Raw genomic sequence first — 57,671 nt, 5'->3', positions numbered from 1 at the left:
GGGGAGACGCCGGCGTTGCGGCCGCGGAGGGTTCCGGTGAATCCGGCGACGGGCAGTCCGGTGAGGACGGGCCGCAGTTCAGGCCGCTGCGGATCGGCGGCCTTGACGAGCAGGGCCGTCAGGAGCCCGGCGCTGACCTTGTCGGCGCGGTTCAGGCCGCTGCCGTCGGCGAACCGGGAACCGGCGGTGTCGATGCCGAGCGAGGCGAGCTTGGCGCCGACGGCCTTCTCGGCCCCTTCGAAGCTCGCGGGCTGCGCCGAGGCGAGGGCGGTGTGGCGGGCCAGCGCCTCGGCGATGTCGTTGTCGCTGTTGGTCAGCATCCGTTCGACGAGCCCGGCGAGCGGGGTCGACAGGGTGACGGCGAGCGGGGCCGCTCCGGCCGGCGCCTTGGCCTTGGCGGGCTCGCCGGTGACCTTGACCCCGCGTTCGGCGAGGAGGGCGGCGAAGGCGCGGGCGGTGTCCTTGGAGGGGTCGTCGCCGCGCCGGACGGGCCCCGAGAAGGATTCGTCGGTGCGGCCCTCGTCGGCCGTCAGGGCCGTGACCGGGGCGATGTTGTCGTTGGCGCCGATCGGGTGGCGGGCCGGGCCGGTGTAGAGGGTGTCGTCGTAGCCGAGGACGACGGAGTCGGTGCCGGCGGCCTTGAGGGCCTGGGCGGTGTCGGCGGCGAGCGCGACGAGGCTGCCGCCGGAGCCCGCGGGGGCCTTCTTCTTGGCGGTGAGCGAGGGGTCGCCGCCGCCGACCAGGACGATCGACCCGGCCCCGGCGCCGGGCGTCACGGTCGTCGGGATCCGGTGGTCGGGCCCGAGGGAGGCCAGCGCGGCCGCGGCGGTGGCGATCTTGATGGTGGAGGCGGGGGTCATCGCCTCGTGGGCCCCGGCCTCGTAGAGGACCTGTCCGGTGGCGGTGTCGATCACCGAAGCCGCGCGGACGGTCCCGAGCGCGGAGTCCGCGAGCAGCGGCCGCAGCGCGGCGCCGAGGGCTCCGGAGCCGCCCGTCCCGGCCTGCTCGCCGGTGCCCGCTCCGGCGGCTCGGACGCCGGCGAGCACTCCGGGGGCGCTGGGCGCGGCCTGCGGAGCTCCGCGGACCCCGCCCTCACCGTGATCTGCGCCACCCGTACGGCCCCAGGAGGCGGCCTCGTCCCGCTCGGCCTTACGCTGGCCGGAGTCCCACGGACCCGCGGCGGCAACCGTCACGGCCGACAGGGCGAGGCCGGCGACGGCCGACACCGCGATGAGCTGCCACGTCTTGACCAATGGCACCTCGGACCAGCCCCTTTCGCGATCACACATATGCGTGAGGGACACTTAACCACTGCGTCTTGCCGCGAGCATGGCACCCCACCCGGCAGGGCTGGGCGGGACGCGCACGCAGGCGCATCGGACGCAGTCTCGAAAGCAATGAAGCTGATCATGGAGGAGCAGGACGTGGAGTTCGACGTCACCATCGAGATCCCCAAGGGTTCGCGGAACAAGTACGAGGTCGACCACGAGACCGGCCGGATCCGCCTGGACCGTCGCCTCTTCACCTCGACCAGCTACCCGGCCGACTACGGCTTCGTCGAGAACACCCTCGGCGAGGACGGCGACCCGCTGGACGCGCTGGTCATCCTTGACGAGCCGACCTTCCCGGGCTGCCTGATCAAGTGCCGCGCGATCGGCATGTTCAACATGACGGACGAGGCGGGCGGCGACGCCAAGCTGCTCTGCGTGCCGGCCTCCGACCCGCGTGTGGAGCACCTGCGCGACATCCACCACGTGTCCGAGTTCGACCGCCTGGAGATCCAGCACTTCTTCGAGGTCTACAAGGACCTGGAGCCGGGCAAGTCGGTCGAGGGCGCGAACTGGGTCGGCCGCACCGAGGCCGAGGCCGAGATCGAGGCCTCGTACAAGCGCCTTGAGGCGCAGGGCGGCCACCACTGACCTCCGGGTCGGTGACGGGTGAGCGGGTCCTCCCGCCACCCCCGTGACACCACGCGGGCGGTACCCCTTCGGGGGTGCCGCCCGCTGTCGTGCCCGGGTGCGGACCGGCGGGCGGGGTAGGCGGCCGGAGCCGGAGCCATGGGCCCGCGCCGGACGGATGCGGGACCGGGGACGGGACCGGGCGGCCGGGCCGAGGGCGGGCCGGCGCCGGACCGAGGCCCGGCCGAGGGCGGGCCGGTGCGGGACCGAGGGCGGTTTCGCCGTGGACGAAATGGTTCCGCATACTGATCACGGGCTGGCCGGGGACTGGAGGACGCGTGGCGGAGGGCGAAGCATCCGGGACCGAGGACCGGAAGCCGAAGTCGGACGAGGCGCACAGCGCGTTCGCCGTGCCCGAGGGGGTCGGGCTGGAGCCCGAGGCCACCGAGGAGGACCAGCCGACCTCGGAGTTCTCCGTCCCCGACGGGTTCGCCTCCGTGGCCGCGGAGCCCGGGGAGGGTTCCGCCTTCGCCACCCCGCACACCTACAGCGCCGCGCAGTCCCCGCAGGCCTATGTCGGTCCCGGGTTCCCCGTCACCCGGATGAAGGACTCCCTCTGGCAGGACCGGATGCGCACCATGCTGCGCATGCCGGTGGACGTCCGGCCGGTCCCCGAGCCCACGCAGAAGTCCGGCGTCGAGACCGGGCCCGCCGTGGGCCGCGTGCTCGACCTGACGCTGCGCATCGGCGAGCTGCTGCTCGCGGGCGGCGAGGGCGCCGAGGACGTGGAGGCCGCGATGTTCGCGGTGGCCCGCAGCTACGGGCTGGACCGCTGTGAGCCGACGGTCACCTTCACGCTGCTGTCGATCAGCTACCAGCGCTCCCTGGTGGACGACCCGGTCTCGGCGAACCGCACCGTCCGCCGCCGGGGCACCGACTACACCCGGCTCTCGGCCGTGTTCCGCCTCGTCAACGACATCAGCGCGCACGAGATCGACATGTCGCTGGAGGACGCCTACCGCCGGCTCGCCGAGATCCGCCGCAACCGGCACCCGTACCCCGGCTGGATGCTCACCGCGGCCGCGGGGCTGCTCGCGGGGGCGGCCTCCACCCTGGTCGGCGGCGGGGTGCTCGTCTTCTTCGCGGCTGCACTCGGCGCGGTCCTCGGCGACCGGCTGGCGTGGTTCTGCGCCGGGCGCGGGCTGCCGGAGTTCTACCAGTTCGTGGTCGCGGCGATGCCGCCGGCCGCGATGGGCGTGGCCCTGAAGCTCGCCGAGCCCGACCTGCGTTCCTCCGCCGTGATCACCGGCGGGCTGTTCGCGCTGCTGCCGGGCCGGGCCCTGGTCGCGGCCGTCCAGGACGGCCTGACCGGCTACTACATCACCGCCTCCGCCCGGCTCCTGGAGGTCATGTACTTCTTCATCGGCATCATCATGGGCGTCCTGGTGGTGCTCTACGTCGGCCTGCAGTTCGGCTCCTCGCCCCAGCCGGAGGACGTCCTCCAGATCACCCAGCGGCCGGCGCTGCAGATCGCCGCCTCGATCGTGCTGGTGTTCACGTTCGCGATCCTGCTCCAGCAGGAACGTTCCACCGTGTGGATCGTGGCGCTGAACGGCGGGGTCGCCTGGACGGTCTTCGGAGCCCTGCACTACGCCGGGGAGATCCCGGCGGTGCCGTCCACCGCCGTCGCCGCCGGGCTGGTCGGCCTCTTCGGGCAGCTCCTCTCCCGGCACCGGATCTCCTCGGCCCTGCCCTTCGTCACGGCGGCCATCGGCCCGCTGCTGCCAGGCTCGGCCACGTACTACGGGCTGCTGCTGATCGCCGAGAACCGGCTGAACGAGGGTCTGGCCTCGCTGACCAACGCCGCGGCCATCGCGCTCGCCATCGCCATCGGCGTCAACCTCGGCTCCGAGATGTCCCGCCTGTTCATGCGGATCCCGGGGGCGGCGAGCGCCGCCAAGCGCCGCGCGGCGAAGCGCACCCGGGGCTTCTAGGCCACCCTGGGCCGCCTGGGCTGCCTGGAGCTCCCCGGGGGCCCGGGGCCTCCGGACGTCCCGGTCAGCCGCCGCCCTGATCGTCGGAGTCGGTGACGGTCGGGAAGGAGGCGCCCGCGTAGACCTGGTCGAGGACCGTGGGGAGCAGGGCCATGGCCGTGGCCTTCGCGTCGAGCGAGACGGTCAGGTTCGTCCAGACGACCAGGGTCACGTCGTTGTCCGGGTCGTGGCCGATGAAGGAGTTGAACCCGGGGAGCTCGCCGCCGTGGAAGTACATCGCGGCCTGCGGGGTGAAGCGCTGGTAGGCGATGGCGTAGCCGTACTTCTGGGCCTCGGGCGCGGCCGGGTTCTGGGCCCGCGGGCTGTGCAGCCACTGCTGCTGGGCGGCGGGGCCGAGGACCTTGCCCGTCACGAGCGCCTTGATCCAGGTGGCCATGTCGTCCGCGGTGGAGACGGCTCCGCCGGCGGCGGTGGCGTAGGAGGGGTTCTGGTGGGTGTAGTCCAGCGGCTCGAGCTTCCCCGTGCGGGCCGCGGCCCGCACGTCCGCGGGGTACGGCTCGTCGGTCATGGCGTGGGCGGTGCCTCCGTACATGTAGCCGTGCGCGGACGGGGCGGGCAGGGAGGTGTCGTGGATCCCGGGCAGGGAGGTGCCGGAGAGCCCCAGCGGGGTCAGCAGCCGGTCCCTGAACTGCTGGGCCAGCGGACGGCCGCCGGCCTTCTCCGCGACCAGGCCCAGCAGCACGTAGTTGGTGTTGTCGTACGCGTACTCCGCGCCGGGGGCAGCGTCCGGCGGGTGGCGGAACGCGATGGCCAGGACCTCCTGCGGGGTCCACGCCTTGCCCGGGTCGGCGTCCAGGGCGGCCGAGAACTCGGGCGCGTCGGTGTAGTTGTACAGCCCGCTGCGCATCTCCAGCAGCTGCGCGATCGTGATCCGCGCCCCGTTGGGCACCCCGGGGACGTAGTCGGACACGGGGTCGGTGAGGCGGATCCTGCCGTCCTGGACGAGGAGCTGGATCAGCGCCGAGGTCATGGTCTTGGTGTTGGAGGCGATCCGGAAGTGGTCGGCGGTGCCGGGAGGCCGGTCCTTGCCGAGTTCCGCGGTGCCGGTGACCGCGCGGAAGGTGCCCTGCGGGGTGCGGAGCAGCACCACCGTGCCGGGCACCATCAGTTTCTTCGCCGCGGCGTCCACGGCGGACTGCAGCGCGGCCGGATCGATGTGCTTCAGGGCCGGCCCGGGCGACGGATCCGACGGGGTCGGGTCCGGGGTGGCGGCTCCGGCCGCCGCGAGGGGCGCGGCCGAGGCGAGGGGCGCGGCCATCGCGGCGGGGGCCGCCAGGGGGATCCCGCAGACCGCGAGCAGCAGGGCCGTGCCCGACGCCAGGACGGCCGACCGTGCCGCGGCGCGGCGGGCCCGGGTGGGGGTGCGGGTCGGGGTGCGGGTCGGGGCGGCGTCAGCGGCTGCTGCCGCTGCCGCTGCCGCGTCGGCGCGGAAGGTCCTCATGCCGCATCACACCTCGGGCTCGGCGGTCGGACACCGCGGCGAGGGGGGCGAGGGGGCGGTGGAGTACCGCGGCACGGAAGATGTTAAATAGTGAACAATGTCCCATTTTAGCAGTGCGGGCCCCACCTGCACGGCGGGGCCCGCACGGCACCGCCGGCCGGCGAGAACGGCACGAGCCGAAAGGGGCGGCCTAGCGCTTCGCGTGGCTAGCGCTTCGCGTGGCGGCCGCTGCGCTGGCCCGGGGACTGCGGGTCGTCACCGGAGGCGGACGGCCCGCCGGCCTCGCCGGCGGCCTTCTTCTCCTTGCGGGACTTCATCACCTCGAAGATCACCGGGATGACGGAGATCAGGACGATGCCGATGAAGATCGGCTCGACGTTCTTCTTGATCAGCTCGAACTGGCCGAGCTGGTAGCCCAGGACCGTGACGCCCGCACCCCACAGGACGCCGCCGATGACGTTGAACATCAGGAAGGTGCGGTACTTCATCGCGGTCGCGCCCGCGACCATCGGCGCGAAGGTCCGGATGATCGGCACGAAGCGCGCGAGCACGATGGCCTTGGGGCCGTGCTTCTCCATGAAGTCGTGCGCCGCGTCGAGGTTCTCGCGCTTGAAGAGCTTGGAATTCGGCTTGTTGAAGATCTTCGGACCGAAGACCTTGCCGATCATGTAACCGACCTGGTCACCGAGGATCGCGGCGCCCACGATCAGGGTGCAGACCAGCCACAGGGGCTGCTCGATGGTGCCGCTCGCGACGAACAGGCCCGCCGTGAAGAGCAGGGAGTCGCCGGGCAGGAACGCGAAGAGACCCGATTCGGCGAAGACGATGACCAGGATGCCGATCAGGCCGAATTGCCCGATCAGGTACTCCGGGGAGATCCACTCAGGGCCGAGCGCAAGCGTGTTCACGAGTTCCGGGTTCTCCTGGATCAGGGGGTGTCGGCGGTGCGGACGCACAGGGCGGCGGTTCCAAGTATGAACGCACACGGCCCCCGCCCGGTTCCAGACCCGGAGGGGGGCCGCCCCCGTGCGCGGGCGCCCTACGCCTTGCGGACCGCGTTCGCCATGATCGCGTCGCGCACGAACACCGCCAGGCCCGGCCGGACGGCCTCGTAGAAGGCCGTGAACCGCTCGTCCGCGACGTACATCTCGCCGAGGGAGACGTGGATCTCGTAGGTGCAGAAGTAGTAGCTCGCGTTGATCCAGCCGCGGTGCTCCTCGGCGAGGTCCATGGCCTCCTCCGACTCCGGGTCCGCCCCCGCGTCCAGCAGGGCGGCCAGCCGCCGGTTGATGTCCTCGGCCCGCCCCATGATCCGCTGCCAGTCGGCCTTCGTGTACGAGGCCGTCCGGCGGGCCGACTCCTTGTACGCGTCCGTGCCGCCCCAGCGGCGCTCCGCCTCCTCCGCGTGCTCGTCGGGGTCGAAGTCCCCGAAGACCTCGAACCTCTCCTCGGGTGTGAGGTTGATGCCCATCGTGTTCGCCTCCATGGCGTGCTCAACGGCCCTGGCCATCCGCTGGAGCCGGTCGATCCGGTCGGACAGGAGGGCGTGCTGCCGGCGCAGGTGCTCCCTCGGGTCCGATTCCGGGTCGTCCAGCAGGACCGCGACCTCTTCGAGCGGGAAGCCGAGCTCTCGGTAGAACAGGATCCGCTGCAGCCGGTCGAGGTCGGCGTCCTCGTACCGCCGGTGTCCCGCGGGGCTGCGGCCGCTCGGGGAGAGCAGCCCGATCTCGTCGTAGTGGTGCAGGGCGCGCACCGTGACTCCGGCGAATCCGGCGACCTGGCCCACGGAGTGGCTCATCTCTTCCCGCTCCTCTTCCTTGGGTACGCACCCCACCCTGAGCCCTCACGCCACGTGAGGTGCAAGCCCGGACTCAGCCGGACCCGGGAGGCTCGGAGGCCGCCAGAACCCCCTCGAAGGAATCGCCCGGCTCGTCCGCGAAGGAGTACGCCCCGGCCTCGATCCGGTCGATGAGCCCCCGGGTCCACTCCGCTTCCGCGTCGGCCGCGGAGATCCAGCGGTGCATGATCTCGCCGATGTGGCCCAGCGGCTCGATGCCGCCCTCGGGGACGTAGTGGCCGGTGACGGTCGCGCGCCAGGCGGCGAGGCCGCCCAGGCGTTCGCGCAGCAGCGCGAGGGCGTCCGCGCGGGGGAGGTCGACCATGAAGCCGAGGGCCGAGGTGAGGACGTCGGCCTTCTGGTCGGAGGCGGACAGGGCCTCGCGGAGCAGCGTGAAGTACTCCGCGAGGCCCGCCTCCGTCAGCTCGTACTCGGTCCGCGGCGGGCCGCCCGCCACGGACGGGGCGACCTCGTGGGCCAGCAGCACGCCTTGCTTCGCCATCTGCTTGAGCGCGTGGTAGATCGACCCGGGCTTGGTGTTCGACCACTCGTGGGCGCCCCAGTACTCGAGGTCGGCCCGGACCTGGTAGCCGTGGGCCCGTCCGTGGCGGCGGACGGCGCCGAGGACGAGAAGGCGGATCGCTGACATGCGGCCAGGCTACTGACCGGCCTAGCCCATGGCGCGGCTGCCGTCGAGGGATTCGCGGATGATGTCCGCGTGGCCCGCGTGGCGGGCGAACTCCTCCACCAGGTGCAGGAGCATCCAGCGCAGCGAGACCTTGGCGTCCTTCGGGAACCAGGGCGCCTCCGGGAGCGGGAAGGTCAGGTCGAGGCTGGGGGCGGCCGCGATGAACTCCGCCGTCTCCCGGGCGACCCCGTCCCAGAAGGCCAGGACGCCGGGGATGGTCTCGCCCTCCCCCAGCCGGAAGCCCTCGCTCCAGCTGTCCCCCGCGCGGGCCCGCTCGTTGGGCCGCTGCTGGGCCAGCCGCAGCCAGTTCAGCTCGACCTCCGCCACGTGCTTGGCCAGCCCGGACAGCGAGAGCTCGCTGACGCTGGGGCGGCTCGCGGCCTGCTCCTCGCTCAGCCCCTCCAGCGCTTCGCGGACCGCCGTGCGCTGGGCCTCGACGAAGGCGAGGAGCGTGCCGCGCTCGTCACCGGGGACCTCCGTGGAAACCTGAGCCATGACCTGACCACCTTCTGTTTCGGTGCCGCTCCTGCTGACGGGAACGACATTACGGAGCCTTGCGGTCAACTTCTGTCCGCGATCACGGGCCTTCTTGCCGTGCCGCAGGGAGTTCGGTCTGCGGTTTCGGAAGCAGGGCCTTCGACAGGTCCTGGTTGCCCTTCTCGTCCAGGCCGTACATCGCCTCGTAGATGTTGCGGACGGCCGGCCCGGAGGCTCCGGAGCCGGTGCCTCCCTGGGAGATCGTCATCACGATCGCGTAGTCCTCGGTGTAGGAGGCGAACCACGAGGTGGTCTGCTTGCCCTGGACCTCGGCCGTACCGGTCTTCGCGTGCATCGGGATCTTCTTCTGCGGCCAGCCGCCGAAGCGCCAGGCCGCGCTGCCGGTGGTGGCCACGTCGGCCAGGGCGCCGTCGATGTTGTCGCGCAGCTTCGCGTCCATCGGCAGCTTGCCCTGCTCCTTCGGCGCGATCTCCTGCACCGAGGTGCCGTCGGCGCTGACCACGGCCTTGCCGACGCTGGGCTGGTGGAGCGTGCCCCCGTTGGCGATGGCGGCGTAGACCGACGCCATCTGGATCGGGGTGACGAGGGTGTCGCCCTGCCCGATCGAGTAGTTGATCGCGTCGCCCTCGCGCAGCTGGTTGCCCTGGCGGCAGTTCTCGTAGGCGATCTTCTCGGCGAAGGAGCCGTCCTTCTTGCCGTCGCGGCACCAGGCGGCCTTGTTCGCCTCGAAGAAGTCCTTCTTCCACTGGCGGTCGGGGACCCGGCCGGCGACCTCGCTGGGCAGGTCGATGCCGGTGGGCTTGCCGAGGCCGAACTCGTGGGCGGTCTTGAGGAAGAAGTCGCCGGGCTGCGCCTTGGGCTTGATCCCGCCGTCCTTCTTCCACTCCTTGTCCGCGATGGCGTAGTAGACGGTGTCGCAGGAGACTTCCAGGGCCTTGCCGATGGTGATGTCGCCGTAGCCCTGGGACTCGAAGTTGGTGAAGACCTGGCTGCCGACGGAGTACGAGCTCGGGCAGCCGTAGCGGCCGTTGAAGGGGTAGCCGGCGTTGACCGCCGCCGTCGAGGAGACCACCTTGAAGATCGAGCCGGGGGCCGCCTGGCCCTGGATGGCCCGGTTCAGCAGCGGGTAGTTCGACTCCTTGTCGGTGAGGGAGGCGTAGTCCTTCGCGGAGATGCCGCCGACCCAGGCGTTCGGGTCGTACGTCGGGTTCGACGCCATGGCCACGACCCGGCCCGTCTTGGCCTCCATGACCACGACGGCGCCCGAGTCGGCCTCGTAGTTGCGGTGCGTGTTCTTGTCGTACCCCTTGCGGGCCTCGATCATCGCGTCGTTCAGCTCGCGCTCGGCGACCGCCTGCACGCGCGAGTCGATCGAGGTCACGATGTTCGCGCCGGGCTGCGCCTTGTCGCTCACGCCCTCGCCGATGACCCGGCCGAGGTTGTCCACCTCGTAGCGGGTGATGCCCGCCTTGCCGCGGAGCTCCTTGTCGTAGGTGCGCTCCAGGCCGCTGCGGCCCACCTGGTCGGAGCGCAGGTAGGGGGAGTCGGAGTTCTTCGCCTTGGAGATCTCCCCGTCGGTCACCGGGGAGAGGTAGCCGAGCACCTGGGAGGTGTTGGCTCCGTCGGGGCCGGCGTAGCGGCGCAGGGCGGTCGGCTCGGCGGTGATGCCGGGGAAGCGCTCGGCGTGTTCCCGTATCTCCAGGACCTGCTCGGTGGTCGCCTCGTCGGTGATGGGGATCGGCTGGTACGGGGAACCGTTCCAGCAGGGCTTGGGGGTCTTGGCGTCGCACAGCCGGACCCCGTTGACCACGTCCTCGGGCGGCAGGCCCAGCACCCCGGCGAGGTGGGTCAGCACCTCTTTGCCGCGGTCCTTCATCTTCGAGAGCTCGGTGCGGCTGGCGGAGACCACCATGCGGGTCTCGTTGTCGGCGAGCGGGACCCCGCGGGAGTCGAGGATCTCACCGCGCACGGCGGGCTGGACCACCTGCTGGGTGTTGTTGTTCTTCGCCTCGTCCGTGTACTCCTGGCCGTTGCGGATCTGCAGGTACCACAGGCGTCCGCCGAGCGTGAGCAGCAGCGAGAACACCACGATCTGGATCATGACGAGCCGGTTCTGGACCCGGGGTGTGCGCCCGGTCTCCGGTATGTTGCTCAACTCGGCTCTCCCCGGGACGCGTCCTCGCCTGACCCGCCCGAGTCTAGGTCGCCCGCCCGCCTAGAACGGGAAGTGGGTCCGGCCGCGCTGCACGGAGATCCATTTCTGGGTGGTGAAGGCCTCGATCGTGGCTTCCCCGTTGAGCCGTCCCAGGCCCGATTCCTTCTCCCCGCCGAACGCGGCCAGCGGCTCGTCGCCGATGGTGGAGCCGTTGACGTGGATCATCCCGGTCTCGATGCGCTGGGCGAAGCGGACCCCGCGCTCGATGTCGCGCGTGTGGACGGCGCCACTGAGCCCGTAGGGGGTCGCGTTGGTGAGCCGGACGGCCTCGTCCTCGCCGTCGAAGAGGACGAGGAGCGCGACGGGGCCGAAGATCTCCTGGCCGAGCAGCGGGGAGTCCTCGGGGAGCCCGGCCAGCACGGTCGGCTCGACCAGGTTGCCGCGCGTAGAACCCCGGACGAGGGCCTGTGCCCCGGCGTCCACGGCCCGGTCGACGAGCGCGGTGAGGGCGTCGGCCTGCGAGGCGTTGATCAGGGGGCCGATCTGGGTGTCGGCCGCGTGCGGGTCGCCGGTCCGCAGCCCGCGCACGCGGGCGGTGAACTTCGCGGTGAACTCCTCGGCGACGGAGACGTCGACCAGGATCCGGTTGGCCGCCATGCAGACCTGGCCCTGGTAGACGAAGCGGCTGAAGACGGCCGCGTCCACCGCGTAGTCGAGGTCGGCGTCGTCGAGGACGACGAGCGCGCTGTTGCCGCTGAGGTTCAGGACGGTCCGCTTGAAGTGGCGGGCGGCGACCGCCCCGACGTGCCGGCCGACCCGGTCGGAGCCCGCGAAGGAGATGACCTTGGGGACGGGGTGGGTCAGGAGCGCGTCGCCTATCTCGGCGATGTCGGTGACGAGGACGTTGAGCAGGCCGGCCGGGAGGCCGGCGTCCTCGAAGATCTTGGCTATGAGCCCGCCGCCGACCACCGGCGCGTTCTGGTTCGGCTTGATGACGACGGCGTTGCCGAGCGCGAGCGCCGGCGCGACCGACTTGAGCGTGACGAGGAGGGGGAAGTTGAAGGGGGTGATGACGGCGACGACCCCGACGGGCAGCCGCTGGACCCGGTTCTCCTTGCCCTCGACCGGGGAGGGCAGGATGCGGCCCTCGGGGCGGACGGCCAGCTGCATGGCCTCGCGGACGAACTCCATCGCCAGGCGGACCTCGTACTCGGCCTTGGGACGGGTCCCGCCGAGCTCGTCGATCATCGCCTCGACGATCTCCTTCTCGCGCTCCTCGGTGATCCGCAGGACGCGTTCCAGCACGGCGCGTCTGGAGTAAGGGCTGGTGGCGGCCCATTCCTTCTGGGCGCGCTCGGCGGCGCGGTAGGCCCGGTCGACCTGCTCGACCGTCGCCACGGTGATGGCCGCCAGCTTCTCCCCGTTGTACGGGTTGACGTCGATGATGTCCCACGAACCGGCACCGGCCAGCCATGCGCCGTCGATGTACTGGTGAGCCAGGTCGTCGAATATGGACATGCCATCCCTTACTGCGAGCGCGCGTCCTTAGCGCTGCACCGGATCCCGATCGGTCGTCACGTCCGTTCGGTCATGCACTGATCGGACGTCATACTACGTGCGAATCAAGACAGTTGAAGGAGCCCACGAAGAAGATCGCGGGTCCGGTCAGGGTCGGGGCAGTCGTCCTGCAGGCGCAGCATCGCCCGCTCGTACTGCCTCACTTCCTCTTCTTTGTCCAGGTAGAGGGCACTGGTGAGCTGTTCCAGATAGACGACGTCCTGGAGGTCGGACTCGGGGAAGCGCAGCAGCGTGAACGCGCCGCTCTCGCCGGAGTGGCCGCCGAAGGAGAACGGCATCACCTGGAGCTGCACGTTCGGCCGCTGCGAGATCTCGATGAGGTGCTCCAGCTGACCGCGCATCACGTCGCGGTCGCCGTACGGGCGGCGCAGCGCGGCCTCGTCCAGGACGGCGTGGAAGACCGGGGCGTTCTCGGAGACCAGGACCTTCTGGCGCTCCAGGCGCAGCGCCACGCGCCGGTCGATCTCGGCGCGGCCGGCACCGGGCATGCCGCGGCTGACGACCGCCTGGGCGTAGGCCTCGGTCTGCAACAGGCCGTGCACGAACTGGACTTCGTAGATGCGGATGAGGGAGGCGGCGCCTTCCAGGCCCACGTACGTCTGGAACCAGCCGGGCAGTACGTCTCCGTAGCTGTGCCACCAGCCGGCCGCATTGGCCTCACGGACCAGACCCAGGAGCGACTCCCGCTCCGCGCCGTCCGTGACTCCGTAGAGCGTGAGGAGGTCCTCGACGTCTCTGGCCTTGAAGCTCACCCTTCCCAACTCCAAGCGGCTGATCTTCGATTCGGATGCGCGGATCGAGTAGCCGGCCGCCTCTCGGGTGATGCCGCGTGATTCCCGGAGTCTCCTGAGCTGTGAGCCCAGGAGAATGCGGCGCACCACAGAACCACTGGCTTCTGCGGTCACTAGTCCTGCCCTCCCCATGTCTTCAGATGGCTCGCGTCGCAGGGGCCCCCGTGCCCCTCAAGGCCCGCAGTCTGCCACCAAAACGCATCGGTCCGTACTCGTTCTGTAACGGAATCGGCCCCGCCGGAGAAGAAGTCCGTAAGTATGCGTAGGAAGAAATGAGCAAGAACCGTCACGGGAGTGGACAGGTCCGGCGCGTGCACGTGCATCTGCCCTTGCATCCGGCTTCTGCATTCGGAACCATGGTCCCGCGCACCTGCGTGCCCCGCAGTTCTTTCGAATCCCGGGAGTGCCTCGCATGGGGACGAATGGATCGACCATGCTCGAGCCGTTACGGCAGGGACTTCCCCCGGTCGACCCCACGGCTGTTTCCGGGTCCGCCTCGTGCGGCCTGCCCGCCCGGTTCGACGCGGTACGCGGAGCTCGCACCTTCACGCGTTCCACGCTCGCCCAATGGGGCCTCGACGACCGCTTCGACGACGTCGCACTGGTCGTCTCCGAGCTCGTCACGAACGCGCTGCGGCACGCCCTCCCGGACGATTCCCGCCCTGGCGGCGGGGGCGGCGAGCCCGAGCCGTCGGTCCGGCTGCACCTGATGCGGTGGAGCACGCGACTGGTGTGCGCGGTGCGGGACCCCAGCGAGGACCGGCCCAGCGGGAGCTTCGCGCCGGCGGCGACGGAGGAGAACTGCGACCTGGAATCGGGGCGCGGGCTGTTCCTCGTCGACTCCTACAGCGACAGCTGGGGCTGGCACCCGCTCGCGGGGCGGCTGACCGGCAAGGTGGTCTGGGCGCTGTTCTCGCTCCAGGACTGACCGGGGACGAACCGTCACATAGACGACAGCTGGCCGGGATTGATCATTGCGATCAGTCCCGGCCAGTGCACGTGCATGGCTTGTTTCTCGGCGCTGGAACGTAGTTTTCAGCTGATCAGGTGATCGAACTCGCCGTCCTTGACACCCAGCAGCAGCGCTTCTATCTCGGCCGGTGTGTAGACCAGGGCCGGTCCGTCGGGAAACCGCGAGTTGCGCATGGCGACATCGCCGCCCGGCAACTTCGCGAACTCCACGCAGGATCCCTGCGAGTTGCTGTGTCTGCTCTTCTGCCAGGTCACACCGTCAAGCTCTGCAGCTGCCATCCCGTTGTACGCGTGGTCCACAGGAAGCCCCCGATAGTGCAGATGTCAACTGCACCGGATCATAGCTGTGTTCATGAACGCCTGCATGGGCAGATGCACGTGCACGGGCTCCACCCCTTGCCGCGCCTAGGCCCTGGGCTCCCCGCGGGGCTCGCCGGGCGGCTCACCGGGGTGCTTGCCGGGGTGCTCGGCGGAGTGCTCGCCGAGGTGCTCGCCGGGAGTTCCTCCGAGGGACTCCTCGCGGGCCGCGTCCCCGCTCCCGCCCCCCGCCCCGGACCCCGCCCCGGACCCCGCCCCGGACCCCGCCCCCGTATCGGTCCCCGCCTCGGTCCCCGTCCCGGACCCGGGCGCGCCGCCGCGCAGTGCCTCGGAGACCTCCTCGAGCGAGGCCAGCAGCTGCTGCGCCGCCCCGCGCACCACACCCGACGCGGGGGCGTCCCAGCCCGCCAGCACCGCGCGGACCCCGTCCCACCGGGGCACCTCGCGCTCGCGGACCGCCTTCGCGCCCTCCTCCGTCGCCGCGCGCAGCGCGTGCGCGAGGGCCGCGGCGTCCGGATCCGGGGCCTGCGACCGGTTGGGGAGGTGCGCCTCCAGCAGCATCGCGTGACGGCCCATCGCCGCCATCGCGTGGCCCGCGTCCTCGGCGGCCGCCCGCGAGATCCCGCGTTGGCGCACCGGCTCAGCGGCGGCCCGGTCCACCGCCTCGTGCCAGGCCACCCGGGCGTCGCGGGCCGCCAGCAGGGCTCCCCTGACGTCCCCGCGCCGGGCCCCCGCCGGGTCGGCGTACTGCTCGAGCACGACTGCCGCGTACCGGCCGCCGGCCGCGACCCAGTCCGCCAGCCGGGTCCGCAGCCGGGGGGTCTCCCAGGCCGGGTAGACGGCGTACGCGGCCATCGCGAGCAGCCCTCCGAGGAGGGTGAGGGCGACCCGGTCGGGCACCGTCTGGTCCCAGCGCACGCCCCCCATGCCGAGCAGGAAGACGACGTAGGAGGAGACGAAGACCATCGCGACGGCGTATCCGGTGCGCATCAGCATGAACATGAGGCCCGCGCTGACGACGGCCAGGAGCCCCGACAGGTACATCCCCGGCTGCGCGAGCTGGACCACGGCGGTGGCCACGGCCACGCCGACCAGGGTGCCGCCGAAGCGGGCGACGGCCCGGGTGTAGGTCTGGGTGAAGTCGGGCCGCATGATCATGACGGAGGCCATCGGGGCCCAGTAGGCGTGGCCGAGCGGCAGCGCGTGGCCGATGAGGTAGCCGGAGCAGGCGACGGCGGTGACGCGCACGGCGTGCCGCAGGACCGGGGACCCGGGGCGCAGCTCGGCCCGTACGGACGCCAGCACCACCGGCGTGAGCGCCCACAGGGTGGGCCGCAGCATCGACTCCCGCGGGTCCGCGGTCCGCCCGGAGCCCTGCTCGACGGTCTCCAGTACGTCGTCCAGCAGGGCCGCGAGCCGCCGGGCGGCCCGCAGCGGGGCGCCCTGGAACAGGTCGGCGGTGTCGGGCGCCTTGAGGACGGCGAGGGCCGGCGCGGGCGGCCGTACGGGGTCCCCGTGCCGGATCGCGTGCGCGGCGGCGTCCAGGACCGACCCGGCGGCGGCGAGCAGCTCCCGCACCCGGTCCCGCGCCGGCCCCTCCCCCGGAGCCCCGACCGCCGGGTCGGCGAGCGAGGCCAGCACCGGCCGGATCCGCTCCGCGAGCCCCCGCGCCCCGTGCAGCTCGGCGGGGCGGCGGCGGGCCTGGCGGGCCGTCACGGTCGCGGCGTCCCGCGCCCGCATCAGCGGCTGCGGGTCGAAGGAGGCGCGGGCGTCGTGGCGCAGGCGGCGCGCGTAGTCGGCCTCGGCGGCGAGCGCGTCGGCGAGGGCCTCGCGCTGGGCGCCCCAGCGGCGGACGGGGAAGAGGACGATCAGCAGGGCCTGGACCACGCCGCCGACGGCGATCAGCGCGGCGTGCCCGGCGGCCTGGGGCACGGAGGTCGGCAGGGTGACGGTGACCAGCATGATCGCGACGTTGCCCGAGGCGATCATGCCGGCGGTGGGGCCGGCCGCCCACATCAGGCCCGCCACGAAGCACCAGGCGGCGAGCAGCAGCAGGAAGGCCGGGAGGTGCGCGGACCCGACCAGGTAGCCGACGAAGGTGGACACGGCCAGGGTCAGCCCGGCGGCCAGCGCGAGGACGGGGCGCGGCCGCCAGCTCTTCTGGAAGGTGGCGATGGCGGCCATGTACGCGCCGAAGGCGGAGCTGGCGGCCGCGCCGGGCCCGAGGAGGGCGAGGCTCACGCCGACGACGAGCGCGAGGCCGACGGCGGCGCGGACGGCGATGAGGGGCTCCAGGCGGGTCCGCTCGACCGTCATCCCGGATCGGGCGGTGTCCTTCAGCGCCCGGACCCAGCTCATGGGCTCGAGCGTAGCCCGCCGGGTGCTCTTCAGGTCTTCTTCAGACATCTCATGATCTATGGCGTTGTCACCCGATAACGCCGATCATCGGCCCGGTGGTGCCGTTCCGCGGACGGTCCGGCACTCCGTCGGCACACCCCTCCCCTCCACCGGCCTCCCCTCCACCAGCCCCTCCCCCACCAGCTCCTCCTCTACAGCCTCCCGAAGGCGGGTACCCCCATGCTCAGGAACGCCATGCACCCGTGGCACGTCGCCATCATCGTGATCGTCTGTCTGATGGTGTTCGGCTCGAAGAAACTGCCGGAGATGGCGCGGGGGCTGGGCAAGTCGGCGCGCATCCTGAAGGCGGAGGCGCGGGCGCTGCGCGAGGAGACCCCCTCGGCGCCGGAGGGCGGCGGCGGGGGCGGCGCGGCGCCCGGGGCCGCGGACCGCTGACCGGGCGGCCCCGGTCGGGCGCGGGCGGCCGGGCGGCCCCGGCTACTTCTTCAAGGGGCGCCGGCTGCCGTCCGCCATGTGCGCGCGGTCGGCGGCCGCCGTGCCGTCCTCCCAGCCCGCGAGGTCGGTGGCGCCGCGCAGCCGGGTCGTGGTGGTCCGGGGGAACATCTCCTCGGCCCGCGAGGTGACGGCCACGTCCCGGGCGACCAGGGCGGGCAGGTTGTCCGGTGCCTCGGCCGCCGTGTGTCCGGCCGTCTCGGCGAGCCGCTGGCCGAGCCGGCTCGCGTAGGCCAGCAGGAAGGACTGCCGGAACGTCTTGGTGCGCTTGCGCCCGCCCGCCCGCTGTCCGGCCTCGGCGCGGGTCATGGCGGCGGTGCCCTGCACGAGCAGCGAGGTGTAGAGCAGTTCGACCGCTTCCAGGTCGCTCTCGAAGCCGACGACGGTGGAGAACTCGTAGGCGCTGTTCCACACGGAGCGGCAGCGGTTCGCCGTGGCGACGGCGTCGAGCAGGACCGCCTTGGCCTCCTCGTACGGGGCCTCGACGCCGATCCGGCAGGCGCCGGGGACCTGCCGGCTCCCCGTCTTCACCGCGAGCAGCGCCTCGTCCACGGTGTGCCGGGCCATGAGCTCCTGCGCCTTCGCGCTGAGGGCCTCCGCCTCCTCCGGGAAGGTGGTCGCCTCGGCCTTCGCGAGCAGGGCGCGGATCCGGCCGAGCATGCGGGGTTCGATGTGGGCGTGTTCGAGCACGTCGGTGGCGTCTCCCGGCAGGGGGCCGACCGGCTCGATGGACGGCAGCCGGATCAGCAGCCGGAAGACCTCGAGGACGGTCCCGGCCAGGGTGAACCGGTCGGTCCGCTCCCGCTCCGCGAGCCGCTCGCCGTAGCGGGTGTCGTCCCCCCACCACGCCTCGGCCTCGGTCCACCGCTCGGGCAGCCGGGCGTAGCGCCGTGCCTCGGCGGCGATCAGGTCCTCCGCGATCCGTACGTGCACCTGCTCCAGATCCCGGCGCACGAGCCGCAGCACGTCCCCGGGCCGCCAGCCCCGCTCCCAGGCCTGGCGTACGTACGCCTCCCCGCGCGCGAGCAGCGCCTGCCCGACCCCGGCCCACCGGTCGCCCTGGGCGACGAGCATCGACGCCCCGGCATCCAGCCCGGCGTCGTCCTGGGTATACAGCGCGGCCTCACAGGCCCGGTCGACTATGTCTCTCACGCCCTTCAGCTTGGCACGCCCCACTCCCCACCCCACCCGCCCCCGTGCCCCGGCCAGACCGACACGCAAGGCGGGGCCCCAGACCCGTTACGCCCCCAGCCCCCAGCCCCGCCGGAGCCCGACGCGGCCCTGAGCGGAGCCCGAACCCCGAAGCGATCGCGCGCCGCAGGCACCGGAGGCCCGAGCCACCCCAGCCCCGCCGGCGCTTGAGGCGCGGGCCCGGGCGGAGCCCGGAGCCCGAAGCGGCCCCGCGCCGCAGGCGCCGGGGGACCGGGGCGCGGCCCCGAGGGGTCCGGGCGGAGCCCGGGGAACGGGCGAAGGGCGGGTAGGGGACAGCCCCGCAGGCCACGGCAGCGCCACCCGCGCGCCCCGCCCCACCCCTGTCAGACCCCGGTGGGACACTCGCACCCATGAGCGAGCACATCCCCCGGTGGGCCCTCGCCGAGGACGCCGACGGCCGCTGGCACGCCGCCCCCCTCGACGCCCCCGCGAGCGGCACATCGGGCGGCACCGAGACCGGCACACCGGGCGGCCCCTCGGGCGGACCCGCCCGCGGCACATCAGGCGGAACCGCCACCGCCACCGGCACCGGCACCGGCACCGGCACCGAAGCCACCCCCCTCACCGTCACCGACCCCGCCGACGCCATCCGCGCCGCCCCCGCCGGCACCCGCTGGGTCTGGCGGTCCACCGCCGCCGTCTACCCCCGCCTGCTCGCCGCCGGCGCCCGCGTGGACCGCTGCCACGACATCGAGGACGCCGAGCTGCTCCTCCTCGCCCACGAGGGCCGCCTCGGCGAACCCCGTTCGGCGGCCGCCGCCTGGGCCCGTCTGACGAACGCGCCCGTACCGCCCGACCTCCCGCAGCGCGCGGCGGAGCCCGGCACGCAGAACTCCCTCTTCGACCCCCAGCCCGCCCCCGTCCCCCTCGACGCGCTCATCGCCGTCCACGCCGACCAGGCGAGACGGGCCGACGCCACCGCCCACCCCGCCCGCATGCGGCTGCTCGTCGCGTCGGAGTCGGCCGCGTTCCTCGTGGCCGCCGAGATGAACCGCGCGGGCCTGCCCTGGCGGGCCGACGTCCACCGGGCGCTGCTCACCGAGCTCCTCGGCGAGCGGTACGCGGGCGGCGGCCAGCCCCGGCGGCTCGCCGAGCTCGCCGACGCCGTCTCCGCCGCGTTCGGCCGGCGCGTCCGGCCCGAGCTGCCCGCCGACGTCGTCAAGGCCTTCGCGGAGGCCGGGATCAAGCTGAAGTCGACCCGCCGCTGGGAGATCCAGGAGCTCGACCACCCGGCGGTGGCGCCGCTCCTCGAGTTCAAGAAGCTGTACCGGATCTACACGGCCCATGGCTGGGGCTGGCTCAAGGACTGGGTCCACGACGGCCGCTTCCGCCCCGAGTTCATCCCGGGCGGCACCTTCACCGGCCGCTGGGTCACCAACGGCGGCGGCGCCCTGCAGATCCCCAAGGTGATCCGCCGGGCCGTGGTCGCCGACCCGGGCTGGCGGCTCGTCGTCGCCGACGCCGACCAGATGGAGCCCCGGGTGCTCGCCGCGATCTCCCGCGACCCCGCCTTCATGGAGGTGGCCGGCCGCCCCGAGGACCTGTACGCCTCGATCTCCCGCCAGGGTTTCTCCGGCGACCGCGAGAAGGCGAAGCTCGCCGTGCTCGGCGCGGTGTACGGGCAGACCTCCGGGGACGGCCTGAAGAACCTGGCCGCGCTCCGCCGCCGGTTCCCCCGGGCCGTGGCGTACGTGGACGACGCCGCGAAGGCGGGCGAGGAGGGCCGGCTCGTACGGACCTGGCTCGGCCGGACCTGCCCGCCGCCGGCCGTGGCCGCGGACGCCGAGGAGGCCCCCGACGGCTGGGTCCCGAGCTACGCCTCGACCGACGCGCGGGCGCGGGGCCGTTTCACCCGCAACTTCGTGGTGCAGGGCAGCGCCGCGGACTGGGCGCTCCTGCTGCTCGCGGCCCTGCGCCAGTCGATCGCGGCGGCCGGGATGCGGGCCGAGCTCGTCTTCTTCCAGCACGACGAGGTCATCGTCCACTGCCCGCAGGAGGAGGCCGAGGCGGTGGTCTCGGCGATCCGCGCCGCGGGCGACCTGGCGGGCCGGATCACCTTCGGGGAGACGCCGGTCCGCTTCCCGTTCTCGACGGCGGTCGTCGAGTGCTACGCGGACGCCAAATGACGCACCCCGCCGCCCCGCCGGGGGCGGGGGCGGGGGCCCGAAACCCCCTGGCCCCGACCCGCCCCGCCGACCGTCCGCGCCTCGCCTCCGCCCGCCCGTCCGCCCGTCCGCTCAGTAGCCGAACTCGGTCCACTTCGGGCTCGTCGCGATCTCCTTCAGCCGCTGCATCGTGAGCGCCGGATCCTGCCGGGTCGGGGCCCCCTTCAGCGTCTTCGTGTTGTACGCCGACACGATCACCCGGGTGCCGTTCTTGCGGAGCACCTCCACGCTCCACCAGTCCGCGCCCGCGGCCTCGCCGCGCCGCTGGTGGCTCAGGATCTTCGTCCCGTCCGGCAGCGTCTCGGCCCCCGTGAACAGCTCCGCCCACATCCCCGGCCGGCTCTTGCTGTCGGGCTGGATCTGGAGGGAGGCCAGCGACTGGCCCTTGCCGTCGTCGAGGACGAGGTAGGCGAGCTCCGCGTCGAACTCCTCCTTGCCCGCGACCGGGATCCCGTACCCGCTGAGCAGCTGCTCCAGCGCGTCGGCCGCCTTCGGCCCGGGCGCGGTGGGGGTCACCGGCTCCGCCGCCGCGGCCGGCAGGTCCGCCAGGGCCGGCAGCCACAGCGGGGAGGTCACGAAGGTCTTCAGCTGTGCGAGCGTCAGCGGAGGCGTGCTCCGGGTGACGGGCTTGTCCTTCTCGGCGGCCGCGTTGAACTCCTGCACGTCGATCAGGTATCCCTGCGGAGTGACCAACGTGGCGCGCCAGCTCTTCGTGTCCACCCGGCGGTCGGGGTACTCGTAGCCCTGGAAGAGCATCAGCGTCGAACCGTCCTCCAGCTTCTCCGAGGCGCAACTGTCGTAATTGAGCACGACCTTGGACGGGCACTTCACCATCTCGAGGGCCATCCGGCCCTTCGGGTCCACGCGCGAGAGGCCGACGCCGAGGGAACCCTTGCCCTTGCCGTCGTCGTAGACCCCGCCCACCATCGGTCCGGTCAGCTCGGCCGTGCCCCGGGCCTTGGCATCGGTGACCGATCCGCCCGGCAGCAGCTGCTTGAACACGCTGATCAGCTGATCGGCGGTGACGGCCCCGCTGCCGGCGAGCTTCTTCGCCGCCTCGTCGCCGGACTCGCCCGAGTCCGTCTTCGCCGGCGCCGACGGGCCGGACGCGGACCCCGAGCTCGGCGACGGGGCGGTGGCGACGTTCGCGGGACCGTCGGAACCGCCCGAGCCGAACAGCCCGCCCGTGTAGGCACCGGCCGTGCCGATCACCGCCAGGGCGAGGGCCGATCCGCCGACGACGGCGGCCCGGCGGCGGGCCACCAGCCGCCGTCCCCGCCGTTCACCGGCGGCGACGAGGTCGCGCCCGTCCGCCGTGAAACCGTCCCCCACACGCCTGAGGGCTTCGCCGAGCTCATCTTCAAAGGACATGCGGAATCAAGCCTTCCGTGCAGAGGTGTGATGGAGTGAGGAATCGGAACCACCGGGACCGCCGGGACCACCGGCGCTCCGGGACCACCGGCGCTCCGGGACCACCGGGTTGAGCGAGCGAGGGGCAAGCAGAGGCCCCCGGATACTCGACGGCCAGGCAGCCAGGCAGCCGGCCGGGCGACCCGGCAGCCGGACGCGCGGCGGCTCAGCGGGGCGCGAAATCCGCGAGCGAGCCCCCCAACCGTTCCCGCAGTCTGACCAACGCCCGCGAGGAGCGGGTCCGAACGGCCGCCGAGCTGACGTTCATCGCGTCGGCGGTCTCCTCGACGCTGCGGTCCTCCCAGTACCGCAGCACCAGTACCGCCCGGTCCTTCGGCGCCAGCGCACCCAGCGCCTGCAGCAGGGTCAGCCGCAGCACCGGATCGCCGGCGCCGACCGCCACCGGCGCGCCCGATTCGGGGAACTCCCCGACCGGACGCTCCCCCGTGGACCGGCGGCGCTGGTGCGTCAGGAAGGCACGCACCAGCACGGTTTGGGCGTAGGCGGCGGGATTGTCGATGCGGTTGATCCGGCCCCAGAGCAGGTACATCCGCCCGAGGGTCTCCTGGACGAGATCCTCCGCGAGATGGGTGTCACCGCTCGCCAGCAGGCAGGCGGACCGGTACAAATGCGCCGATCTGCCCTCTGCGAACTCACGGAACCCGTCCCTGGAACCCTGCCGCATCCACTCCCCCTCGCGCCCGCCTCACTCCATCGACGCGACGGCGCCACCGCAATGTTTCAAACCTTCTTCGACGGCGGTCCGGGTCAGCTCTTCCCGGGGGCGGGCTGGGCGGGCAGCGTGTAGACGTTGTCCGGGGTGACGACCTTGGTGATCGCCTCGCCGAACAGCGTGCTCGGCTCCTGGCCTTCGGCGGAGATGTCGGTGTTGAGCAGGACGACCAGGGTGGCCTGCGTCCGCGGGTCGTACAGGGTCAGCGACTGGTAGCCGGGGAGCGAGCCGTTGTGCCCGATCCACCCGTTGACCTTGAAGATGCCCAGGCCGTACCCGGTGCCCGGCAGGGCCGGACTGACCTTGAGCCGCTCCGCCTGGGTGGCGGGGGTCAGCAGCTCGCCCGTGGCCACCACCTTGGCCCACTTCCGCAGGTCCGTGAGGTTGGAGATCATCGCCCCGGCGGCCCAGCCCCAGGAGGGGTTCCAGTCGGCGGCGTCCTCCGTCTTCCCGGAGGCCGTCTGGTTCGTGTAGCCCTGCGCGTGCGGTGTCGGGAACTCGGCGCCGAGGGGGAAGAGGGTGTGCTTCAGCCCCGCGGGTACGACGACTTCCTTGGTGATGAAGTCGGCGAGCCTCTGGCCACTGACCTTCTCCACCACGAGTCCGAGCAGGATCAGGTTGGTGTTGCAGTAGGAGAACTGCGCGTTGGGCGCGAAGAGCACCGGGTGCTTGAAGGAGTACCCCAGCAGCTCCTGCGGGGTGAACTCCCGCTGGGGATCGCTGGTCAGCGCCTTGAAGAAGTCCTCGTCGGCGGAGTAGTTGAACAACCCGCTGCGCATGCCGGCCAGCTCGCGCAAGGTGATCCGGTCGCCGTTCGGGACCCCGGAGACGTACGTGCCGATGGGATCGTCCAGCCCGGCCTTCCCCTCGTCGACCAGCTCCAGCAGCGCGGTCACGGTGAAGGTCTTGGTCTCGCTGCCGATCCGCATGAAGAGGCTGTCCGTCATGGGCCGGCCGGTGGCCTTGTCGGCCACGCCGAAGGCCCGTACGTACGCCCCCTTGCCCGGCGCCGACAGGGCCACCTGCACCCCGGGCACCTTGGCCTCGTCCATCACCTTCAGGACGGCTTCGTCCAGTTGCCGGGCCACGGCGGGGGTGAGCTGCGGGAAGTCCTCGGAGCCGGTCGAAGCAGCCGAGTTGCTCGGCGCCGGAGGTGTCGGCGCGTCCACCGCGTACCCGACACCGGCCCCCACGGGCACCATCAGGAGCCCTACGGCGGCCGCTCCCACAGCCGCCCTGCGCAACCGGGTCTGCCTCATCCGTCCAACGTAACCCCGCCCGTGGCCCCGGGCGACAGGAGACGGACGGGGGCGGGGGGCGCCCGGCGGAGGGCCGGGCGGGGGCGCACGGCGGGGACGCAGACCACTCAGAGCAACTCAGACCAACTCAGACCATTGAGGCCCCTCAACCCCTCAGACCACACCGTAGGCCCGGAGGAACGCGGCCACACCCCCCGTGACCAGGCGGTCCACCTGCGGCTGCGGGATCGGGAGGACCCCGTAGTGGGAGAGCTGCAGGATGGGCTGCGAGGTCAGCGCCATGAAATGGGTGCAGGCCAGCGCCGCGTCGCCGTGTACGTCGAGCAGCCCGGCGGCGGCCAGACCCTCCATCGCGTCGGCGAGGGCGCGCCCCACCGGGCCCGGTCCGGCGTTCGTCCAGGCCTCCAGCACCTCGGGCGGCACGTGGTCGGCCTCGGCGTGGATGTGGCGGACGAGTGCGAAGTGGTCCGGGTAGTCGGCCATGAGCCCGATGAACGCGTGGGCCAGGGCGACCAGGTCGCGCTCCACGTCATCGGGGTGGGGCGGGCGTGCGGGATCCAGCACGGCGTCGATCATGGCGACCTGCGCTTCGCGCACGCGCGTGGACGTCCAGGTGACGACGGTGGCGAAGAGCATCGCCTTGCCGCCCGGGAAGTGGTTGTAGAGCGTGCGGGTCGAGACGCCGGCCGCGGCGGCGAGCGCGTCGACCGACGCGCGGGCGTACCCCTCGCGGCCGAAGAGTGTGCAGGACGCGCTCGCGATGGCGATCTGCTTCTCCTGCTTCTTGGCACTGCCGGTACCACTGGCACCGCCGGCACCACCGGTACTGCCCTTCCCGCCTGCCCTGCTGTTGCCGGTGCTCACTTCGCCTCCGCACGAGAAGTACAACGACCGTTGCATTTTTTACAACGCCCGTTGTAGTTTACCGGAGGAGCAGCCGCACCGGGCGGTCGCCCCACACCGAGGGGACACCACCACCATGCCCGCGCCCGAGTCCGTCAGCTCTGCCACCTCCACCGGCCCGGCCGCCCCGGCGGCGGCCACCGTCCACGAGGACGCGCCGCTGCGCGTCGCCGTCATCGTCGGCAGCGTCCGCGAGGGCCGCCAGGGCCCCGCCGTCACCGACTGGTTCCTCCGCGCCGCCCAGGCCCACGGCGGCCTGGACCTGGACGTCATCGACCTCGCCGACATCGACCTGCCGCTGGCCATGCCCGGCTGGGGCGGCACGCCGAGCGCGCGGGCCGCCACCGCCCTCGCGGACGTGACCCCGCGCCTCGCGGCCGCCGACGCCTTCGTGGTCGTCACCCCCGAGTACAACCACAGCTTCCCGGCCGCCCTGAAGAACCTCATCGACTGGCACCACGCGCAGTGGCACGCCAAGCCGGTCGGCTTCGTCTCCTACGGCGGGCTCGGCGGCGGCCTGCGCGCGGTCGAACAGCTCCGGCTGGTCTTCGCCGAGCTCCACGCCACGACCGTGCGCGACTCCGTCAGCCTGCACGGCCCCTGGTCGGGCCTGGGCGAGGACGGCACCCCTCGGGACACCGCCGTGGCCGAGGGCGCGCTCAAGGGCATGATCGGCCAACTGACCTGGTGGGGCAGGGCGCTGCGCACCGCTCGCACGACCCGTCCGTACCAGGGCTGAGGGGGACCCGAAGATGAGGACGACACAGGCCCCCTCCGGAGCGGAACCGACCCCGGAACCGACCCTCCCCGCTCCCCCGCCTCCGACCACGACCGCCGCACCCAACCCCTCCCCCTTACCTCTCCCCTCCCCCACATCACGTCAACTCCACCGCACCGCGAGCGTCGTGATCGTCGGCTCGGTCATGTCGGTCCTCGACATCACCATCGTCAACGTCGCCCTGCACCGCCTCTCCGAGGCCTTCCACTCCTCGCTCGAGACCATCCAATGGGCCGCCAGCGCCTACGCGCTCGCGCTCGCCGCCGTCATCCCGACCGCGGCGTGGGCGATGGGCCGACTCGGGGCCAAGCGCACCTACCTCACCGCCCTCGCCCTCTTCACCCTCGGCTCGCTGCTCGCCGCGTGCGCCTGGGACGCGGGAAGCCTGATCGCCTTCCGCGCCGTACAGGGCCTCGGCGGCGGCCTGTTGATGCCCGTCGGCATGGCCATGGTGATGCGCGCCGCGGACCCGGCCCGGCTCGGGCGGGTGATGGCACTGCTCGGCCTGCCCATCGTCGTCGGCCCGGTCCTCGGACCGGTGCTGGGCGGCTGGCTGATCGACGCCGTGTCATGGCAGTGGATCTTCCTGGTCAACCTGCCCGTCGGTGCGGCGGCACTGACCCTCGCCGCGAAGCTCCTCCAGCCCGACCACCCCCACGACAACGCCCCGGCACTTCCGGCCGCCCCCAGGCTGGACGTCCCGGGCCTGCTGATGCTCTCGCCCGGCCTCGCCCTCCTCCTCTTCGGACTGGCGAGGGGCGCGGAGCACGGCTCCTTCGCCGCACCCGGAGCCCTCCTGCCCACCCTCACCGGCCTCGCCCTGGTCGCCGCCTTCGCCAGGCGCGCCCTGACGGCCCGTGAGCCGCTGCTCGACCTGCGGCTGCTGCGCGAGCGCACCTTCGGGGTCGGGATCGGCACGCTCGCACTGTTCACCTGCGGCTACTTCGGCTCGATGCTGCTCGCCCCGATGTACTGGCAGCAGGCGCGCGGCCTGAGCGCGACGGCGGCGGGCCTGCTCGGCGCACCGGTCGGCCTCGCCGTCGGCCTCACCATGCAGATCGCCTCGCGCCGCGTCGACAAGGTCTCCCCGCGCCGGCTGATCCGCACCGGCATCGCGCTGGGGGCCCTCGGCATGGCCCTGACGGCACTCGAAGTCGGCTCGCCCGACGTCGCGGCCTGGCGGGTCGTCGCCGCGTCGGTCGTGATGGGCATCGGCACGGGCATGGTCCTGCTCCCCACGATGACGACGGCGAGCCGGGGCCTCCCGCAGCACCGCATGACCGCGGCCAGCACCATCCTGAGCATCAACTCCCAGATCTGGGCCTCGATCGGCACGGCCCTGATCTCGGTCACCCTGGGCGCGACCGGCCTCACCCCCACCGGCTTCCGCACCACGTACGCCCTCGCAGCCGCCCTCCTGGCCCTCTCCCTCCTCCCGGCCACCTTCCTCCCCCACCGCCGCCCCGGCACAGCCCCCCGCACACCCGGCCACTGACCCCTACGCGCAGGTCCACAGGGGGGACAGCCGCAGGCGCGGCCGCGCCACCCAAGCCGCCCCTCCCGCCAGGGCCAGCCCGCCGGTTACGGGCAGTCAGCTGCTTCCACCCTCCCTCCTCGCCACGCAGGGCCGCCACTGTTCGAATTTTCGTACGAATCGGCTCAGTTGGGACTGCACTCGGGGCACCCCCACCGGTTTGCGACTCCATGACGGGCAGGCCACGCTCCCGCAGGCACGCAGCACCGTCGATTCCGAGTGCCGGCCAGAGGCTTCGGAATGCCTACGCCATCCACAGCTACGCAGCGCCCTGCCCGCCCGGGTCGGACCGAGCAGCGAACCGGCGCAGGAGCGCTGTCGTACTCGGCCTCCCCATGTGCCGCGGCCCCCTCCTGGGGTGACAGGTGGTGCCGGGCCGTGCCGCTCGCCTTGCAGCGGCCTCTCCCAGCGCGTTGCGCTCACCCTCGCCCTCCTCCAGAGGGGCACGGTCGCGCAACCGAGCCCGCATCAAGAACACCTGCGTCCCACGGCCACGCCAGGGGAGGTGAAGCGGCCCAAAGAGCAGTCGCTCTGCTCTTCCTGGAGCTGTGGGAGCAACAGCACAGTCACACGCCCTGGAACGATGCCGTCCGCAGCATCGACATGACGGCCCGTGAGCTGCCTCGAACAGGGCCCCGTCATTCCAGCTTGCGGGGCTTCACGTTGAGTCGCGGCTTCCGCGACGGCTCCATGTCGCGGCGCGAGGCCGACCATGACGCATCGGACGGGTACGACGCAGACGTTGCCGAACGTGCGGCTGACACTCTGAACCAGGCCCTGGCCCGGTTGTTCCTCCGCCTCGGCCCACCACCGACACCCACCGACCATGAGTACGCGCCCGTGGGCGGCGGAGACGGGGGAGCGCAGGCATGAACCTCGGAGACCAGTCGGCTCAGCTCCCCGGGATGCCCGGCACGAACCCCGTCGTGTCCGCCGGCCTCGGCATCGCAGCCCAGTGGGGGGCGGCACTCGGCGGGCCCGAACAACTCCAGGTCGCGCTCAAGGCCCTCGAACCGCAACTCCGGCGCGAACCCGAGCTGAGCAAGCTCCGGCTCGAACAGCAGGAATCCGACGCAGCACGGAAGGCCGCTGCCGAAGAGGCCGAGGCACAGCGTCGCGCACACGCGGTCGAGAGGGCAAAGGAACGGGAGGCACGTGAGCAGATGGCCGCCCGCAACCACAAGCATCGGATGCGGCTGCTGCACTCTGCAGTCGCACTGTCGGTCCTGATGCTCGGGGGCGGACTCTATGCGATGCCGACGAACGGCTGGATCGCCGGCGCGTTATGTGGTCCGAGTCTGCTTTCCCTGCTGCGGATCTTCGTGTTGCGGCGCAGCACGGATGCCGACGTGCGCGAGGCCGGCCGATCGGCACCCGGAGCAGGCAACGCGCCTCCGCCGCTGTGATCCTCGCCCGAGTCATGCGAACCGGGAGCCATGCAGCGGCGGCGCAAGGTCCGGTAGATAGCAAAACCCCCAGGTCACGGCGAGTGAGTCCTGGGGGTTCTACAGAGCCGCCTTCGGGATTCGAACCCGAGACCTGCGCATTACGAGGCCCCACAAGATCATCCCGGGTGGTGCCGGACCGTGCCGCAGAATCCTGTTTCCCCAGGTCAGAGGTATCCGACCGCGATCACCATGACGCCGGGTCCGCCCCAGTGCCACCCAGTCCGCTCACGCACGCGAGCTGTCCGACGACCGCAAACCCGCAGGTCTCCGGCGCCTCCAGACGCGACCACCCGTACGAGTCATTGCACCTGGCCCGACCCCAGGGTGAGCTGTTGCCATGCATCGTTGGTCTCCCCTGAACGAACGACAGCTCGCCCTGCTCGGCCGGCTCGCGAACGGCAAGGAGCCCTGGGATCCCGGTGAGTCCCGCACCGCCTACGCGCTGCGCGACCGCGGGCTGGTGACGATCAAGCGCAGCGGGGGCGAGTTGGATGCCCAGGTCACCGAGGCAGGCACCTTCTACATCCAGCATGGCCACCACCCGGACGACCCCGCGCACGTCGGGGAAAAGAAGATCGTCGAGGGGAAGGCGGCAGGCAGCGCCCGCTCCGCGTCCTACGCCGACAGGCCAGTCGCACTCGCCCGCCGGACCAAAGCGAAGGAACTCATCGAGCGACTTGTCACGGACAGGCGGGTCACCATCACCGAGCCCGACGACGCGACGGTGACGGAGTGGCGACGCGTGATCGACTACGCGAAGCGCCACAGCCTCGTCCCTGAGGGCAAACGCATCGAGAGCGTCCGCATGTGGAATCGCGACCTGCAGATCTCTCTGGCCGAGGGTCCGCACCCCAACTCACTGAGGCAGAGGCCGGATGAGGCGCCGCCCGTCCACGTACCCACTCAGTTGCGCTCTCCGCATCCAGTCGTGGCCGCACTGAGAAACGACGAGGGCCGACTCGTCATGCCCGCCCCGCTGCGTCGCCGATCGTTGCTGCTCCTCCAGGGCCTCGCCGCCGAGGCAGTACGTCGAGGGCACAAGGTGAAGGAGCATGAAGTCCCCTCCCGCCGGCGCAGCCATGCCTACACGTACAACGGGCGTCACTACCCCTCCAGCTACTCCCTCCGCGAGGGTGAAATGGACTTGGTCGTGAACGGCTTCACCTACACCGTCACGATCGATCAGGAGTTTCCCCAGTCCACCGACCCAGAGCGCTCGAAGAGCCTCGTGATCGAACTCGGCTACAGCCGATCCAGTCGGCAGTCCCGCTGGGCCGATCGCAAGCGCTGGGTACTGGAGGACATCTTGGGAGCCGTGCTCCGGGAGATCGAGACCCGCGCCGTAGAGGACGCCCAGCGGAAGGCGGACGAGGAGCGAGCGAAGGCCGAGCGCGAAGTCCGCTGGCGGGCGGCCATGGAGAAGGCGAAGGAGCTAGCCGCCCAGGAGCAATATGCCGAGGTACTCCGCGCTCAGGCCCGCCTGTGGCAGGAAGCGGCGGACCTGAGCGCGTACTGCGACGCCCTGGAGCGCCGACTGGAAGACCCGTCTGGAGAAGATGAGACGGCGGCGGACTCGGCACAACGCTGGCTGACCTGGGCGCGCCGTTACGTTCAGAGCCTCGACCCACTGACCCGTCTACCCGCCATGCCCACCACTCGCGAACCGAAGCCCGAGGAGCTCGCGCCCTACCTGAACGGCTGGAGCCCACATGGCCCCGAAGCTCACCGCGGCTGGGGAGCCCGCTAGGGAGAAGGGAGCCCTCACACGATGCGCTCCCACACCGAGCTGGTGCCGGCCTCGAACCTTGGGCGAGACCGGCACGGGCGAACGATCCCCGGACCTATGCTTCCGCGATGACTTCCTCGGCTGCGACGTCCGGCTTGACCTCGCCGCCCAGCGCCTCGGCGATCGCCTCAAACTCGGCAAGGGCTGCCTGGAGGTCCTCCACGATCTCCTGGGCGATGACCTCGGGAGGAAGCAGACTGTCAGCGTCGTCGAGCGCCGGATCCTTCAACCACGTGACGTCGAGGTTCACCTTGTCACGGGCGATGAGCTCTTCGTACGTGAAACGCTTGAAGCGGCCGTCCTCGGTCTCCTTGCGCGCCGAGCGGTCGTCCGCCTTGTACGCCTCGATGAAGTCGGCCAGGTCGGCCAGGCGGAGGGGACGCTGCTTGAGCGTGAAGTGCATGCCGGTCCGGAAGTCGTACACCCAGACCTCGGACGTGTTGGGTACGTCGTCGGCCCGCGGGGGCTTCTTCTCGAAGAACAGGACGTTCGCCTTGACACCACCGGCGTAGAAGATGCCCGTGGGCAGGCGCAGGATCGTGTGGAGGTTGAACTCCTGGAGGAGGCGCCGCCGGATCTTCTCGCCGGCCCCGCCCTCGAACAGGACGTTATCGGGCAGGACGACTGCCGCGCGGCCGTCCATCTCCAGCAGCGACATGATGTGCTGCAGGAAATTGAGCTGCTTGTTTGTGGTGGTGGCTCGGAAGTCAGACCGGTCGTACGTGATGTCCTCGCGGTCGGTCTTGCCGTCCGTGCCCACAACGGTGATCGCCGACTTCTTACCGAAGGGCGGGTTGGCGAGAACGAGGGATGCCCGCTCGGCGGGAACATTGGCCAGCGCATCACTAGTGGTGATGAGGGACTTCCCTCCAGCCTCACCGATGCCGTGCAGCAACATGTTCATCGCAGCGAGGCGAGCGGTACCAGGAACCAGCTCGTTTCCCCAGATGGTCCCTTGTCCGAGCGCAAGACGCTGCTCTCGAGAGAGGCCCTTGAGGTGGTGCTCACGAATGTAGCTGTGCGCCGCGATGAGAAAGCCAGCAGTACCGCAGGCCGGGTCAGTGATTCGATCCTTGGGGCCCGGCTGCATCACCTGCACCATGGCATCGATCAGGGGACGCGGCGTGAAGTACTGACCAGCGCCCGTCTTGGTATCCTCGGCCCCCTTGGCGAGCAAGCCCTCGTAGGCGTCACCCTTGAGGTCAGTACCCTCCAGCACCCAGTCCGTCTTGCCAATCAGCTCAACGACCAGCTTCTCGAGGAGAGCGGGCTCCGTGATCCGGTTCTGAGCTTTGGCAAAGACGGTGCCGAGCGTTGTGCCGGGGTGCCTGCCCAGTTCGGTAAGCACCCGGCGGTAATGGCCTTCCAGCTCCTCGCCACGCTTGGACGCGAGCGACTGCCAGTCCAAAGTGGAGGGAACGATCGGGGCGGCCGCCTCCTCTGCGAACGGATCGGCGGCCAGCTCGTCTGCCATCTTCAGGAAAAGAAGGTAAGACAGCTGTTCTACGTACTCAATGGTCGAAAGCCCGTTGTCACGCAGGACATTGCAGTAGTTCCAGAGCTTGGCAACGAGCGAGTTTGTTTGCGCGACAGTATTGGCGGGTGCAGTGGTGCCCATCAGAACTCGAACTCCTGCTGTACGACATTGTCGGGAATCGGCACAGAGCCGGATGAAGGCGAAGGCGTGACAGTCACAGCCGCCCCTGTCACCCGTAGTGGTCGAGCGCGGCCAGACTTCCTTGGGACACGCTTCTCACGCTCTACCCGGATCCTGGTCAAGAGAGCGTCGGCCTGTTCTTCACGAGAATCTTGCGGAACAAGGGAACCAGTAAATGCCCGGGAAAGCACCGCCCGCCGAAGGCGCTTACTACGGACGCTTGCACCCACAAGGACGGAAGAAGCCGTGCGAATACGCGTCTCCCACACGTCAGCGTCCTCCACCAGAGATTCCTGTTCGATGAGCGTTGGAACTGGAATCTTGATCGCCTTAACCTTCGAGGTACTCAAGGTATACAGCCCACTCGTGGACCTAGCGACATCACGAAGCTGTTCCACAACAAGTGGCGAGTTCCAAATCAACTCCAAGTATCGAGGAAGGAGCTGCGACCCAGGCCTGATGCGAATTAGGTGATTTTGATGAACAGCATTCTCGATTTTCCCGCCCCATAGCGCAGCCCGACCAATCTGGTCAGGACTCCCATTCCCCTCTACAACAAGAAGGTCGCCACGCTGGACCCTGTGACGCTCCAGCTCCCCCTCAAACAGCTCAATGTGATGGATCTCATCAAGATCAAGAGCCCCTCGGCCGACATTGGCAACACGGAGGAAGGGGAAAGAATTTTGGACTGGCCGCCTCTTCTGCTGCTTCTGGATGCCGCCGCTAACCTCGGCAACATCCGATACCAGACGGAGATCAGAATGAATCCCCTTCCGGCCAAGATCGCCCCGAGCAACGGAATTAAGCACCGCCACCCAGGCGGCATTTGACCGCCTCAAGCTGCGCTCTAGGCTTACCTCGGCAGCGTCAATACGCGACAGGTATCCCTCTAGGGCCTCAACAATACGCTGCTGCTCTGCAAGTGGCGGAATAGCGATCTGAACCTTCTCAAGGTTCTTCCTGGAGATCCGCTTCCTAGTCGTGCCGGTTTGAAAATTTTCGATCTGGCTCCGCACTTGCGGCGAGTTGATTGCCCACATAAGCCATCGACTATCGACACCCTCATCCCCGGGCCTAATGATGCAGACATCAACGACAGTCACTGCGGGCCGACTTCCGCCGGGATAGATACATGCACGACCGAGTGGATCGGGCATTCGGGCGACGAGAATGTCGCCTTCCTGAATGAAGGTGCACCGAAGATCATTCGCCTTTTCTGGCGTTAGTGATCGATTGCTCCGGTCTCGAAAATATCCGTCTCCGATGTCGGCCAGCTGCACGAGGCGAACCGACCCGTTCGGATCCTGATCTTTACTTTCGACCCAGTCGCCATCGCGAAGAACACCACCCGGCGCCACGACGTCCGCCAGCGAAGCCAGGCACCAACCTGGCGGGAGTTCCGTCTTACTCAAGCCAGTTCTCGATTCAGTTCATTCAGGAAGTCGTGCGGGTTACGCCCCGGGAAGGCCAGGGCAAGCCCCCTGCCGCCGCCGCGGCTGACGAACGGTTCGGCACGGAAGTCCGGCGGGGCGATGCCGACGTCGCTGGCGACGACATCTCGGATGCCCCCCAGCCACCACATCTGGTCCTCCGTGAACTCCACGCCAGCCTGCCTCTGCCGGAGCAGCCAGCCTTCGAAGCGCTCCTCTACCGTCTCACGGTACGGCTTCAGCTCCGAATCCACGCCGAGCTCGTATCGGATGAGCGAGATGAGGTCGGGCACGCCTGCCTCTTTGCTCGGCTGCTCGGCGGCACGGCCAAGGTCCTCGTAGTACGTCCAAAGTATCTGCGGGGTCCAGGCGAAGTCGGGGCGTCGGATCTTGTCCGCCAGCTCCTTGAGCGCCGCGTACGCCTCTGCCGGACCGACCGAGCGGGGGCTGGAGAGCGCGATGGAGATCGCAGCGATCTTGTCGCGTTCATCCTCCAGCAAGCGGCTCCAGCGGTCGACCTGCTCGCGTGCACGCTCTTCGCGGGGAATCGCGTGAACGTTGGTGACGGCGACCGCAGTGGTCTCGTCCATCACGTAGTCCTTGTCCCGTCGGATCTCGATGATCAGTCGGCGCAGGTCGGGGCTGGCGGTGAGCGGGGCCACAGCAGAAACGATCAGTGCGTGGGCTGCCTTTTCACCACCCTCCGCCATGGCTCGGTCCTGCCTATCGGGGTCAGCGGCTTGGACGATCTTGCCCGCGATATCCGAGAGGGTGAGACCGCCAGCCGCCTTGGTGATGTGATCGCGCTCGCCGTCGTTGAGCTGCTGGTTCAGGCGGGCCAAGCGACCGGCAAGGATTTCTGCCTCCGAGGCACTGATCGACTTGGTGCCAGCCTTATCGAGGAGCTTGGCCAGGGAGATCTGGCGCTCCCCCGCCGGAACGAGCGGCCGTGCGTCCACGAGTGGGGAGTCGGTGACGCCGACTGCGTCCACGAGGACGAAGCGCTCCTTACGCACTCGCTCATCCCCGCCAGGGGTCACCTCCCGCAACTCAGTGGCGTCGATCGTGCGGGCGCCTCGTCCCTTCATCTGCTCGAAGAGGACCGCGCTGCGCACCTCCCGAAGGAAGATCACAGACTCCAGCGCCTTCACGTCCGTGCCAGTCGCGATCATGTCGACGGTCACGGCGATCCGCATGCGCGGGGACGTTCGCAGGGCACGGATCAGCTCGTCAGGGTCCTCGCCGGCCTTACGGCTCTTGTACGTGATCTTCTTGGCGAACTCGTCGCCTCGCCCGAAGACCTCCTTGACCTGAGCAAGCACGTCCTCGGCGTGGTCCTCGCCGACCGCGAAGATCAGCGTCTTGGGAACCTCCTTGCGGCCGGGGAACCACCGCTGCCAGTTGTCCCGATAGGCGGTGAGAACGGCTCGGATCTCATCGACAGCCACCACAGAGCGTCCGATCTGACGTGTGGTGTACGTGAAGTCGTCCGCCAGTTGCTCGTAGCGCTGGTATCGGGTCTTCCGGTCACGGATCTTGACCGTTGTGCCCTCGTCTATGGTGGCGCCACCGTTCTCCCGCAAATCTGTGTGGATGCGGATGACGTCGAAGTCGACGTTGACGCCGTCGGCTACTGCCTGGGGATAGGTGTACTCGGAGACCAGGTTCCGGCCGAAGAAACCGAGGGTCTGCAGGGTCGGAGTGGCGGTCAGCCCGACAAGGTGGGTGTCGAAGTACTCCAGCACCGCACGCCAGAGGCCGTAGATCGAGCGATGGCACTCATCCACGATGATCAGGTCGAAGGACTCGATCGGCACAGCCGGGTTGTAGCCGACCTTGATGGGCTGTGCAGCGGCATAGGACTCTTCGTACGCCGTGTCGTCGTTGGCCTCATCGACTGGGTCGTCGTCCACGAGCTGCTCGCCGGTCAGCAGGCGGTACATCTTCTGGATCGTGCAGATCACGACCGAGCTGCTGTCCTGCAGTCCTGCAGCGCCTAGGCGCTCGACGTTGTAGATGTCGGAGAACTTGCGGCCGTCGTCCGGGGTCGTGAACTTCCGGAACTCATCCAGGGCCTGCTTACCGAGGTTGTTCCGGTCGACGAGGAACAGCACGCGGCGTGCTCGGGCGTGCTTGAGCAACCGGTACGTCTGGGAGACGGCGGTGTAGGTCTTGCCCGCACCAGTCGCCATCTGGATCAGAGCCCGCGGCTTGTCCAGAGCAAGCGAGCTCTCCAGGTTCTTGATCGCCTCGATCTGCGCCGGACGCAAGCCGTTACGGTGCAGCTCCGGAACACTGCGCAGGGCGGCGCGGAAGGTGGGGGCGGCCGGATGCTCCTCGGCACGGCGCATCCAGTCTGCGATGGTCTCCGGCTTGTGGAAGGCGAACACCTCACGGGAGCGCGCCTCGGGGTCCAGCCGGTTGATGAAGTACGTCTCGGTGCCCGTGGTCGCGTATCGGAAGGCGAATGGCTCGTCCTCGCGCCAAACGGCGAGCCGGTGCTCCTTGAGCACTCCGCCTGCGTAGCGGTCGTTCTGCGCGACCGCGCTGGCCAGGTGCGTGCCCTCACGCTTAGCCTCGATGACGCCGGCAATCTGTCCGTCCACGTACAGGACGTAGTCAGCCCGTCCCGTGGCGAGCGTGAACTCCCGCACGGCCACGCCCCGGCCGGCCATGGGGTTGACCTCGCTGCGGTCCTGCACTACCCAGCCGGCGGCGCGCAGCAGCTTGTCGATCTCCTTGCGGGCTTCGATCTCGTTCAGCGGAGCCCGCCGCTGCGCACGATGGATGATCGCGTCACGGGCCGCCGGATCGACCTTCCGCGGGGCCTGACGGGCCTCTTCGTACTCGGCCGTCTGAGCAACTCGCATCTCGGCGACTTGCGCTGCCAGCTGTTCGATCTGGGCGAGGAGCTCCGCGTTGTTCGTGCTGGCACTGGTGATGAGGCGTTCCGCCTCGGCCCGCGCCTTCCGCTCGGCCTCCAGCTCGCTCGTGGACTCCGTGAGGCGCGTGCGCGCCTCGGTCAGGGCCTGACGATGGCCGTCCAGGGCCTCATTCAGTTCCGCGACCTCGTCCGGATCCGAGAGCTGTTCGACTGTCTCCGGATCCGTAGGCGGCACGAACTCCACAACTGTGCGGCGCCCGGAGATCGCGTCGTGGAACCACAAGCCGAGCTTGTGGCAGACCCGAACGGTATCCAGTGCTCGTGCCGTGTCGAACAGATGAGCATGAGCGGCCTTGTTACGGTCCACCCGCAACTGGTCAAAATCCCGACGCGTCTCGGGGATCAGGACACCAGCCCGAGTCAGGGCGGTCAGCCGGTCGATCTGCCGGTCACCGTCCACTCGCATGCCGATCCGGGTGATCAGCTCCTCGGCGAGGACTTCGCCGAACTGGCCTGCCTGGACGAGCGAGGAGTTCGGGTTCGTGAAGACCGTGGCCTCGGCCTGGGCGCCGTAGAGCGACAGCAGGGGCTTCAGTGGGTAGAGGATGCCGAAGTTCGGAGAGGACTTCGCCAGTTTCTGCAGTCGCTCGTCCATGTCCCCCACCAGCTACTCCGTCCCCATGGCGCTCGACCGTGATGCCGCGCCGTTGTGTCGAATTGGCACACAGTCTACGAGGACGTGATCAATATGCGGAGGAAAATTGGGCAGGTAGGACAGCCCTAGTCGTAATGCCCGCAGGGGGCTTGCCAAGACTCATGCACCGGCATGCCCTTGTCTGAGTCGGGAAGTGGTCTCAGGTTGTTGGTTCCGGAGGCTGCCCGTGTTCCAGGTACGCGGTCAAGCCACTCGTTCGGGCCTGGACTCCAGCGACGATTCGGCGCGCGAGGCGGGGGATGGTGAGGTCTGGCACCTGCTCAGCGTCGTGGAAGTCGTAGCCGCGGAGCTCGTCCGCTTGGAGTGCGATCTGTTGGCGGTGGTCTGCGCTTAGGCGGCCGCCGTCGAAGAGGTAGAGGACCTTGTCTCCCTCTCCCGGGTTCGGCGCCCAGTCGACGACGAGGAGGCGGCCGATGTGGGGCTTGATGCCCAGTTCTTCGTGGACTTCGCGCACACATGCCTGTCGGGGCGACTCGCCCTGTTCGACGTATCCGCCGGGAAGGTCTCGGTAGTCCTTGTACGACGGCTCGACGAGGAGGACTCGATCAGCTTCGTCGAAGAAGAGAGCGCCGGCCGCCATGCGGGGGTGGGCCATCTTCGCTTCATGCTCGTTCTCGCTCACGGATTCGACTCTAGCCGCCAGCGATGATGCGGAGCCTGCGTGCCAGGTCGGCCACGGGATGGGAGGGCCGGCCTCGGGTACCGCGTATCCAGCCGATGACCAGTTCTCGGCTCATGTAGTGGTGACGGACCTGTTCAGGGGCCGCCTGTTCAGCTTCCAGGAGGACGGCCAGGGCTTCGTCGGTCCGGTTCCAGGCACTCAGCGCCCTGGCAACTTCGAGGCTGTGCCGCACGCGCCGTTCCACTGGCATTCCGCTGGTGTCGATGTGTGCGCCGAGGTCCGCGGCGATCTGAATGTCGCCGAGTTCGCCGGCGGTGGCTACGCAGTGGATCGCGACGTTCGTCGGACCGAAGGCTGTCCACATGTGGTTGGCATCGGCGCCGAGTCGCTGCGCGGTCTCGTCGGCCTCTCGGAGGAAGGTCTGCGTAGCTGCCCGGTCCTCTGCTCGTGCGGCGGCCATCGCCCCGGTGAGGAACAGCGTCCCGTACACCGAGAGGTACTCGTCGTTTGCAGTGCCCAGTTCCGGCTGCATGACGGCTGCCGCGTCGTTCACGAGCTGGACCGCTGCCGTGAAGCGTCCGGTGGCCAGGAGGCAGTGCGTGACCGCTCGGAAAAGCGAACCCGTGACCTCGCTTCGGCCGCTGTGCTGCGCGGCTGCCAGACCGCGGTCAGCGGCGATCCATGCCAGTTCGGGCTCTCCGACCTTCCCCAGCACCATGGCTGCTCCGTGGTAGGCGAGGGCGAGCAGGGCATTAGCCTCCTCCCCCTCGTACCCCGAGTAGGCGCGGGATGCGGCGAGCGCGTCGGCCAGGACGAGGGGAAGACGTCGGGTGGCGAAGCCGTAGCGGGATGCCTGGTAGGCGTCGAGGACGTCGCCCACGTTGGCTCGAAGGTCCTGTAGGGCAGGTGGTTCGTCATCGGGTGCAGGGCCCAACAGGGGCGTGAGCTGCTTGTAGTCCATCAGCGCTTCGCGTAGCGCGGGGACTGTGCGGTGTCCGCTGTCGGCCGACCACTCCATGAGCGTCGGCTCCGCGAGTAGGTCTCCGAGAGAGACGTCGAGGGCGTCGGCGAGTGAGGTGATCACCGAGAGGCGATCAAGCTCGATCCGGTTGTTCTCCGCCTTGCTCAGCCAGTCCGTCGTGCGGCCGACAAGGCCGGCCAGGACCTCTTGGGAGAGGCCGCGCCGCCGCCGGTACCAGGCAACGCGCTCCCCGATGGTCAGGTTCTCTGTCATCCCTCGCATGTCCTGATCATCACCTCGTGGCCGAAGTGGACCCCGGAAGGTTTTTCCGGGGTGTCGCGGGGTGCCCTGGCTACTGTCGCAACAGACCGAGAACGCCGCTGGGAAATGCGAGCAACTCAACCTGCATCAACCGGCTTTGGCTAATGACGCCCATCCGTCCCACCCGTCTTCTTCAGGCAGAGAGATCGGAGTTTGTCATGCGTAAAACCATCACGACTGAGGGCGGTTGCCTGTCCATCGAGACGGGCACCGCCGAGCCCGATGCGACGACGATCGTCGAGCGGAAGGGACTCGGCCACCCCGACACCCTGGCCGACCACCTCGCCGAGCGGCTGTCCCGCGCTTACAGCCACTACACGGTCCAGCGCTTCGGCGCAGTGCTGCACCACAACTTCGACAAGCTCGCCCTCCTCGGCGGGGCCAGCGAGGTCCGCTACGGCGCTGGTCGGATGACGGCCCCGGTCCGTGTCTTGGTCAACGGGCGGGCCGCGCCCATGTGCGGAGGCGAGACGATCCCCGTCGAGGAGATCGTCGAGGCCGAGGTCAGGGCGTTCTTCGCCGAGCGGCTCCCGGAAGTGTCGGACCACCTCGACATCACGTTCAACATCACCAGCAACTCCAGCCCCGGCGCGGTCCTCACGGGCGACACGGTGCCGGACCGCACCCGCTGGTTCAACCCACGCTCCATCGACGACCTGCGAGAGCGTCGGGTGCGACTCTCGAACGACACCTCCCTCGGCACCGGGTGGGCCCCGGAGAACGCCTTCGAGTCGTTCGTCCGCGAGCTGGTGAACCACTTCTCCGGCGAGAGCGACTTCACCCTCTCCCACGCCTGGTGCGGCTCCGACGTCAAGCTCATGGGCTACTGGGACGGGGACCAGGCCGACGTCGTCCTGTGCGTCCCGCAGAAGTCGCGCCACGTCGGCAGCCGCGCCGAGTACGTCCGCAATGCCGAGACCGTCCTGGCCGAGTGCTACCGCATGGCCAGCCTCCGCCTCCCCGGCGCACCGGCCCGCTTCCGGCTCAACGCCCGCGACGTCCCGGAGAAGGACGAGCTGTACCTGACGTACACAGGCAGCTCGATCGAGTCCGGCGACGAGGGCGTCGTCGGCCGCGGCAACCGGGTCAACGGACTGATCACGCCGCTGCGGCCCATGAACCTGGAGGGCGCCAACGGCAAGAACCCCGTCTACCACGTCGGCAAGCTCTACAACATCGCCGCCCAGCGCCTGGCCGAGCGGCTGCACGAGGCCACCGACGGGCACGCGGAGGTGCACCTGGTCAGCACCACCGGCCAGCGCCTCGACCAGCCGTGGCGGATCCTGATCCGGCTGTCCTCCCCGGACGCCGAGACCGACAAGGTCCAGGCGCTCGTGGCCGAGGCACTGGAGGGCTTCCCCTCCCTCACGGACGAGCTGGTCTCCGACGGGATCGTGCTGAGCTGATGGCGACGCAGACGCTCGGAGATGTGCCCTCGGGGTGTCGGGAGCGGCTGCTCGCGCACTACGGTCCGTCGGTCCAGGAGTGGCTGGAGGCCGCCCCGGGCCTCTTGGCCGAGGCGGCGAAGCGGTGGGACCTCTCGCTGAGGGGCTACCACGATGCCGGACACGCCTCGGCGGTCGCGCTCGCCGTGGCACCCGACGGGAGCCGGTTGGTTCTGAAGGCGTGGGTCGACCCCATCCGCTACCGCCACGAGATCACCGCATTACGGGTATGGGCTGGCGGCCCGACCGCGAACGTAGTCGAAGCGGCGGATGACCTCTCGGTGGCGGCCCTGGAGCTGGTCGGCGGACGGCCCGGAGGCGTCGGTCGTCCCGCACGGGAGACGCAATCGGTGGCCGGCGCGATCCACAGGCTCCATGCCCTTGGCCGCCGGAGGCCCGGATCGGGCGTGCCCATGCTGACCGACTTCACGCGCGAGGTCGTTCTGCCTCGCATCCACCAACGAGCGCAGGCGCTCGACCTCGGCACCCGTGAAGGACTTATACGGGAGGCGTGCCACGGGCTTGCCGGCCTCAGTCACGCCCCTGCCCGGACTACGGTCCTGCACGCGGACCTGTACGCGGAGAACGTCATCTTCGACGCGCGGCGGCAACCACACCTGATCGATCCACACCCTGTGGAAGGTGACGCAGCCTTCGACTGGGCCTTCTGGAGCGTCTATTACGACCTCGAACAGGGGATGGCCGATCGGCTGGCCACCGCCGCTCGGATCTCCCGCATCCCCGTACCGGAGATCCTGCCGTGGTGCAGGGCCCTCGCTGTCGATGGCCTCCTCTACTACAGGGAGATCCACGACCCCGCGGAACCGAAGATCGCCGCGGCCCTGTCCGATCTGCTGGCTACTGGAGCAGGGGGTGACCGATGACGACGTACGTCCTCCGTCACGGCCAGACCAACTACAGCAAGCGCTACCTGGTCAACGGCGACCCGACCAAGCACATCCACCTCAACGAGGAAGGCCGGCACTCCCTGCGCCGCCCCTGGACCACGCTCCCCCTGCACTCGGTGGCCACGTGGCTGACCAGCGAATTCCCGAGGGCTCGCCAGACGACCTCGCTGCTGATGGGTGTCCCGTCCGCCGGGCTCGTGGTCGACCCCCGGCTGAACGAACTGGACTACGGGGAATTCGAGAGCAGCCCCTTCCTCGAATACGCCGTCTGGCTCGACACGCACGGCTCCGGCGAGCGCCCACCCGGCGCTTCCGAGTCTCAGCGCGAGGGCATCCGCAGGATGCTCGCCGGAGTGCTCGGGGCTCTGGAGCGCCCTGGGCCCCGGGTCCTCGTCGGGCACGGCCTGCTGGTTTCGGTCCTCCTCTGGTACCGCGACCGCGCGGAGGGAGAGGCCATGCCGCTGTTCTTCCCCGAGGCCCCGTACGTCGAGCCGGTCGCCATTCCCGATGACGAGCTGCCCATTCTGATCACCGCACTCCTGGGCGATCTTGATTCGGGTGCGCGCAGGGAGATCACCGGCGCCAGTGACGCGGCGATATTGCGGATCAGCGAGGGGTCGACGGTTGCTAACGTCGATGGGGTATCCCCATCCCACTCGCTGGATAAAAAGGATCTTCCTCATGCATGACGCCCGCGCCCTGATTGAAATGGGTGCCGAAGCAGTTCGTCGGCTCGCTCGTCGCGGTTACTCCCTGGACCTGTCCCGGCTGGAAGACCTCCAGTCCCGGCGCAACCAGAGCATCCGCTCAGCCGACGAGCTGCGGGCGGAGGCCAAGCGGGTGGCGAGCGAAGTCCAGCAGACGGCCAAGCAGGGCGGCGATATCTCCAAGCTGAAGGAGCGCGCCCGTGAGCTGAAGGACCAGATCCGGGACATCGACACCGAGCAGGAGCAGGTGCAGGAGGAGCTGACCGATCTGCTCCTCACCATCCCGAACCTGCCGGACGACACGGCCCCGGACGGCGACTCCGACGAGTTCGCAGTCGAGGTCCGGCGCGTCGGCACCCCGCCGGCCTTCTCCTTCGAGCCGAAGGACCACGTCGACCTCGGCGAAAGCACCGGCATGCTCGACTTCGCCCGGGCGACTAAGCTGTCGGGCCCCCGGTTCGTCGTCTCCCGCGGGGCGGGCGCCGCCCTGGAGCGCGCCCTGGCGACGCTCTTCCTCGACATCCACACCCGTCGCCACGGGTATGTCGAGCACGCGGTCCCCTACCTGGTCACCCGCAAGACGATGACAGGCACCGGACAGCTGCCGAAGTTCGAGGAGGACCTGTTCAAGACCGGCGTAGCCGACCGTGAGCTGTTCCTCATCCCGACGGCCGAGGTACCGCTGACCAACCTCTACGCCGACGAGATCATCCCGCCGGCCGACCTGCCACTGTCCCTGACCGCGCACACGCCGTGCTTCCGGTCCGAGGCGGGCTCGTACGGTCGTGACACCCGAGGCCTGATCCGCCAGCACCAGTTCGCCAAGGTCGAGATCGTCCAGATGGTCGACCCCGCGGACGCGGACGCCACGCTGGAGACGATGGTCGGCCACGCCGAGGCGTGCCTGAAGGAGCTCGGCCTCGCCTACCGCGTCGTCAAACTGGCCGCCGGTGACACGGGCTTCTCCGCCCAGCTCACGTACGACATCGAGGTCTGGATCCCCAGCCAGAACACGTACCGCGAGATCTCCTCGATCTCGAACTTCGGCACCTTCCAGGCCCGCCGCGCGAACATCCGCACCCGAGGCGAGGACGGCAAGCCCAAGCTCGTCGCCACCCTCAACGGATCAGGCCTGCCCATCGGCCGCACCCTGGCCGCGCTCCTCGAACAGTGCCAGCAGCAGGACGGCTCCCTCGTCCTTCCCGAATCTCTCTTCCCGTACCTCGGCTTCCGCCGTATCTCGGCGGACGGAACACCGGAGGCATAAGTGCTCGTCGGCGTCTGCGACTTCCCTGGTAGCTACGCCTTTCCACCCGCCGGGTACGGCGGGATCGAACGATGGCTGTGGGCGGTCGCCGTAGGCGCCCGAGCCGCAGGCGCCGACGTACACCTCCTCGGGCAGGCCTGGCTCACGGACCTGGAACACGACTGGGTCCGCAAGCCGGTCCGCCTGGAGGACATCACCGCCGGATCGCTCGCCGAGCGCGAGCTCCGCGACACCGGGTACGACCTCCTGGTCGTGGGGCACGAGTACCCCTCGCTGCCTGCCTGGACCCGCACTTGGAATGCTCTGGACTGCGACGTCGCCACGTTCCAGCACTCGCCGGTCTTCCAGCACACCGCCACCGCCTTCGACGGCAAGCGGTCCCGCCTCTACTGCTACTCGCCCGAGATGATCGAGCGATACGCCGACCACCAGCCGATCTCCGAGCTGGCCGTCCACCTCGGTCTCAACGAGGAGGAGCCGCCGGCCAGCGCGGGACAGGATCTGGTCTGGCTCGGCCGCATCGACGCCGAGAAGGCGTCGCACCTGGCCGTACGCGCTGCCCAGATCCTGGGCCGGAAGATCCGCGTCGTCGGCCCGGTCTTCGATCACGACTACGTACAGAGCCACGGCCGCCTCTTCGGAGCGGACCACGTCGAGTGGGTCGGCGAACTCGGCGGCCCCGCCAAGACGGCCGCTCTCCGCGACGCCTCCGTCTTCGTCTACACCTACGCCCGCACCTACGTGGAGGCCGGCGCCGCCGTCTTCGGCGAGTCCCTCCGCGCCGGCACCCCCATGGCCGCCCTCACCTGGCGCACTGGAACCTGCGCCGAAGCCGCCCTGTGCGACCAGACCGGTGCCATCACCGTGGCCAACCCCAACGAGGACGACGAGGCGGCGGCCCGTCGGCTGGCACACGCCATCGAACAGGCCGAGGACCTCGATCACAGTCAGGTCCAAGAGATCGGCATGCGCCGCTTCGACCCCGCGCGGCACTTCTCGGCAATGGCGGCTCGATCGTGCTGACTGCGGCCAGCCGTGCGACCGGCGACGCCCTGGCCTTGCGCATACCCACCGTGCTTCGCGCGGCGTTAGGCCCCCGCTGGGAGTTCACCGTCGACGGCCCCCGTATCGAAATCCAGCACCCGCGCCGAGACACCCCCTACCGCCCGCCGCGTCGGCTGCCTTCGTGGGAGGAACTCCTCCACAGCCTGCAGACCGCCTTCGCCGACATCGGCGCTCCACGCGACGACTGTCTCCCGCTCCGCTGGGGACGCGACACAGAGCTCACCATCTCAGCAGTCCAGGCACTCGACCCGCTCCTCAAGGACGGAAAGCGCCAGACGTACCGCCGCGGCTTCCTCCCCCAGCCCGTCGTCCGCTTCACCGGTGAACGCGACGCCTCGGGCAACCTGCGCGACGGCTTCCTGACCTCCTTCGTCAATGTCTCCCGCGTCCAGCCCATAGAACGACTCGACGAGTACGGCGCCATCCTCGACGGCTGGCTCTCCGTCCTCTCCCAACTCGGCTTCCACGCCCGCCACGTGAGCATCCACGGGACTCTCACCCCCTGGCGCCGGCGCGAGGTCGCAGGCATCACCCTGCACTGCCGCCACCTCGGCCTCGACCTTGGCGACATCGTCCTCCTGTGGAACTCCGACGACCCGACCTGCATGGCCGTCGACCTCGGAACCGGCCTGGAACGTCTCGCCTGGGCACGTACGCAGCAACAATGGCAGGCTCTGATTTACGGGCGCTTCGCTGACACGGCGCCTCCAGCGACGCTGGACGCCGTTCGCACCGCCACGCTCCTCCTTGGCCACGGGATCAATCCCGCGCCCCGCGGGGCTGGGGGCGTCACCCGCCGGGTCATAGGCGCGATCGACCCTGATGTTGCGCACCTCGGCGTCAGCGCCATCGTCCGCGAGGCGTTCGACTACTGGTCTCTCTTCGGCGTCCTGCGTGTCCCTTGGCCGACAATCACGGCTCTCATCGAGGAAGAGCTGCGCCGGTAGGAATCCGGCGCCGATACCCGTGCCAGAAGCGCAAGCACGACAACACGGGGTCCCCCTCCAACGCAAGGCAGAGCAGGAAGAGCAGGCGCGCAAGGCCGCCAAGAAGGCCCAGCGGGCCGAGAAGGCGAAAGCCAAGAGGAGGAAGAAGGCCACCCACTCCGGCTCAGGCCGCCACGGCACGACGCAACACATACCCCGTGGCCCCGAAATCCGCCCATCCGCTCACGCATGGAGTTCCGGGATCGGCCGCCCCACGCGCCGGCCGATCCCGGAAATAGCAAAAGCCCCAGGTCACGGCGAGTGAGTCCTGGGGCTTCTACAGAGCCGCCTTCGGGATTCGAACCCGAGACCTACGCATTACGAGTGCGTTGCTCTGGCCAGCTGAGCTAAGGCGGCACCGCTGGGAAGACAAGAATTTCCCTGGTGGGAGGCTCTCATCAGCAGCGGCGCCAAGTCTACAGGGTTAAACGGGGTGCCTCGAACAGGGGCCGGGGAGGCGGGTCAGCACTTCTTTCCGTCCTGCGGAGGGGTGCCTTCCAGCAGGTAGCGGTTGATCGCCGAGTCGATGCACTCGCTGCCGCGGCCGTACGCGGTGTGGCCGTCCCCGTCGTACGTCAGCAGCACGCCCGAGTCGAGTTGGCCCGCCAGGGACTGGGCCCACTTGTACGGGGTCGCCGGGTCGCGGGTGGTGCCGACCACCACGATCGGCGGGGCGCCCTTCGCGTGGAGCGCGGCGGCCTTGCCCGTGGGCTTGGTCGGCCAGTACGCGCAGTTCAGCGAGGCCCAGGCGAGGCCCGGGCCGAAGACCGGGGAGGCCTTGGTGAAGGAGGGCAGCGCCTTGTCGACGGCTGCGGGGCCGTCGAAGGCCGGGGGCTGGTCGAGGCAGTTGACGGCGGCGTTCGCGGACATGAGGTTGGCGTACTTGCCGTCCGGTCCGCGCTCGTAGTAGCTGTCGGCCAGGGCGAGCAGGCCGTTGCCGTCGTCGTCGTTGATCGCGGCCGAGAGCGCCTCGCGCAGCTGCGGCCAGGCGTTCTCGTCGTACAGCGCGGCGATCACCCCGGTCGTCGCCAGGGACTCGCCGAGCCCGGTGCGGGCCCGGTCGGTGGTGGGGACCGGCTGGGCGTCCACCTTGCGGAAGAACTCCTTCAGGCGCTCCGCCACCGCGTCCGGGCTGCCCTGGCCGAGCGGGCAGTCCGGCTGCTTGGCGCAGTCCGCCGCGAAGGCCCGGAAGGCCGTCTCGAAGCCCTCGGTCTGGTCCCGGTTCAGTTCGAGCGCCGGACGGGACGGGTCCATCGCCCCGTCCAGGACCAGCCGGCCGGTCCGGCCCGGGAAGAGCTCCGCGTACGTCGCCCCGAGGAAGGTGCCGTACGAGGCGCCGACGTACGACAGCTTCTCGTCGCCCAGGGCCGCGCGCAGCACGTCCATGTCACGGGCCGCGTCCACGGTCGAGACGTGCGGCAGGATCCGCTGCGAGCGGGCCTGGCAGGCGGCGGCGAACTCCTTGAAGGCCGCCACGAGCTGGGCCTGCTCCGCCGCGTTGTCCGGGGTCTGGTCCACCTGCGTGTACTTGTCCATGGCCGGGCCGGTCAGGCACTCCACGGGGCTGCTGCGGTCCACGCCGCGCGGGTCGAAGGAGACCATGTCGTACGCGGCGCGGACCTGCGCCGGGTAGCCGATGCCCGCGTAGGCCTGGAGGTATCCGATCCCGGAGCCGCCCGGACCGCCCGGGTTGACCACCAGCGAGCCGAGCCGCTTGCCGGGGGCGGTGGCCTTGCGCCGGGCCACCGCGATGTCGATGTCTCCGGACTCGGGGTGGTCGTAGTCCAACGGGGCCTTCATGGTGCTGCAGTCGAAGCCGGGGACGCCGCACTCGCGCCAGCTCAGCTTCTGGTCGTAGTACGGGCGCAGCGCGGCCGGAACGGCGCCCGCTTCGGCCGAGGGCGCGGCGGAACCCCCTCCCGGCGACGCGGAGGCCCGGGGTCCCCCCGAACCACCCGAGGTGCATCCCGAGAGGAACAGCCCCGCGGCGGCGATCACGGTACCGGTGGTGCGCAGCAGGCGACTGGTGTCCATCCCCGGAGCCTACGGCCTGCGGACACGCCGGGTCGGGCGGCCCGCACCCTGAGCGGCGGACGACCGCACGGGCGCGGTCCCCCGCCCCGCACCGGACGGGCGCCGTCGCGGACCCGCCGCCCGAACCGCCCGAACGGGTGAAGTCGTCAACCAGAGGTGACGCGGGACGGAACGGAGAGGCCCAGCGGAAGAACCGAGCGGAAGGACCGAACGGGCACGTGGAGCGGCACGTGGAGAAGGCATGTGGAGCCGGGAGAGCACGCCGGGGAGGCCGGCCCGCCGGCCCGCCGGCCCGACCGCCCTCAGCCCGCGCGCAGCGACATCGTCATCGCCTCGACGGCGAGCAGCGGGGCCACGTTGCGGTCCAGTGCCTGCCTGCACGCGATGATCGCCTCGATGCGCCGCAGCGTCCGCTCCGGGCCCGACGCGCGGGCGATCCGGTCCAGGTCCTGGCGTATCTCCACGTTCGCGAGGTCCAGCGAAGAGCCCAGCTGGAGGACCAGCACGTCCCGGTAGAAGGCGGTGAGGTCGGTCAGCGCCAGGTCGAGGCTGTCGCGCTGCGTACGCGTACGCCTGCGCTTCTGCCGGTCCTCCAGCTCCTTCATCACGCCTGCCGTACCGCGCGGCATCCGTCCGCCCGTACCGGCCCCGGCGCCGAGCGCGGCCCTCAGCTCCTCGGTCTCCTTGGCGTCCACTTCCTCCGCGACCTGCTTGGCGTCCTCGGCGGCGGCGTCCACCAGCTCCTGCGCCGCCTTGAGGCAGCCGCCCACGTCGTCCACGCGCATCGGCAGCTTCAGCACGGTGGCCCGGCGCGAGCGCGCCGCCTCGTCGGTGGCGAGCCGGCGGGCCCGGCCGATGTGGCCCTGCGTGGCGCGGGCCGCGGCCTGTGCGACGGCCGGTTCGATGCCGTCGCGCCGGACCAGCACCTCGGCGACGGCGGACACGGGCGGAGTACGCAGCGTCAGGTGCCGGCAGCGGGAGCGGATGGTGGGCAGCACGTCCTCCAGCGAGGGCGCGCACAGCAGCCACACGGTCCGCGGCGCCGGCTCCTCCACGGCCTTGAGCAGGACGTTGCCCGCGCCTTCCGTGAGGCGGTCGGCGTCCTCCAGGACGATGACCTGCCAGCGTCCGACGGCCGGGGAGAGCTGCGCCCGGCGGACCAGGGCCCGGGTGTCCTTCACGCCGATGGACAGCTGATCCGTGCGGACGATCTCCACATCGGCGTGCGTACCGATCACGGTGGTGTGGCAGCCGTCGCAGAACCCGCAGCCCGGCTCTCCGCCGAGCGCACGGTCCGGGCTGGTGCACTGGAGCGCGGCCGCGAAGGCGCGGGCGGCCGTGGCGCGCCCGGAGCCGGGCGGGCCGGTGAACAGCCAGGCGTGCGTCATCTTGGAGGCGGCCGGCGCCTGCGTCCCCGCTTCGATGGCGGTGACCAGCGCGTCGGCGTCGCGGGCGGCGGCGGCCAGCTGCGTCTGGACCCGTTCCTGTCCCACCAGGTCGTCCCATACGGGCATCCCGCCCACCACCCTTCCCCTCGCGTACCGTCCGTGCCTACTGCTCACCCAGTGTGGCGCGCGCCACTGACAAACCCCGTCAGGAGCGGCGCGGACCGCGGCCTTCGTCGTCCTCGTCGTCCCGGCGCCGGCCCAGCAGTTCGTCCGCCAGCGTGGGCAGGTCGTCGAGCGGGGTCTCCTCCGCCCAGTCCGAGCGCGCCCGGCGCGGGCGGCCGTCCTCGCCGAGGAGGGGCAGCTCGCGGGTCGCGTCGTTGCCGCCGTCCCGGAAGATGCCCGGCGGCACCCGGTCGGCCGGGTTCTCCGCGGGCCGCTGGGCCGTGGGCCGCGACGCCGAGTGCTGCGCGCGGGGCGTCCCCGCCTGGTTCGCGCCCGTACCGGCGCCCGTCCCCGGAGCCGTACGCGGCCCCGTGCCCGACGGGCGTACGGGAGGCAGGACGGCCGTCTCGTCGGCCGGGCCCGTCGCGCGGACGGGCGGCAGCACCGAGGTCTCCGCGGCCGGGTCGATCTTCGGGACGGGGACCGTCTGCGTGACGTCGTCCGGCTGCACGACCCGCTTGACCACCGGGGTCTCGACCGTCAGCGCGTCGTCGGGGTGCGGTTCCCCGCGCCCCCGCGTGCCGCTCTCGCGCGCGTCCGTCCGGCGCGCGTCGGTCTGGCGTGCGTCGGTCTCGTGCGCGTCGGCCTTGCGCAGGTCGGCCCTGGGCGCGGCCGCGGGAGGCGCGGGCGCGGCGGGCACGCCCGGCACCGGCGCGGAAGCCGCGGCCCGCGCGGCCGAGGCCGCGGCGGCGGCGTTCGCGGCGGCCGCCACTTCGGCCGCCGAGGCCTCGGCCAGGCGCCGCGCCTCCTCCGCCTTCAGCAGGGCCTCTTCGGCCCGCCGCTGCTTCTCCACCCGGCGTTCCTCGGCCTCGGCGCGCAGCCGGGACTCCTCCTCCGCCTGCTTGCGCAGCCGCTCCTGCTCGATGGCGCGGGCCTTTTCCTCGGCCTCCCACCGCAGCCGCTCGGCCTCGGCCCGCTCACGGGCCTCCTCCTCGGCGCGCAGCCGCTCCTCGGCCGCCTTGCGGGCCGCCTCGGCCTCCGCCCTGACCCGGGCCTCCTCGGCCTCGCGGGCCTTGCGGGCCTCTTCCTCGGCCAGCAGCCGTGCCTCTTCGGCCTTGCGCGCCGCCTCTTCCTCGGCCTTGCGCTTCGCCTCCTCCTCGGCGCGCCGGCGGGCTTCCGCCTGCGCGGCCACCTCGGCCTCCGAGAGGGGGAGCATCCGGTCCAGACGGTGGCGCACGACCGTACTCACCGACTCCGGGTCCTGGCCCGCGTCGACCACCAGATAGCGCCCGGGGTCGGCCGCCGCCAGCGTCAGGAATCCGGCCCGCACCCGCTGGTGGAACTCCGCCGGCTCCGACTCCAGCCGGTCCGGCGCCTCCGTGAACCGCTCCCGGGCCGCCTCCGGCGACACGTCGAGCAGCACGGTCAGGTTCGGTACGAGGCCGTCCGTGGCCCAGCGCGAGATACGGGCGATCTCGGTCGGGGACAGGTCCCGGCCGGCGCCCTGATAGGCCACCGAGGAGTCGACGTAACGGTCGGTGATGACGACCGCGCCGCGCTCCAGGGCGGGCCGTACGACGGTGTCCACGTGTTCGGCGCGGTCGGCCGCGTACAGCAGGGCCTCGGCGCGGTTCGAGAGTCCGGCGGAGGACACGTCGAGCAGGATCGAGCGCAGCCGCTTGCCGACCGGGGTGGCCCCGGGCTCGCGCGTGACGACGACCTCGTGGCCCTTGCCGCGTATCCAGTCGGCCAGCACGTCCACCTGGGTGGACTTGCCGGCGCCGTCGCCGCCCTCCAGGGCGATGAAGAACCCGGCGTCGGACGCGGCCTGCACCGGCTCCCCGCCGCGCAGCGCCTCGCGCAGGTCGCGGCGCAGCGGTACGCCGCTGCGGTCGTCGGCCTTGGCCAGGACGACCACGGCGACCGGCAGCAGCAGGGCGCCGACCAGCATCAGCGTGAAGGCCGCGCCGCCGTGCGCGAAGACGACCCCGCCGCCGGCCAGCCGGTGCGGGCCGATGGCCGCGGCGAGCAGCGGGGCGGCCACGGCGCCGACGGCCACGGCGACCCGGACGACGGCCTGCAGGTGCTCGGTGACCCGGGCCCGGCGGAACTCCTCGGTCTCCTGGTCCAGCAGCGTGTGCCCGGTGTTGGCGGCGACGCCGGCGGCGGTGCCCGCGAGCAGCGACAGGAACACCACGGTCGCGGTATCGGGGACCAGCCCCGTCAGCAGCAGCGCCAGCCCGGCCACCGCGATGGCCAGGGCCAGCAGGCGGCGGCGGGACAGGGCGGGAAGGACCTTGCCGGCCTGGGTGGCGCGGATGCCGAGGGCGGTGCCGCCGAGCAGGGCCAGGACGAACAGCGAGAACGCGGCCGCTCCGCCCCCCAGGTCGGTGGCGTGCAGGACGGACACGGCAGCGGCGGCGGCGATCGCTCCGGCGACGGCCGCGCAGGCGAGGACGAGGAGCGGGATGGCCCCCGTACGCCCCTTCTCGGGCCGGTCCCCCGCCTTGGGGGCGCGCAGCCCCTCCAAGGGGGAGTGCGGCCGGGGGGTCTTCGTGCCGGGCAGTACCAGCGGGAGCAGCAGCGACACGGAGGCCGCGAAGAGGCCGGAGGCCACGTACGAGCCCAGCGCGGCCTGGTTGTCGGCGAACCAGCCGACGCCGAGGCCGAGGGCCTTGCCGATCAGGGTCGCCGCGAGCAGCGCGGCCGCCGCGACGGGCAGGGCCGCGAAGGAGGTGCGGAGGTTCAGCCGGCGCAGGGCGTCGAGGTGGTCCGGGAGCGGCCGCACGGCCGCGCCCTCCGGCGGCGGCGCCGGAAGCAGGGCGGGCGCCGCGCTGTCCTTGGCCAGCGCCCACAGCCGCTCGGCGGCTCCGGAGACGAAGACGGTGGCGAGCAGGGCGGTCAGCGCCTGGTCCGGAAGCCAGTCGAGCCACAGCGGGGCGACCACGAACAGGCCGAGCCGGACCCCGTCGGCGCCGATCATCGTCCAGCGGCGGTCCAGCGAGCCGCCGGGGGCGGTGAGCTTGGACAGGGGCCCCAGGAGGACGGCGCCGAACAGGACGGTGGCGAGCACGCGGACGCCGAAGACGGCGGCGACCGCCAGGGCCCAGCCGATGTATCCACCGCCGAAGGCTTCCTGGTCCACGGCCGCCTGGAAGGCGAGCAGGACCAGGACCAGCAGGGCGAGGGCATCACCGATGCCGCTGACCAGTTGGGCGCTCCACAGCCGGCGGAGCCTGGGCGTGCGCAGCAGGGCGCGCACCGCCCGCTCGCGGGAGTCCGCGGCGAGGGCTTCGTCGTAGGTGGGGGCGGTGGCGGTGTCGGCGGTGGCGGTCACGACCGTTGGCTGCTCGGCTCGCGTCATCCGCCCAGCCTATCCGCTGCGCTTGGCGGGTGCTGAGCCCTGTGGACAAGGTCCGGTGTGACCCCCGACCCACCTCCGGGGCGGCGCCCCGGGGCCGTCCCGCCGCCGCCGAAAAGGGCAGGGCCCGTGCGCGTCGCACGGGCCCTGCCCTTCACCGCCCGCGGGCGGGTACCGAAACCGGGGCGCGGAACGGAACCGGGTCCGGCGCCACGAACGGGACCACGACCCCGACCGGGACCACGGCCGAGGCCGGGGCCCGGCCTGTGCCGGGACTACTCGTCCGCCGGAACGGCGACGGCCTTCTTCGCGACCGCCTTCTTGGCGGCGGTCTTCACCGCGGCCGTCGTCTTCTTCGCCGTCGTCTTCTTGGCGGCAGCGGTCTTCGCCGTCGTCGCCTTCTTGGCCGGGGCCTTCTTCGCCGGGGCCTTCTTCGCGGGAGCCTTCTTGGCCGTCTTCTTGGCCGGACCCTTCGCCCGCTTCTCCGCGAGCAGCTCGTATCCCCGCTCGGGCGTGATCGTCTCGACGTCGTCGTCCCGCCGCAGCGTCGCGTTCGTCTCGCCGTCCGTCACGTACGGCCCGAAGCGGCCGTCCTTGACCACCACCGGCTTCTCGCTCACCGGGTCGGTGCCCAGCTCCTTCAGCGGAGGCTTGGCCGCCGCGCGCCCGCGCTGCTTCGGCTGCGCGTAGATCGCCAGCGCCTGCTCCAGCGTGATCGAGAAGAGCTGCTCCTCGGTCTCCAGCGACCGCGAGTCCGTGCCCTTCTTCAGGTACGGGCCGTAGCGGCCGTTCTGCGCGGTGATGTCCACGCCCTCGGCGTCCACGCCCACGACCCGCGGCAGGGACATGAGGCGCAGCGCGTCCTCCAGCGTGACCGTGTCCAGGCTCATCGACGCGAACAGCGAGGCCGTCCGCGGCTTCACCGCGTTCTTGCCGGTCTTCGGCGTGCCCTCCGGCAGGATCTCCGTCACGTACGGCCCGTAGCGGCCGTCCTTCGCGACGATCTCGTTCCCGCTGACCGGGTCCTTGCCCAGCTCGAACTCGCCGCTCGGCTTCGCGAACAGCTCCTCCGCGTACTCCACGGTCAGCTCGTCCGGTGCCATCTCCTCCGGCACGTCCGCCCGCTGGTGGCCCTCGGAGTCCTTCTCGCCGCGCTCCACGTACGGCCCGTAGCGGCCGACGCGCAGCACGATGCCCTCGCCGACGGGGAAGGAGGAGATCTCCCGGGCGTCGATCGCGCCCAGGTCGGTCACCAGCTCCTTCAGGCCGCCGAGGTGGTCGCCGTCGGCCGGTACGACCTCGGTCGCGTCCTCCGAGCCGAAGTAGAACCGCTTCAGCCACGGCACGGACTGGGCCTCGCCCCGCGCGATGCGGTCGAGGTCGTCCTCCATCCTGGCCGTGAAGTCGTAGTCGACGAGCCGCCCGAAGTGCGTCTCCAGCAGGTTGACCACGGCGAACGACAGGAAGGACGGCACGAGCGCCGTGCCCTTCTTGAAGACGTACCCGCGGTCGAGGATCGTGCCGATGATCGACGCGTACGTCGACGGGCGGCCGATCTCGCGCTCCTCGAGCTCCTTGACCAGCGAGGCCTCGGTGTAACGGGCCGGAGGCTTGGTCGAGTGGCCGTCGGACGTGATCTCCTCGGCCGACAGCGCGTCGCCCTCCGCGACCTGCGGGAGGCGCTTCTCGCGGTCGTCGAGCTCGGCGTTCGGGTCGTCCGCGCCCTCGACGTAGGCCTTCATGAAGCCGTGGAAGGTGATCGTCTTGCCGGACGCGGAGAACTCGGCGTCCCGGCCGTCCGCCGCGCGGCCGCCGATCTTCACGGTCACCGAGTTGCCGACCGCGTCCTTCATCTGGGAGGCGACGGTCCGCTTCCAGATGAGGTCGTACAGGCGGAACTGGTCGCCGGTGAGACCGGTCTCGGCGGGAGTGCGGAAACGATCACCCGAGGGGCGGATCGCCTCGTGCGCCTCCTGCGCGTTCTTGACCTTGCCGGCGTAGACGCGCGGCTTCTCCGGCAGGAACTCGGCGCCGTAGAGCTGCGTGACCTGCGCCCGCGCCGCCGACACCGCGGTGTCGGAGAGCGTGGTGGAGTCCGTACGCATATAGGTGATGAAGCCGTTCTCGTACAGCTTCTGCGCCACCTGCATCGTCGCCTTCGCACCGAAGCCGAGCTTGCGCGAGGCCTCCTGCTGGAGCGTCGTCGTACGGAACGGGGCGTACGGGGAGCGGCGGTACGGCTTGGATTCGACCGAGCGGACCGCGAACGCGGTCTGCTCCAGCGCGGCGGCCAGGGCCCGCGCGTTCGCCTCGTCGAGGTGCAGCACCTCGCTCTTGAGCTGGCCCGTCGAGCCGAAGTCGCGGCCCTGCGCGACGCGCTTGCCGTCCACCGTGTTCAGGCGGGCGACCAGCGTGGAGGGGTCCGAGGCGTCACCGGCGCGGCCGGTGGCGAAGGTGCCGGTCAGGTCCCAGTACTCGGCGGTGCGGAAGGCGATCCGCTCCCGCTCCTTCTCGACGACCATGCGGGTGGCGACCGACTGGACGCGGCCCGCCGACAGCTTCGGCATGACCTTCTTCCACAGGACCGGCGAGACCTCGTAGCCGTAGAGGCGGTCGAGGATGCGGCGGGTCTCCTGGGCGTCGACCATGCGCTGGTTGAGCTCGCGCGGGTTGGCGACGGCGTCGCGGATCGCGTCCTTGGTGATCTCGTGGAAGACCATCCGGTGGACGGGGACCTTGGGCTTGAGGACTTCCTGCAGGTGCCACGCGATGGCTTCGCCCTCGCGGTCCTCATCGGTGGCGAGGAAGAGTTCGTCGGACTCGGCCAGCAGCTCCTTGAGCTTCCTGACCTGGGCCTTCTTATCGGCGTTGACGACGTAGATCGGCGCGAAGTCGTGTTCGACGTCCACACCGAGGCGACGGACTTCACCGGTGTACTTGTCGGGAACCTCGGCCGCGCCGCTGGGGAGGTCGCGGATGTGCCCGACGCTCGCCTCGACGACGTATCCCGGGCCGAGGTAGCCCTTGATCGTCTTCGCCTTGGCAGGGGACTCGACGATGACGAGTCGGCGGCCGCCCTTTGCGGTCTCGCTAGTCGGGGACAACTTGGCTCTTCTCTCCGGTCGGCACACGGTCGCGGTACGGCGACGCTGCGGAGTGTGACGGTACAACCCGCCCCCGTGTCAAACGGCAGAAGCCCGCAACGGCCACTCGAACGGTAACCCGACAAGTGCCATTTCTGCCGCCCGGATGCCGCGCCAGGCCCTCCGCGATCACCGGGCCGAGTGGCCGAAGGGCCGTCTGGCCCCGCCCCCGCACCCCTCTTCACATCGGCGTTTGCGTCCCCACGCGCTCCTCGGGGGGAACCGCGGCGAAACCCGGCGCGCCGCCCGCGAGCGCCCCCGCCCGCCCGTCCCGCCCGGCCGCGTGGCCGGATCCACGCGGGCGCCGCACGGGCGCCGGCGGCCGTTCCGCGGGTGACGCGCGTCCCGGTCCGGGGTCCGGCGGCGGGGCGCACTCCCTCCGCCGCCGACGCTCCGTGCCGGGCACCCGCCCCCGTCCGGACCGGGGCGGCGACCGGCCGGCGGGAAGAGGGCGGCCCGCCGTCCGCGCACCTTCCGCACGCGTGGCGTACGCGTTCCGCATGCGTTCCGGAGGCGTTCCTGACGCGTTCCGGATGGCGTCCTCCCGCCGGGCGCGGGCCCCGGAAGGACCCCTACGCCTCCGGCGACGGCTGCGCGAGCGGCTCCAGGAAGCCCTGCTCCACCAGCATCCGGATCGCCTCCGGCGTCCGGTCCCTCAGGACCACCGGATCCTCCTCCACCAGCTGCGCGATCGCGTCCAGGATCCGGCCCGCGCTCAGTGATCCGTCACACACCCCGGCGAAGCCGGCGCCGACCGTGTCGACCTTGGTCGCGCGCCGCATCCCCCGGTTCTGCCGGAGCACCACGTGTTCCGGATCCTCCGCGCCGGGCGCGCCGACCTGCTCCTGCACGATCTCCTCGGCCAGCTGGAAATAGCCCTCCAGCAGGGCCGCGTCATCGTGGTCCCGGAGGTAGTCCTGCCGGGCGAAGTGCGCGAGGACGGCCTCTCCGAGCGGCTGTTCCACCGAGTGCGGCCATTCCTCGACCACGATCGACGGCTCGGCCGCGTCGCTGCGCCGCAGCGTGATCCAGCCGAATCCGACCGCCTTGGTCTTGCGGGCCTCGAACTCGTCCAGCCAGTCCTCGTACCGCCGCTCGTACTCGGCGGGGTCGCTGCGGTGGTCCCCCGCGTCGCGCAGCCACAACTCCGCGTACTGCGTGACGTCCTGCACGTCACGCTGCACGATCCAGGCATCGCACCCGCGCGGCACCCAGCTCCGCACCCGGTCGTGCCAGTCCTCGCCGTCCACGTGCTGCCAGTTGCCGAGGAACTGCGCGTACCCGCCCGGGTTGAGCCGGGCGCCCGCCTCCTGGACCAGCGTCCGGCACAGGTCGTCGCCGCCCATCCCGCCGTCCCGGTACGTCAGCCGGGCCCCGGGCGAGATCACGAACGGCGGATTCGACACGATCAGGTCGTACGTGGCCCCGCCGACGGGCTCGAACAGCGATCCGGCGAGCAGCTCGGCCTCCGGGGCTCCCGACAGCGCCAGCGTCAACCGGGTGAATTCCAGGGCGCGGGGGTTGACGTCGGTCGCCGTGACCCGGGTGGCGTGCTGGGCCGCGTGCAGCGCCTGGATCCCCGATCCGGTGCCGACGTCGAGGGCCGAGGCGACCGGGGTCCGGACCGTGATTCCGGCCAGCGTGGTGGACGCGCCGCCGACTCCGAGGACCACGCCCTCCTCCCGGCTCCCGATCCCGCCCGCCCCGCCGACGGCGCAGCCGAGGTCGGAGACGATGAACCAGTCCTCGCCCTCCGGACCTCCGTACGGGCGCACGTCCACGACGGCGTGCACCGTGTCCTCGCCGTCGCCGGCCTCCTCCCGGCGCAGCCAGCCGTCGGCCAGCGCCGCATCGAGGGGCAGCGCGGCCGAGGCATGCGCGGCCGGCACGGGCTGCTGGAGCAGGAACAGCCGGACGAGGCTCGCGAGCGGCCCGTCACCGGCGCCGCGCGTGGCGCGCAGTGCGGGAACCGTCTCGCTGCGGGCGAGCGCCACGTAGGCGGGGGCGCCGAGCAGGTCGAGCAGTCCGTCGGCGGTGAAGCCGGCGGCGAGCATCGCGGCGCGGAGCTCGGCGGCGCGGCCGGACGAGGGGAGGCGGGTGGGCAGACCGGAGGGAAGGCTGGTGGTACTCACCCGTCCATTGTGGCCGCTGCCGCCGGCATTCCCCGCGCCACACGGCGCCGGAACCCGGAACACGCCGGGGGGGGGGGGGGGGCGGAGGGTTTAGGCGCGGACGCACAGCTGGGGGGGGGCGCCGACCCACACGAAGAGAGGGCGGGGCGCGCGAGGGGTTGTTGGTACTGTGTGC

General features: G+C 70.9%; 40 protein-coding genes, 1 tRNA gene and 2 pseudogenes (1 of these 43 cut by a window edge). 16 read left to right on the top strand and 27 right to left on the bottom strand.

Going from position 1 to position 57,671, the window contains the following annotated elements:
* Positions 1 to 1,259, bottom strand: partial view of a D-alanyl-D-alanine carboxypeptidase/D-alanyl-D-alanine endopeptidase gene (gene dacB, locus ACWF9Z_RS12655; protein WP_453600925.1) — the 5' portion only. It extends 184 nt beyond the left edge of the window; 1,259 of the gene's 1,443 nt are visible here — the first part of the coding sequence; its start codon is at positions 1,257 to 1,259; its stop codon lies beyond the left edge, outside the window.
* Positions 1,260 to 1,424: 165 nt separating this feature from the next.
* Here dacB and ACWF9Z_RS12650 point away from each other — a divergent pair, with 165 nt between their 5' ends.
* Both ACWF9Z_RS12650 and ACWF9Z_RS12645 read left to right on the top strand, forming a co-directional pair.
* The gene (locus ACWF9Z_RS12650; protein ID WP_214947725.1) at positions 1,425 to 1,919 is read left to right on the top strand and encodes an inorganic diphosphatase; all 495 of its coding nucleotides are present in this window, start codon (positions 1,425 to 1,427) and stop codon (positions 1,917 to 1,919) included.
* A 317-nt stretch (positions 1,920 to 2,236) separates the two neighbouring features.
* Positions 2,237 to 3,892 (top strand): threonine/serine ThrE exporter family protein, encoded by a 1,656-nt coding sequence (locus ACWF9Z_RS12645; protein ID WP_453600922.1) that lies wholly within the window; start codon positions 2,237 to 2,239, stop codon positions 3,890 to 3,892.
* A gap of 64 nt (positions 3,893 to 3,956) precedes the next feature.
* Here the strand turns inward: ACWF9Z_RS12645 and ACWF9Z_RS12640 are convergent, their stop codons facing one another.
* The 8 genes and pseudogenes from ACWF9Z_RS12640 to ACWF9Z_RS12605 form a co-directional block, all read right to left on the bottom strand.
* Positions 3,957 to 5,393 (bottom strand): serine hydrolase domain-containing protein, encoded by a 1,437-nt coding sequence (locus ACWF9Z_RS12640; protein WP_453600919.1) that lies wholly within the window; start codon positions 5,391 to 5,393, stop codon positions 3,957 to 3,959.
* Between the two features lie 239 nt (positions 5,394 to 5,632).
* Positions 5,633 to 6,301, bottom strand: a pseudogene (locus tag ACWF9Z_RS12635) (DedA family protein); the annotation flags it as partial.
* 131 nt (positions 6,302 to 6,432) lie between these two features.
* A complete protein-coding gene (locus ACWF9Z_RS12630) occupies positions 6,433 to 7,191 on the bottom strand; it encodes a MerR family transcriptional regulator (RefSeq protein ID WP_453600917.1) in 759 nt (252 codons plus the stop codon).
* 73 nt (positions 7,192 to 7,264) lie between these two features.
* Positions 7,265 to 7,879: a PadR family transcriptional regulator gene (locus tag ACWF9Z_RS12625; RefSeq protein ID WP_453600914.1), complete on the bottom strand. Its 615-nt coding sequence runs from the start codon at positions 7,877 to 7,879 to the stop codon at positions 7,265 to 7,267.
* Positions 7,880 to 7,900: 21 nt separating this feature from the next.
* Positions 7,901 to 8,413: a DinB family protein gene (locus ACWF9Z_RS12620; RefSeq protein WP_453600912.1), complete on the bottom strand. Its 513-nt coding sequence runs from the start codon at positions 8,411 to 8,413 to the stop codon at positions 7,901 to 7,903.
* An 82-nt stretch (positions 8,414 to 8,495) separates the two neighbouring features.
* Positions 8,496 to 10,571 carry a penicillin-binding protein 2 gene (mrdA, locus tag ACWF9Z_RS12615; RefSeq protein ID WP_453600909.1) on the bottom strand — a complete coding sequence of 692 codons (2,076 nt, stop codon included), beginning with the start codon at positions 10,569 to 10,571 and terminating at the stop codon, positions 8,496 to 8,498.
* 60 nt (positions 10,572 to 10,631) lie between these two features.
* The gene (locus ACWF9Z_RS12610) at positions 10,632 to 12,089 is read right to left on the bottom strand and encodes an aldehyde dehydrogenase family protein (RefSeq protein WP_453600907.1); all 1,458 of its coding nucleotides are present in this window, start codon (positions 12,087 to 12,089) and stop codon (positions 10,632 to 10,634) included.
* Positions 12,090 to 12,193: 104 nt separating this feature from the next.
* Positions 12,194 to 13,072, bottom strand: coding sequence for a helix-turn-helix domain-containing protein (locus ACWF9Z_RS12605; RefSeq protein ID WP_453600904.1), 879 nt, complete (start codon positions 13,070 to 13,072; stop codon positions 12,194 to 12,196).
* Positions 13,073 to 13,373: 301 nt separating this feature from the next.
* Between ACWF9Z_RS12605 and ACWF9Z_RS12600 the strand changes: the two genes are divergently transcribed.
* On the top strand, positions 13,374 to 13,868 hold the full coding sequence (locus ACWF9Z_RS12600; RefSeq protein WP_453600901.1) for an ATP-binding protein: 495 nt from the start codon (positions 13,374 to 13,376) through the stop codon (positions 13,866 to 13,868).
* 107 nt (positions 13,869 to 13,975) lie between these two features.
* On the opposite strand, the gene ACWF9Z_RS12595 is transcribed toward ACWF9Z_RS12600, so the two are convergent.
* Both ACWF9Z_RS12595 and ACWF9Z_RS12590 read right to left on the bottom strand, forming a co-directional pair.
* Positions 13,976 to 14,212 (bottom strand): DUF397 domain-containing protein, encoded by a 237-nt coding sequence (locus ACWF9Z_RS12595; RefSeq protein ID WP_112450436.1) that lies wholly within the window; start codon positions 14,210 to 14,212, stop codon positions 13,976 to 13,978.
* A 105-nt stretch (positions 14,213 to 14,317) separates the two neighbouring features.
* On the bottom strand, positions 14,318 to 16,588 hold the full coding sequence (locus ACWF9Z_RS12590) for an FUSC family protein (protein ID WP_453600897.1): 2,271 nt from the start codon (positions 16,586 to 16,588) through the stop codon (positions 14,318 to 14,320).
* Positions 16,589 to 16,807: 219 nt separating this feature from the next.
* Between ACWF9Z_RS12590 and tatA the strand changes: the two genes are divergently transcribed.
* Entirely contained in the window at positions 16,808 to 17,023 is a 216-nt protein-coding gene (tatA, locus tag ACWF9Z_RS12585; RefSeq protein ID WP_453600894.1) for a Sec-independent protein translocase subunit TatA, read from the top strand.
* A gap of 42 nt (positions 17,024 to 17,065) precedes the next feature.
* On the opposite strand, the gene ACWF9Z_RS12580 is transcribed toward tatA, so the two are convergent.
* Entirely contained in the window at positions 17,066 to 18,232 is a 1,167-nt protein-coding gene (locus ACWF9Z_RS12580) for a DUF2786 domain-containing protein (protein WP_453600892.1), read from the bottom strand.
* Positions 18,233 to 18,642: 410 nt separating this feature from the next.
* Between ACWF9Z_RS12580 and ACWF9Z_RS12575 the strand changes: the two genes are divergently transcribed.
* Positions 18,643 to 20,418, top strand: a complete 1,776-nt coding sequence (locus tag ACWF9Z_RS12575) for a bifunctional 3'-5' exonuclease/DNA polymerase (protein ID WP_453600890.1) — start codon at positions 18,643 to 18,645, stop codon at positions 20,416 to 20,418.
* 111 nt (positions 20,419 to 20,529) lie between these two features.
* Here the strand turns inward: ACWF9Z_RS12575 and ACWF9Z_RS12570 are convergent, their stop codons facing one another.
* The 4 genes from ACWF9Z_RS12570 to ACWF9Z_RS12555 all read right to left on the bottom strand — a co-directional run bounded on the left by ACWF9Z_RS12570 (position 20,530) and on the right by ACWF9Z_RS12555 (position 24,723).
* Complete coding sequence (locus ACWF9Z_RS12570; RefSeq protein WP_453600887.1) at positions 20,530 to 21,828, bottom strand: hypothetical protein; 1,299 nt, start codon at positions 21,826 to 21,828, stop codon at positions 20,530 to 20,532.
* A gap of 205 nt (positions 21,829 to 22,033) precedes the next feature.
* A complete protein-coding gene (locus tag ACWF9Z_RS12565) occupies positions 22,034 to 22,552 on the bottom strand; it encodes a SigE family RNA polymerase sigma factor (RefSeq protein ID WP_453600884.1) in 519 nt (172 codons plus the stop codon).
* 83 nt (positions 22,553 to 22,635) lie between these two features.
* A complete protein-coding gene (locus ACWF9Z_RS12560) occupies positions 22,636 to 23,859 on the bottom strand; it encodes a serine hydrolase domain-containing protein (RefSeq protein WP_453600881.1) in 1,224 nt (407 codons plus the stop codon).
* Positions 23,860 to 24,012: 153 nt separating this feature from the next.
* The gene (locus tag ACWF9Z_RS12555; RefSeq protein WP_453600878.1) at positions 24,013 to 24,723 is read right to left on the bottom strand and encodes a TetR/AcrR family transcriptional regulator; all 711 of its coding nucleotides are present in this window, start codon (positions 24,721 to 24,723) and stop codon (positions 24,013 to 24,015) included.
* A 115-nt stretch (positions 24,724 to 24,838) separates the two neighbouring features.
* Between ACWF9Z_RS12555 and ACWF9Z_RS12550 the strand changes: the two genes are divergently transcribed.
* The 4 genes from ACWF9Z_RS12550 to ACWF9Z_RS12535 all read left to right on the top strand — a co-directional run bounded on the left by ACWF9Z_RS12550 (position 24,839) and on the right by ACWF9Z_RS12535 (position 30,269).
* Positions 24,839 to 25,501, top strand: coding sequence for an NADPH-dependent FMN reductase (locus tag ACWF9Z_RS12550; RefSeq protein WP_453600876.1), 663 nt, complete (start codon positions 24,839 to 24,841; stop codon positions 25,499 to 25,501).
* 166 nt (positions 25,502 to 25,667) lie between these two features.
* A complete protein-coding gene (locus ACWF9Z_RS12545; protein WP_453600873.1) occupies positions 25,668 to 27,035 on the top strand; it encodes a DHA2 family efflux MFS transporter permease subunit in 1,368 nt (455 codons plus the stop codon).
* A gap of 908 nt (positions 27,036 to 27,943) precedes the next feature.
* A complete protein-coding gene (locus tag ACWF9Z_RS12540) occupies positions 27,944 to 28,480 on the top strand; it encodes a hypothetical protein (protein ID WP_453600871.1) in 537 nt (178 codons plus the stop codon).
* Between the two features lie 379 nt (positions 28,481 to 28,859).
* Positions 28,860 to 30,269 carry a hypothetical protein gene (locus tag ACWF9Z_RS12535; RefSeq protein WP_453600868.1) on the top strand — a complete coding sequence of 470 codons (1,410 nt, stop codon included), beginning with the start codon at positions 28,860 to 28,862 and terminating at the stop codon, positions 30,267 to 30,269.
* Positions 30,270 to 30,363: 94 nt separating this feature from the next.
* Here the strand turns inward: ACWF9Z_RS12535 and ACWF9Z_RS12530 are convergent, their stop codons facing one another.
* Positions 30,364 to 31,926, bottom strand: coding sequence for an N-6 DNA methylase (locus ACWF9Z_RS12530; RefSeq protein WP_453600865.1), 1,563 nt, complete (start codon positions 31,924 to 31,926; stop codon positions 30,364 to 30,366).
* 620 nt (positions 31,927 to 32,546) lie between these two features.
* On the opposite strand from ACWF9Z_RS12530, the gene ACWF9Z_RS12525 reads away from it, so the two are divergent.
* A complete protein-coding gene (locus tag ACWF9Z_RS12525; RefSeq protein ID WP_453601106.1) occupies positions 32,547 to 32,795 on the top strand; it encodes a hypothetical protein in 249 nt (82 codons plus the stop codon).
* A 51-nt stretch (positions 32,796 to 32,846) separates the two neighbouring features.
* Here the strand turns inward: ACWF9Z_RS12525 and ACWF9Z_RS12520 are convergent.
* The 4 genes and pseudogenes from ACWF9Z_RS12520 to ACWF9Z_RS12505 all read right to left on the bottom strand — a co-directional run.
* A pseudogene (locus ACWF9Z_RS12520) lies at positions 32,847 to 33,245 on the bottom strand (restriction endonuclease subunit S); the annotation flags it as partial.
* 128 nt (positions 33,246 to 33,373) lie between these two features.
* On the bottom strand, positions 33,374 to 36,934 hold the full coding sequence (locus ACWF9Z_RS12515) for a DEAD/DEAH box helicase family protein (RefSeq protein WP_453600862.1): 3,561 nt from the start codon (positions 36,932 to 36,934) through the stop codon (positions 33,374 to 33,376).
* Between the two features lie 199 nt (positions 36,935 to 37,133).
* A complete protein-coding gene (locus ACWF9Z_RS12510) occupies positions 37,134 to 37,616 on the bottom strand; it encodes an NUDIX domain-containing protein (protein ID WP_453600859.1) in 483 nt (160 codons plus the stop codon).
* Positions 37,617 to 37,626: 10 nt separating this feature from the next.
* Positions 37,627 to 38,850: a helix-turn-helix domain-containing protein gene (locus tag ACWF9Z_RS12505; RefSeq protein ID WP_453600856.1), complete on the bottom strand. Its 1,224-nt coding sequence runs from the start codon at positions 38,848 to 38,850 to the stop codon at positions 37,627 to 37,629.
* Between the two features lie 206 nt (positions 38,851 to 39,056).
* On the opposite strand from ACWF9Z_RS12505, the gene ACWF9Z_RS12500 reads away from it, so the two are divergent.
* The 6 genes from ACWF9Z_RS12500 to ACWF9Z_RS12475 are packed head-to-tail and all read left to right on the top strand — an operon-like array spanning position 39,057 to position 45,237.
* The gene (locus tag ACWF9Z_RS12500; RefSeq protein ID WP_453600853.1) at positions 39,057 to 40,304 is read left to right on the top strand and encodes a methionine adenosyltransferase; all 1,248 of its coding nucleotides are present in this window, start codon (positions 39,057 to 39,059) and stop codon (positions 40,302 to 40,304) included.
* Positions 40,304 to 41,227, top strand: coding sequence for an aminoglycoside phosphotransferase family protein (locus ACWF9Z_RS12495; RefSeq protein WP_453600850.1), 924 nt, complete (start codon positions 40,304 to 40,306; stop codon positions 41,225 to 41,227). The genes ACWF9Z_RS12500 and ACWF9Z_RS12495 overlap by 1 nt, the downstream gene beginning before the upstream one ends.
* Positions 41,224 to 41,940 (top strand): histidine phosphatase family protein, encoded by a 717-nt coding sequence (locus ACWF9Z_RS12490; protein ID WP_453600848.1) that lies wholly within the window; start codon positions 41,224 to 41,226, stop codon positions 41,938 to 41,940. Before ACWF9Z_RS12495 ends, ACWF9Z_RS12490 begins: the two co-directional genes overlap by 4 nt.
* Positions 41,933 to 43,225, top strand: coding sequence for a serine--tRNA ligase (gene serS, locus ACWF9Z_RS12485; protein ID WP_453600845.1), 1,293 nt, complete (start codon positions 41,933 to 41,935; stop codon positions 43,223 to 43,225). Before ACWF9Z_RS12490 ends, serS begins: the two co-directional genes overlap by 8 nt.
* Positions 43,226 to 44,248 (top strand): glycosyltransferase, encoded by a 1,023-nt coding sequence (locus tag ACWF9Z_RS12480; protein ID WP_453600843.1) that lies wholly within the window; start codon positions 43,226 to 43,228, stop codon positions 44,246 to 44,248.
* 35 nt (positions 44,249 to 44,283) lie between these two features.
* Positions 44,284 to 45,237 (top strand): hypothetical protein, encoded by a 954-nt coding sequence (locus ACWF9Z_RS12475; RefSeq protein WP_453600840.1) that lies wholly within the window; start codon positions 44,284 to 44,286, stop codon positions 45,235 to 45,237.
* A 322-nt stretch (positions 45,238 to 45,559) separates the two neighbouring features.
* Here ACWF9Z_RS12475 and ACWF9Z_RS12470 read toward each other — a convergent pair.
* The 6 genes from ACWF9Z_RS12470 to ACWF9Z_RS12445 form a co-directional block, all read right to left on the bottom strand.
* Positions 45,560 to 45,633: transfer RNA gene (locus ACWF9Z_RS12470), tRNA-Thr, on the bottom strand.
* Between the two features lie 105 nt (positions 45,634 to 45,738).
* Positions 45,739 to 47,310: an alpha/beta hydrolase gene (locus ACWF9Z_RS12465; protein ID WP_453600839.1), complete on the bottom strand. Its 1,572-nt coding sequence runs from the start codon at positions 47,308 to 47,310 to the stop codon at positions 45,739 to 45,741.
* Positions 47,311 to 47,612: 302 nt separating this feature from the next.
* Positions 47,613 to 48,824 carry a DNA polymerase III subunit delta' gene (locus ACWF9Z_RS12460; protein ID WP_453600836.1) on the bottom strand — a complete coding sequence of 404 codons (1,212 nt, stop codon included), beginning with the start codon at positions 48,822 to 48,824 and terminating at the stop codon, positions 47,613 to 47,615.
* Positions 48,825 to 48,903: 79 nt separating this feature from the next.
* Complete coding sequence (gene tmk, locus ACWF9Z_RS12455; protein ID WP_453600833.1) at positions 48,904 to 52,224, bottom strand: dTMP kinase; 3,321 nt, start codon at positions 52,222 to 52,224, stop codon at positions 48,904 to 48,906.
* Positions 52,225 to 52,496: 272 nt separating this feature from the next.
* On the bottom strand, positions 52,497 to 55,325 hold the full coding sequence (gene topA / locus ACWF9Z_RS12450) for a type I DNA topoisomerase (RefSeq protein ID WP_453600829.1): 2,829 nt from the start codon (positions 55,323 to 55,325) through the stop codon (positions 52,497 to 52,499).
* Between the two features lie 611 nt (positions 55,326 to 55,936).
* A complete protein-coding gene (locus ACWF9Z_RS12445) occupies positions 55,937 to 57,418 on the bottom strand; it encodes a DUF7059 domain-containing protein (RefSeq protein ID WP_453601097.1) in 1,482 nt (493 codons plus the stop codon).
* Positions 57,419 to 57,671: the final 253 nt, after the last annotated feature.

Source organism: Streptomyces sp. NPDC054961 (assembly GCF_053609145.1).
Note: the sequence above shows the minus strand (reverse complement) of the source record. Positions and strands in the feature narration are given on the sequence as shown.

What these genes read in the sequence shown, in the direction of transcription:
- ACWF9Z_RS12640 (WP_453600919.1), bottom strand. Translation starts at nt 5,393, where the DNA reads ATGAGGACCTTCCGCGCCGACGCGGCAGCGGCAGCGGCAGCAGCCGCT.
- ACWF9Z_RS12630 (WP_453600917.1), bottom strand. Translation starts at nt 7,191, where the DNA reads ATGAGCCACTCCGTGGGCCAGGTCGCCGGATTCGCCGGAGTCACGGTG.
- ACWF9Z_RS12625 (WP_453600914.1), bottom strand. Translation starts at nt 7,879, where the DNA reads ATGTCAGCGATCCGCCTTCTCGTCCTCGGCGCCGTCCGCCGCCACGGA.
- ACWF9Z_RS12620 (WP_453600912.1), bottom strand. Translation starts at nt 8,413, where the DNA reads ATGGCTCAGGTTTCCACGGAGGTCCCCGGTGACGAGCGCGGCACGCTC.
- ACWF9Z_RS12610 (WP_453600907.1), bottom strand. Translation starts at nt 12,089, where the DNA reads ATGTCCATATTCGACGACCTGGCTCACCAGTACATCGACGGCGCATGG.
- ACWF9Z_RS12605 (WP_453600904.1), bottom strand. Translation starts at nt 13,072, where the DNA reads ATGGGGAGGGCAGGACTAGTGACCGCAGAAGCCAGTGGTTCTGTGGTG.
- ACWF9Z_RS12600 (WP_453600901.1), top strand. Translation starts at nt 13,374, where the DNA reads ATGCTCGAGCCGTTACGGCAGGGACTTCCCCCGGTCGACCCCACGGCT.
- ACWF9Z_RS12590 (WP_453600897.1), bottom strand. Translation starts at nt 16,588, where the DNA reads ATGAGCTGGGTCCGGGCGCTGAAGGACACCGCCCGATCCGGGATGACG.
- tatA (WP_453600894.1), top strand. Translation starts at nt 16,808, where the DNA reads ATGCTCAGGAACGCCATGCACCCGTGGCACGTCGCCATCATCGTGATC.
- ACWF9Z_RS12575 (WP_453600890.1), top strand. Translation starts at nt 18,643, where the DNA reads ATGAGCGAGCACATCCCCCGGTGGGCCCTCGCCGAGGACGCCGACGGC.
- ACWF9Z_RS12570 (WP_453600887.1), bottom strand. Translation starts at nt 21,828, where the DNA reads ATGTCCTTTGAAGATGAGCTCGGCGAAGCCCTCAGGCGTGTGGGGGAC.
- ACWF9Z_RS12565 (WP_453600884.1), bottom strand. Translation starts at nt 22,552, where the DNA reads ATGCGGCAGGGTTCCAGGGACGGGTTCCGTGAGTTCGCAGAGGGCAGA.
- ACWF9Z_RS12560 (WP_453600881.1), bottom strand. Translation starts at nt 23,859, where the DNA reads ATGAGGCAGACCCGGTTGCGCAGGGCGGCTGTGGGAGCGGCCGCCGTA.
- ACWF9Z_RS12550 (WP_453600876.1), top strand. Translation starts at nt 24,839, where the DNA reads ATGCCCGCGCCCGAGTCCGTCAGCTCTGCCACCTCCACCGGCCCGGCC.
- ACWF9Z_RS12540 (WP_453600871.1), top strand. Translation starts at nt 27,944, where the DNA reads ATGAACCTCGGAGACCAGTCGGCTCAGCTCCCCGGGATGCCCGGCACG.
- ACWF9Z_RS12535 (WP_453600868.1), top strand. Translation starts at nt 28,860, where the DNA reads ATGCATCGTTGGTCTCCCCTGAACGAACGACAGCTCGCCCTGCTCGGC.
- ACWF9Z_RS12530 (WP_453600865.1), bottom strand. Translation starts at nt 31,926, where the DNA reads ATGGGCACCACTGCACCCGCCAATACTGTCGCGCAAACAAACTCGCTC.
- ACWF9Z_RS12515 (WP_453600862.1), bottom strand. Translation starts at nt 36,934, where the DNA reads ATGGACGAGCGACTGCAGAAACTGGCGAAGTCCTCTCCGAACTTCGGC.
- ACWF9Z_RS12505 (WP_453600856.1), bottom strand. Translation starts at nt 38,850, where the DNA reads ATGACAGAGAACCTGACCATCGGGGAGCGCGTTGCCTGGTACCGGCGG.
- ACWF9Z_RS12500 (WP_453600853.1), top strand. Translation starts at nt 39,057, where the DNA reads ATGCGTAAAACCATCACGACTGAGGGCGGTTGCCTGTCCATCGAGACG.
- ACWF9Z_RS12495 (WP_453600850.1), top strand. Translation starts at nt 40,304, where the DNA reads ATGGCGACGCAGACGCTCGGAGATGTGCCCTCGGGGTGTCGGGAGCGG.
- ACWF9Z_RS12490 (WP_453600848.1), top strand. Translation starts at nt 41,224, where the DNA reads ATGACGACGTACGTCCTCCGTCACGGCCAGACCAACTACAGCAAGCGC.
- serS (WP_453600845.1), top strand. Translation starts at nt 41,933, where the DNA reads ATGCATGACGCCCGCGCCCTGATTGAAATGGGTGCCGAAGCAGTTCGT.
- ACWF9Z_RS12465 (WP_453600839.1), bottom strand. Translation starts at nt 47,310, where the DNA reads ATGGACACCAGTCGCCTGCTGCGCACCACCGGTACCGTGATCGCCGCC.
- ACWF9Z_RS12460 (WP_453600836.1), bottom strand. Translation starts at nt 48,824, where the DNA reads ATGCCCGTATGGGACGACCTGGTGGGACAGGAACGGGTCCAGACGCAG.
- tmk (WP_453600833.1), bottom strand. Translation starts at nt 52,224, where the DNA reads ATGACGCGAGCCGAGCAGCCAACGGTCGTGACCGCCACCGCCGACACC.
- ACWF9Z_RS12445 (WP_453601097.1), bottom strand. Translation starts at nt 57,418, where the DNA reads ATGCTCGCCGCCGGCTTCACCGCCGACGGACTGCTCGACCTGCTCGGC.